Here is a 54,575-nt window from a genome sequence, read left to right as displayed (position 1 = left end):
CTCTCACCCCCCCCCCCCCCCAACCTCTCACCACCCTTTGGCGCCCCGAGGCTCCCTCTCTTGGCTGGCGCACCGTTCGAGGCGAAAAACCGGGTCCACTTTTTCGCACGGTGCGCTAGCGCGTGGGCGTCCCGTAGACGGAGGGCGGCGGGCCGATCTGCACCGGCGGGGTCAGGGGCGGCGCGGAGGGTGGCGCGGAGGTCTGCGACGGCGCCGCCTCCTGCTCCGGCTGGTTCCGCTGCTCCATTTGCAGCCGCTCCGCGTCCCGGCGGGCGCGCTCGGCCTCCGCCCGGGCTCGGGCCTGGCGGAGAGCCTCTTCCTCGGCCGCCTTGGCCCTCTGCCGCTCGGCCTCGCGCTGCGCGTCGATCTGGCGCTGGCGCTCGGCCGCTGCGCGCTCGAACGCCTCGATCTTCTCCAGTTCGCGCTTGAGCACGATGGCGGCCAGCCCATTGCGGAACGGGCCCGCGTCGATCTGACGGACGGGGGCTGCGAGGGAGCCCTGCCAGTTCAGCCCGACCGAGGGCGGCGCGCCGACCCATTCCGGCGGCGATGACTTGGCGGTCAGGGCCCCGCGGGCATCGAGCTGCAGGGTCTTCAGATCGTAGGTGACGGCGCCCTGCCACGTGGCCGACCCGCTCTCGGCCACGAAGGGCGAGAGCCGCAGCAGGCCGCCGACCAGCGCCGCCGAGGTCTTGATCGGCGCCGCATTGAAGGGAGCCCGGCCGAGCTCGATCCCGAGGATCGCTTCCGCCTTGCCCTCGACCAGGGGATCGGTCTCGGCGAGAGCGCGCTTGAGCGCCTTGTCGAACACGGTCGGGTCGGCCGCGGGCAGGCGAAGATTGGTGACCTGCCAGTCGCCGGCGCCGCCGAGATTGGCCACGAGCTCGGACAGGCTCGTGCCCGCGGCGCCGAACCGGAGCGGACCCGACAGGACCGCCTCGAACGGCGAGGCCCCGGTCAGGGCCCACAGGGGGACCTTCTCCAGGCCGCCTTCGCCCACGATGGTGGCCGTGCCCTCCTGCCGCGTGATGGTGGCCGAGCCCGTGATCCGGCCCGACCCGATGGTGGCGTCGAGATTGCGGATGGAGATCCCGTCCGACTGCGCTCCGAGCACGAAGGAGGCGCGGCTCGCCTGGAGGCCGCGGCCCAGTTCGAGGGCCCCGACCCGGATCATCACCTGCCCGCCGGAGACGAGGCGCCCGCTCTGCCCGAAGCGGGCGGTCGACCAGATCGCCGTGGCGCTCTGGTCTCCGGGCACGTTGAGCGACAGGGCGGCCACGAGCCATGGCAGGGACAGCCGGCCGAGCGAGATGTCGCCGCTGATGTCCGACCGGGACGCCGCGACCAGGCGGGCCTGCACGTTATCGTTCGAGACCTTGCCGTTGATGTCGAGCAGGGTCGCGCCCCGCTCCCGGCCCAGGGTGACGCGGCCGGACACGGGCACCGGCGGAGCGACCCCGGCCCCGTCGCCCAGGAGAAGCAGGAAGGGCGTGATGTCGGGCGTCGCGATCTCGACCTCGCCGCTGTCCACCACGTCATCCGCCTCGCTCAGGGCGAAGGGACGCGTTGTCGCGACCTTGGCGCCGGCAATGTCCCCCGCGAGGGTGACGTTGAACAATCCGGACCCGACCCGGGTGCCCCGGAGATCGATCCTGGAGGGCCGGTTCAGCCCGGCCATGGTGGCCCGGTTGACCCAGCGCCCCGTATTGTCGGCGGACAGCGCGATGGTGAGGCTCTCGGTCCGTCCGTCGAGGGAATCGACCTGGCCTTCGAACGGCCCTCCGGCCACCCGCCCCTTTGCGGTCGTGCGCAGGCGCAGCTCCGTCGACCCGGGCGCCGGCGCGACGCGCTCCGACGTGACGTCGAGATCGAGGGCGCCCTCACGCACGAACGTGGGCACGAGCTTCGAGATTCCGCCGATCCACACGCTCCCCAAGAGGTCGACCAGGGGATTGGCGCGCTGCGCCGTGACCTTGCCGGTGATCTGCCCCGAGCCGTCCGGGGCGATGCGCCCCCGCACGCGGGCATTGGCGCCGGCGAGATCGACGATGTCGAGCGTCTCGACCAGGAGCGCCGGCCCGTCCGACAGGATGCGGGCCGAGATCCGGCCCGTGGCGGGGCTCTTGCCCGCGCTGACGCCGCGGGCGTCCAGGATGAAGCCGACATCGAGGTTCTCGGTCGCCTGGAAGACGCTCGACACCTGAGGCAGGTCGTCGAGGTTCAGGCCCTGAATCGCCACCTGGGCCTCCAGCTTGCCGCGCTCGCTGGCTTCCGGCGCCGTGTAGCGGGCGTTCCCGGTCAGGACGGACTCGCCCGTCTTCAGCCGCAGGCGGTTGAAGGACAGGACGGGGTTCGAGAAGGCGATCTCCGAAGAGGCCTCGACGGGGCGTCCGTCGAGCACCCTGAGCAGCGGCGAATTGAGGCCGATGCGGGCCAGATAGCGCGCCAGGCGGTCGGACGCGTTGGAGGCCAGCGCCACCTTGCCGTTGATGCCGCCCCGGGTGGTCAAGCCGAGCTGTCCTTCGATCGCCACCCTGGTCTCGCCGGGCGCATTGAACTCGATTCGGTCGAGGGTCGCCCGGCCCGTGTCGAGCGACAGGCGCAGGACCGCGTTCGAGAGGTCCTCCTGGCCCAGCCCGATGCTGTCGATCTTGAGGTCGAGGTCGATCGGCACCCGGATCAGCGGCAGGGACCATCCCTGCAGCCGGCTTTTGAAATCCTGCCCGTTTCCGGACAGGATGAAGCTGTCCGCGTCGAGCCGGCGGCCTTCGAGCTTCAGGGAGATGCGGGGATCGTTGAGGCCGATCCGGCCCTGCCCGGTCATGCGCAGGCTGGCCCCGCCCTCGCCGGCCTCGAGGCTGGCCGGGTTGAGCTCGACCGCGCCGGGCACCGTCTTGAACTCGGTCTCGACCGCGATCGGGATCGGTATGCCGGCCGCCGCGATCTGCGCCGGAGGGCCGAAGAGGATCTTGGCCTTGCCGGCGACCTGCGGGGTCGCGGCCTCGCCGCTTCCCTCGTTCAGGCCCAGCCGGGCGTCGATATCGAAGCGCGGGTAATTGTCGCCGCCCCCCGAGAGCTTGACCTGGACGGTCTTGTCCTCGGCGAGCTCCCCCGTGACGAGCCGGAACGGCACCCCGGAGGTCGTTCCCTCGATCCGCCAGGGGCCGATCAGCCTCTGGCCTTCGATGGAGACGTTCTCGGCGAAGGCCTGGTTGGTGCGCCCCGTGCTGGCGCTCTGCGTCGTGACGAGCAGCTGGGCCACGGTGAGGTTCTCGATGGCCCATTCGCGGCCGCGGCCGCTGCCCGAGACCAGATCGGGGGGCAGGCGCCAGTCGCCGTCCCCGGAGACCGGGATGCGGATGTCGGCCCGGCCCACCCGCGTTTCGGTGAACCGCACCTCACCTCGGAGCAGCGGGGTCAGGGCCACCTCGGCCCGGACCCCGTCGGCGGTGAGAACCGGCGAATCCGGCGTCTTGCCGCCGAGCCTCAGACGCCCGAGGGTCACGCGGGGCTCGGGCAGGAGCCGGATGCCGATGTCGCCCTCGGTCCGGGCCTCCGTGCCCGACGCGCGCGAGATCATCCGGTCGATCGTGTCGCGGTGGGCCTCCCAGTCGACGAAGGGAGGCGCCGCCACGGCGATCGCCAGGATCAGGATCACGATGGATGCGATGATCGTCAGGATATCGCGCAAGAGGCCGCCTTTTCTCCGTTACCGTGACACGTCCTACCCCATGACGACGAGGACCGGGAGCGCCGTTCCGCGTGTTCCACCGTCAAACCGCGATGATCTTGCCCGGGTTCATGATGTTGTGAGGATCGATCGCCTGTTTCAAGACGCGCATGAGGGCAAGGGCGGCCGGCCCATGCTCCAGCTCCAGGTACTTCATCTTCTTCTGCCCCACGCCGTGCTCGCCCGTGCAGGTTCCCTCCATGGCCACCGCCCGCCGCACGAGCCGGTCCACGAAGGCCTCGCAGGCCTCGATCTCCGCCGGATCATCCGTATTCACCAGCGGCTGGACGTGGAAGTTGCCGTCGCCCACATGGCCCACGATGGGAGCGATCAGGCCGCTGGCCAGGATGTCCTGCTTGGTGGCGTCGACGCATTCGGCGAGGCGCGAGATCGGCACGCAGACATCGGTCGCGACCGACTGGGCCCCGGGCCGCAGGCCCTTGGCGGCCCAGTAGGCGTCGTGCCGGGCCTGCCAGAGCCGGGACCGCTCTTCCGGCTTCGTGGCCCATTCGAACGGGCCGCCGCTGAACTCGGCCGCGATCTCGCCGAAGCGCTCGGCCTGCTCCTGCACCCCGGCCTCGGACCCGTGGAATTCCAGGAGCAGCAGCGGGCTCTCGGGCAGGGAGAGCTTGGCATGGAGGTTGACCGCCCGCACCTGGACCTCGTCGAGCAGCTCGATCCTGGCCACCGGAATGCCGGTCTGAATCGTCATGATGACCGCATCGCAGGCGGCCTTCACGGACGGGAATGGGCAGATGCCGGCGGAAATCGCCTCCGGGATGCCGTGGAGCTTCAGGGTGATCTCGGTGACGATGCCGAGCGTCCCCTCGGACCCGATGAGCAGCCGTGTCAGGTCGTAGCCCGCCGAGCTCTTCTTGGCGCGGCTTCCCGTCTTCACGATCTCCCCGTCGGGGAGCACCGCGGTGAGCGAGAGCACCACGTCCTTCATGGTCCCGTAGCGGACCGCATTCGTGCCGGACGCCCGGGTCGCCACCATGCCGCCGATGGACGCGTCGGCCCCCGGATCGATGGGGAAGAACAGGCCCTTGTCGCGCAGGAACTCGTTCAGCTCCTTGCGGGTCACGCCCGCCTCGACCACGCAGTCCAGATCCTCGTCGTGGACGGCGATGATCCGCTTCATCAGGCTGAGATCGATCGAGACGCCCCCATAGGGCGCGTTGACATGGCCCTCCAGGGACGTGCCGGTCCCGTAGGGGATGATCGGAACCTCGTGCTCGGCGCAGAGTTTGACGATCTCCGAAACCTCATCCGTCGTGCGCGGGTAGACCACGATGTCCGGCGGCTGGTTCTTCACCCAGGTCAGGGTATGTCCGTGCTGCTCGCGCACGGCGGCCGAGGTCGCGACCCTGTCGCCGAAACGCCCGGACAGGGCGGATGACACAGCAGCCACGGAGGCGTCCGTGGCTTTCTGACGGGCGGTCGCTTGGAAGGTGTTCATGAAGGCTTCAGATCCGGTTGTGATGCTCGTTCTTCCCATAGCTATCAGAACCGTTGCGAAGGCAACACTCCGGATGAGAAAGATGCCGCACCCCTGCTGCGCAACCCGTCTGAATGTGCTAACATTCCTGTCTCCTCAGGACAGGATTGCTCGCCTGAGCGGTGTTGAGGGACGGCACTGACCATGGACAAGCGCACCCCGGTATTTTTCTTTGCGCCCTTCGTCTCCTCGACGATGCGGGTCGAACCTGCCTGGATCGATTACAACGGGCACATGAACATGGCCTATTATCATGTGCTCTTCGACCGAGCCGTGGAGGAAGGCTTCAGCCTCGTGGGGCTCGGCCACGATTACCTGGAGAACCGCCGGGCATCGTTCTTCGCCGCCGAGATCCACACGGTCTACAAGCGCGAGCTGAAAATGCACGACCGCGTGCGCGTCACGCTCCAGTTGGTCGATTTCGACGACAAGCGCATCCACTATTATCTGGAGATCCGCCACGCCACCGAGGGCTGGGTGGCCGCGTCGATGGAGGGGCTGTCCCTCCATGTGGACATGGAGACCCGGAAGGTCTGCCCCTTCCCGGACGACATCGCGGCCAACCTCGCCGTGATGAGGGCGACCCATGCCCGGCTGACGAAGCCGCAGGCCCTGGGCCGGGTGATCGGGATCCCGCACAAGGCCGAGATCCGGGACGCCCTGTCGGCGTCAGGCACCCGCCACTAGCGCATCGGACGGAAAAGTGGACCCGGTTTTCGCTTGCGCGGCCCGCTGGGTCCGCCTCATCCGATGCGCCGGTCAAGAGAAGGAGCCTCGGACGGACCCGGAGGGCCGCGTCAGCGACCCGAAGGGCCACGCCAGTGAAAAGTGGATCCGGTTCTCCGTCCTGACCGATGCTCTCATTCGAGAAGAAAGCATCGGATGGATCCCGAAAGTGCAAGTCCACTTTTGGGTCCGATGCTTTAGCAGACCCTTCCCCGCCCGCAGCCGGCCCGCGGCACCGAGGGGAGATAGCGGGGAGCGAAGAGGCGGTCGCGGTCGACATTCTGGCGAATCTGGTTGCTCTTGCTCTGGATGTCCTGCTCGACGCCCAGGATCCGCTGATCCTCCTGGATCCGCCGGTTGATCGCATCCGTGCTCCGTTCCGCCGGGCTCGTGCGCGGCAGGCGCGTCTGAGCTTCGGCCGGCACGGCCAGGACAAGGCTTGACACGATGGCAAGGGCCACCACGATACGCATGGGACATTCCTCTTCGGGCCTGCCATACCCATATGGCGATGAATGCTCTTCCCGACAATGGAATCGAAGCCTGCAAGTTCGAGCCTGCGGCAGGATCGACCGGGAATTCAGGCTCGACGCCGTTCGCCTTTTGATCCATGGTCCCGCCGATGAATCAGTCCGATCCCAGACCCGACCCGCAGGACGGCCTTGCCCATGAGCCGGCGTCCGGTTCCCTGAGCGCCCGCGCCCGCGCGGCGGTGACGCCGCAATCGCCCTATCTGAACGGGCTGAACCCGGAGCAGCGCGCCGCCGTCGAGGCCACGGAAGGCCCGGTTCTCGTTCTGGCCGGCGCCGGCACCGGCAAGACCCGCGTGCTCACCACCCGGATCGCGCATCTGATCGCCACCGGCAAGGCCTACCCGTCCCAGATCCTGGCCGTGACCTTCACCAACAAGGCCGCCCGGGAGATGCGCGAGCGCATCACCTCCGTGATCGGTCCCGTGGCGGAGGGGATGCAGTGGCTCGGCACCTTCCACTCGATCGGCACCAAGATCCTGCGCCGCCACGCGGAGCTGGTGGGACTGCGCTCCGACTTCACCATCCTGGGGACGGACGATCAGCTCCGCCTGATGAAGCAGGTGATCGAGGCGGAAGGCATCGACGAGAAGCGCTGGCCGGCCCGCCAGCTCGCCGGCCATATCGACGGCTGGAAGAACCGGGGTCTCGGGCCCGACCAGGTGCCCGCCGGGGAGGCCGGAGCCTTCGCCAACGGCAAGGGCGGCCGGCTCTACCGGGCGTATCAGGAGCGATTGAAGGTTCTGAACGCCGTGGATTTCGGCGACCTCCTGCTCGAATGCCTGCGCCTGTGGCGCGAGCACCCGGACATCCTGGAGCAGTACCAGGGCCGGTTCCGCTACATGCTGGTGGACGAGTACCAGGACACCAACGTGGCCCAGTACCTCTGGCTCAGGCTGCTGGCCCAGGCGCGCAAGAACCTGTGCTGCGTCGGCGACGACGACCAGTCGATCTACGGTTGGCGCGGCGCCGAGGTCGACAACATCCTGCGCTTCGAGCACGACTTTCCCGGCGCCACCGTGATCCGCCTCGAGCGCAACTACCGCTCCACGGGCCATATCCTCTCCGCGGCCTCCGGGCTGATCGCCAAGAACCAGGGCCGCCTGGGCAAGACCCTGCGCACGGAGGATGAGGCCGGCGAGAAGGTGACAATCACCGGCGCCTGGGATTCCGAGGACGAGGCGCGACTGATCGGCGAGGAGATCGAGGCGCTGCATGCCAAGAAGCACCCGCTCTCCGAGATCGCCATCCTGGTGCGCATCTCCGCCCAGATGCGCGAGATCGAAGACCGGCTCGTGACGCTGGGCGTGCCGTATCGCGTCATCGGCGGCCCGCGCTTCTACGAGCGCGCGGAAATCCGCGACGCGCTGGCCTATCTGCGCGTCGTCAACCAGCCGGCGGACGATCTCGCCTTCGAGCGGATCGTGAACGTGCCCAAGCGCGGCCTGGGCGATGCCACCATCCAGGTGCTGCACAACCATGCCCGCGCGGCGCGCGTGCCGCTGGTGGAAGCCGCGCGCTTCATCGTCGAGACGGACGAGCTGAAGCCCAAGCCGCGCGCCACCCTGCGCGATCTCCTGATCTCCTTCGGCCGCTGGTCGAAGCTGTCCGAGACCCTGACGCAGTCGGAAGTCGCCCAGACGGTGCTGGAGGAATCCGGCTACACCGACATGTGGCAGAAGGACAAATCGGCCGACGCGGCGGGACGCCTGGAAAACCTCAAGGAGCTCGTCCGCTCCATGGAGGAATTCCCCGACCTGCAGAGCTTCCTCGAGCACGTCTCGCTGGTCATGGAGGCCAACGAGAGCGACACCGCCGAGCGCGTGAGCCTGATGACCCTCCACGCGGCCAAGGGCCTGGAGTTCAACACCGTCTTCCTGCCCGGCTGGGAGGAAGGCCTGTTCCCGAACCAACGGGCGCTCGACGAGAGCGGCCGCGCCGGCCTCGAGGAGGAGCGCCGCCTCGCCCATGTGGGCCTGACCCGCGCCCGGCGCAGCGCCAAGATCTACTTCGCGTCCAACAGGCGCATCCACGGCCTGTGGAACTCGACCGTTCCGAGCCGCTTCGTCGACGATCTGCCGGAGGCGAACGTGGAGATCGTCGAGGCCCCGGCGAACTTCTCCTACGGGGGGTATGGCGGCGGCTCGCGCTTCGACCGGATGCAACCCTTCAGCGGCTCCTCCTACCAGACCCCGGGCTGGCAGCGCGCCCAGGCGCATCGCACCACGGCGGATGACGGCGTCTCGTCCGCCCGCCGCTCCGGCGACCGGCGCGGACCGATGCTGATCGAAGGCGAACTGGTGGCCAAGTCCACCGGCGGCTCGGGCTTTGCGGTGGGCGGACGGGTCCTGCACACCAAGTTCGGCCCTGGCACCATCGAAGCGGTGGACGGCAACAAGCTCACCGTCGCGTTCGACAAGGCCGGGCGCAAGATGGTGCTGGACAGCTTCGTCGAGGCCCTGGGCTAGCAAGATCCCGCAGTGCCATCACCGGTCCTGTGCCGGTGATTCCGATCGAAAGCACGAGACGTTTCAGAGACAAGATGGCCGGGACAAGCCCGGCCACGACGTGGCTCGCGTTCGGATCGGCTCTGATCACTCTGCGGCAGCGGGCGGCACCGGGGCCGGCGGCGTGCCGTAGGTGCGCGGATCGACCGGGTTGAGCTGGCCTTCGTCGTCCGTGTAGGCCGGCGGACGGTCCACATAGGTGAAGGTCCCCTTCCCGTCCGGTGCGGGGCCCTGCGCCCAGCGGCCCTCCTGGCTTTCCATGCCTTCCGAGTGGTTGAGGAACTGATAGGCGACTTCGCCCTTCTCCAGGTCCTGCGGGAAATTCGACGGCACCGGCGTCTCCTCGAGCCCGTCTTCTTCCAGTTCGCGGATGGCGGCGAGCCACTGGTTCTGGTGCATGGTGTCGCGGGCGATCAGGAACGAAAGCATGTCCCGCACGCCGGTGTCGTTGGTCATGTTGTAGAGGCGCGCGACCTGGAGACGGCCCTGACTTTCGGCGGTAACGTTGAAGCGGAAGTCCGCGAGCAGATTGCCGCTCGCGATGGTGTAGGCCGACGTCCAGGGATTGCCGACGCTGTCGGAGGGCCGCGCACCGAGACCGGCCACGATGTAGTGCTGCGCGTTCATCCCCGCGACGATCGCGTCCTCCACCCGGGCGCCGCCCATCACGGCGCCGACCACCGAATTCTTGGCCATATCCTCCTGCTGCTCGATCGGGGAGGTCTCGAGCAAGCGCGCGATCATGGTGGCGAGCATCTCCACATGGCCGATCTCCTCGGTGCCGATATCCATGATCATGTCCTTGTACTTCTGCGGACCGCGGCAGTTCCAGCCCTGGAACAGGTAGGTCATCATCACGCTGATCTCGCCCCACTGGCCGCCGAGGGGCTCCTGCAGCATCTTGGCGAAAAGCGGATCGGGTTTCTCGGGCCTGGCGTGATACGCCATCTGCTTCTGGCGGAAGAACATCGGCTGCTCCTGTTCGATGGATCGAGTGGCGACTCGTGCCCCCACGAGGGTTCAGCCTTCCAACAAGAGCGACTCTTGCTTGTTCCCCGAATAGGCTGTCTTTCCTGTACTTTAGATAGGTTCTGATCTGCGGGTTTTTCCTCTAGCCACCCGCCTGCAACTGTGGAACCATCCGGCCCGCTCGACCAACCATCAGAGGTGCCGATGTTCCCGTTGTCCCACATGCTGAAATCCTTCGTACGCGCCGGAACGTTGAAGGTGATCGACGCGGAGGGCGGCGTTCACGTCTTCGGCGGGGACAAGCCGGGACCAAGCGTCACCATGCGGCTGACCGACCGCTCGCTCTATCACAAGCTTTTCCTCAATCCCGAGCTGCACGCGGGCGAAGCCTACATGGACGGGCGCCTGAGCTTCGAGGACGGCTCGAATCTGCGGGATTTCCTCAATCTCTTCTCGATGAACCGCTCGACGCTGGCCAATTACCCGCTGCAGAGCGTGCTCAAGCGCATCTCGCGCACCGTGAAGCGGTTTCAGCAGGCGAACCCCGTGGGCAAGGCGCAGCAGAACGTGGCGCATCACTACGATCTCGGCAACGACTTCTACAAGCTCTTCCTCGACAAGGGCATGCAGTATTCCTGCGCGTATTTCGTCAACGACGACGACACGCTGGAGGAGGCGCAGCAGAACAAGCTGCGTCTCATCGCCTCGAAGCTTCAGCTCAAGCCCGGCTTGAGGATCCTCGACATCGGCAGCGGCTGGGGCGATCTCGCGCTCTATCTCGCCGCCATGGAGAACGTGGACGTCACGGGTGTCACCCTGTCGAAGGAGCAGTACGAACTCTCCAACGAAAAGGCGCGCCGCGCCGGCCTGTCGGATCGCGTGCGCTTCGAGCTGCTCGATTACCGCAAGGTCGACAGGAAGTTCGACCGCATCGTATCCGTGGGCATGTTCGAGCACGTCGGCGTGCACCATTACGGCGAGTTCTTCGCCAAGATCAACGCTCTGCTCGATGATGACGGACTGATGGTGCTGCATTCCATCGGCAAGATGAGCCCTCCCGGCACCGCGAGCCCCTGGCTGCGCAAGTACATCTTCCCGGGCGCCTATTCCCCTGCCCTGTCGGAGGTGTTCCCCGTCGTGGAGCAGAATCAGCTGTGGGTGACGGATCTCGAGTTCCTGCGCCTTCACTACGCGAAGACGCTCAACCATTGGCATCGGCGCTTCGAAGCCAACCGGGAGAAGATCGCCGCCATGTACGACGAGCGCTTCTGCCGGATGTTCGAGTTCTATCTCATCAGCGCCGAGACCATGTTCACGACCGGAAGCCAGCTGGTGTTCCACATGCAGCTGGCCCGCAAGCGCGATGCCGCGCCGATCGTGCGCGACTACATCACCGACACCCAGCGCGCGTACAAGGCCGAGGAGGCCGCGAAACTGCAAGTGCTGCAGCCTGCAGAGAAGGTTTTGCAGGCCGGCTGAGCGTCCGGCCAGACGGCACGATTGCACCTATCGCGCGGTCGAGCCCGTCGTCTCCAGGGACACGGGCCGCCCCTGCTCGGCAGCCTGATAGACGGCCTGCATGATCCGGATGTCGCGCAGGCCCTCCTCGCCAGGCGTCTTGGGCTCCCGGTCTTCCAGCACGGCCTTCGCCATGTGATCCATCTCGGCGGCGAACTGGTTGCCCTCCGGGATCTGCACCCGCCGCTCCTCCTTCTCGGTCTTCACCATCATCTGGTGGCGCTCGTATTCAGTGGCGGGATCGAGCACAAGCGACGCCTTCGAGCCGAAGACCTGGATGCGCTTGACCGGCGCGGTGGAGTAGGACGAGGTCAGGTTCGCCAGCGCTCCCGACGGGAAGCGGAGTTGGAACGCCACGAGTTCCTCGATTTCCCTGAAGCGCGGATCGCTCCTGTCGCTCGAGATATGGGCGGAGACCTCCACCGGCTCCTCGCCCGTGATGGTGCGGGCCGCCTGCAGCGAGTAGATGCCGATGTCGTAGAGCGATCCGCCGCCGGCGAGCGCTTTCACCATGCGCCACTGATCGGCCGGCACCTTGGGATCGAGAATGCGCCCGTGATCGCTGGTGACGAGACGGATCCTGCCCAGCTCGCCTTCCCGCGCCATGCGGATCGCTTCCATGTTGTACGGCTCGTATTGGGCCCGATAGGCGATCATGAGCTTGCGATCGGCCTCGCGGCCGGCGCGGATCATGGTCTCGCATTCATCCGCCGTCACCGCCATGGGCTTCTCGCACAGCACATGCTTGCCCGCCTTGAAGGCCCGCACGGTATATTCGGCGTGCAAGGCGTTCGGCAGGATGATGTAGACGATGTCGATCTCGTCGTTGTCCGCGATGCGGTCGAAGTTCTGATAGTCGTAGATGTTCGCCTGCTCGACCCCGTAGCGGTCGGCCACCTGAAGCGCCTTGTCCCGGTTGCCCGAGACCAAGGCCACGAGCTTCGACGACTTGCTCTCCGCGAAGGAGGGAATGATCTGGTTCAGGGCGAACTGCCCCAGTCCCACGATAGCATAGCCAAGTCGCTTGCCGGGCGCTTCCGGCATAGCCTTCTCCATCTCCGGCATGGGACGCCCCGTCGGCCCATCGGGAGGCAGGGCCGGACCGCCGCCCCCGCTCGCGCCGGTGCTTTGCGCGAAGCTCGGCCCTGCGGCCGCCAACGCGGAGCCTAAGAGAAGTCCTCCGCCCGTGCCGCGCAGGAAGAAGCGCCGGGACAGGCCCGTTTCGAACAGCATGGTCATGATCGGCTCCGGGGGCGAGGGGCTCAGGTCAGGGTCTCGTAGTCCTTGTTCTTCAAGCCGTCATGGGAATGGCGCGTCGGCAGCTTGCCTTTCGGCTGCTTCTTGAAATGCGACGAGGCCTTGGCGCCGACCGGCCCCTTGGAGATCGTGATGCCGCCATCGACCGTGTAGAGCGCACCCGTGACGAAGCTCGCCTCGTCGGAGGCGAGGAAGCAGAACACGTTCGCGACTTCCTCCGGGGTGCCGCGCCGGCCCATGGGGGTGGCCTGCGTGATCATCGTGGCGAGTTCCGCGTCCATCGGGCCCGTGGACTTGTGCGTCCAGGCGGTGTCGATAGGACCGGGGCACACGCAATTGGCGCGCACGCCGTAAGGGACCTGCTCGGCCGCCACGCCGCGGATGAAGGAGTGGATGAAGGCCTTCGTGCCGCCATAGGGGGTGTTCTTGGGATGACCGATCATGCCGGCCTCGGAGCCCGTGGCGATGATGTTGCCGTGGGTTTCCTGCAGATGAGGCAAGGCGAACTTGGTCATGAGGAAAACCGAGCGCACGTTCGAGCGGAAGGTCTCGTCGAACTTGTCGATGGGGTAATCCTGGGTCTCGGCGACCGCCAGGAAAACGCCCGCGTTGTTGACGAGGACGTCGATGCGCCCGTAGGCGCTCACGCAGGTCTCCACGGCCGCTTGCGCGTGACGCTCCTCGGCGATGTCGCCGAGATACACCTCGGCGAATCCGCCCGCTCCGTTGATCGTGCGGGCTACGTCGTCCACCGGATCATCGGGCAGGCCGACGAGGAGAAGGCGCGCGCCTTCCTGGGCGAACTTGAGCGCGATGGCCTCGCCGATGCCGGTGCCGGCACCCGTCACGATGGCAACCTTGTCGAAAAGACGTCCGGGCATGGGGATCTCCTGGGAAGGGAACAAGCGAGGCCGTGAGCCACGAGCCGCAGCCGCCTCAGGTGAGGGCACAACGGAACGCCACTCCGACGGTTCCCGGAAATGCTCGATCTCACGGACAGGTGACCTGCAGGGCAAGGGGTGCTAAGGCGAGGTCATGCTCGAAGGTCTTCATCCCAACCGCCCTACCCACGTCTTCCGCATCACCACGGACGAGCGCTCCGCCCGCGCCATGACCGACATGATCGGGGAGATTTTCGATCCGGCCGAAACAGCCGTCGCATCCTTCGAGACGGAGGATGGCGGACCGTGGATGCTGGAGGCCTATTTCGCCCATCAGCCCGACGAGGCTGCAATCCGGGACCTGCTGCGCCCTCTCGTCGGCCCGGAGGCGGACAAGGGCATCTTTCTTCCGATCGAGCAGAAGGATTGGGTGAAGGCATCGCTGGAGGGGCTCAAGCCTGTCCGTGCGGGCCGCATCTTCGTCCATGGCTCGCACGATCGGCACGAACGGCGACCGAGCGACATCGCGATCGAGATCGAAGCCGGGCTCGCCTTCGGCACGGGTCATCACGGCACCACGAAGGGCTGCCTGCTTGCGTTCGTGGATGAGTTGAAGACGCGTACGCCCCGCCACGTGCTCGATGTCGGAACAGGCACGGGGATCCTGGCCTTTGCGGCGGCCAAGATTCTGAAGCGGCCCGTGGTGGCCGGAGACATCGATCCGGAAGCCGTGCGCGTGGCGCGGGAGAACGCGCGGCTGAACGGGATCGGAGCGTTCATGAAGCTCTATGTCGGCCCCGGCATCCGCCATGCGGAGGCGGACCGCTCAGGCCATTTTGATCTGGTCTTCGCCAACATCCTGGCGAAGCCCCTGCGGATGCTGGCGCCGTCGCTGGCGCGCGTGGCGAGCCCGGACGGAACGATCATCCTGTCGGGCCTGCTCGCCCGGGACGTTGCCGGCGTGCTGTCCACCTATGCCCATCAGGGATGGTATCTGCGGCGCCGCTACGATCTGGAAGGCTGGGCGGCGCTGGTGCTGAAGCGGGGCAACGCTCGTCCGCTGCCCCGCCCCTAAGCGAAAATTACTCGGCCAGGACGCCCGGATAGCGCTTGGCGAGTTCGCGACGGAGCTCGAGGGTCTCGGCCCAGACGTCGCGGATGGCCTTCATGGCGGTGATGATGATCATGGTATCGTCTCGCTCTAGGATGGTTTCGGTCAGATCTTGGCAGGCAGCGGCTCGGCTTGGTCGAGGAACAGGGCTGAATGGTCCTGCCGGCGGCTCAGGTCCTGAATGTACGCCTCGTGGCGGCGCAGCTCCTGCGCGGCGCTTCGGGCGCGGCTTTCGGCGATGCGCGCCGCGACTCGCGAAAGACGGGACGGCTTCTCGGACGTGCCGAAGAGAACGGTGGAAAAGATTGCTGCGATCATGGGCTCATCTCCATCAGAGTGGTGCTGAGACCCTTCAGCGTTCCTCTGTTGTCGTTGTCAGGAAGATAAGCCCGGTCCGACTTTAGTAGAAGTCATAGGATCACATGTTCGTCATGCATCCATTGCAGAGCAAAGGCGAAGTTGCCGCCATTCCAGGCATATGGCGCATATTTCCCAGGCGGAGTGCCGCAGGCCGCGTCACCCTGGTCCGAGGCTCCCTCTCTTGACCGGCGCATCGGACGAGGCGGACCCGGCGGGCCACGCTAGTGACCCGAAGGGCCGCGCCAGCGACCCGAAGGGCCACGCTAGTGAATACCGGGTCCACTTTTCGCTGACGCGGCCCTCTGGGTCCGTCCGATGCGCTAGACGGCCCGGCAGCCGGTTCGCCATCGGTCGGGTGCCGAAAGTGGTTTCCCCGCCGGGTCCGATGCACTAGCGTGTCGCCCTCTTCCTTCCGGACCCTTCGGTGCTGCTTTCCATGGCTCAGTTCCAGTTCTTCGACGACACCACCTCCCCGGCCCAAGGCCCTCAGCACATCGCCAAGCTGCGGGCCGAGCTGGCGCGGCGCGGCTTCGACGGTTTCATCGTTCCGCGCGCCGACGAGCATCAGAGCGAGTACGTGCCGAAGAGCGCGGAGCGCCTGGCGTGGCTGACCGGCTTCACGGGCTCCGCCGGCACGGCCGTGATCCTTCGGGACGAAGCCGCCCTCGTGGTGGACGGGCGCTATACCGTGCAGGCCGCCGAGCAGGTCGACACCTCCGTCATCACGCCCGTCCAGCTCGCCGATGCCACGCCTGAGGACTGGATCGCCGCCCACCTGCCGCAGGGCGGCACCCTGGCCTACGATCCCTGGCTTCACACGAGCGACGGTCTGAAGAAGCTCGAGCAGGCGGTGAGCCGCGCCGGCGGCAAGCTCTGCCCGGTCGACTTCAACCTGGTCGACGTGATCTGGATCGACCGCCCGGCCCCGCCGCAGGCTCCCGTCCGGCCGCACCCCCTCGACTACGCGGGCGAGGCTGCGCCCGCCAAGCTGGAGCGGATCCGCAGGAAGATGGCCGAGGCGAAGATCGATGCGCTCGTCATCTCGGATCCGCACAACCTTGCCTGGGCGTTCAACCTGCGCGGCGGCGACGTCGGTCACACGCCCCTGCCCCTCGGTTATGCCGTCCTGCCCAAGGAGGGACGCGCGAGCCTCTTCTTCGACCCGGCCAAGGTGACGAACGAGGCCGGCGCCGCCGTGGGCGACCTGGCCGAGTTCGTCCCCATCGCGTCATTCCAGACTGCCCTCGATGCCCTGGGCCGCACGGGCGGCAAGGTCCGCGTCGATTCCGCCACCGGTGCCGTCGCGCTGATCCGGCGCATCGAGGCGGCCGGCGGAACGGTCGATGTCGGGGCCGATCCGATCGCTCTCATGAAAGCGGTCAAGAACGCGGCCGAGATCGCAGGCTCCCATGCGGCGCATCTGCGCGACGGCGTGGCGATGGCGCGCTTCCTGGCCTGGCTCGACCGCGAGGCGCCGTCGGGCAAGCTCACGGAGATCGACGCGGTCGAGGCGCTGGAGGCCTTCCGCATCGAGACGGGCGCCTTGCAGAACGTCTCGTTCCCGAGCATCTCGGGCGCGGGCCCCAACGCCGCCCTGCCCCATTACCGCGTTACCCGTTCGAGCAACCGCCCCCTCGAGACGAACCAGATCTTCCTGATCGATTCCGGCGCGCAGTACGAGGACGGCACCACGGACATCACCCGCACGGTCATCGTGGGCGAGCCGACCGCCGAGATGAAGGACCACTTCACCCGGGTGCTGAAAGGGCATATTGCCATCGCGCAGGCCGTGTTCCCGAGGGGAACGACGGGCGCCCAGATCGATGCCTTCGCCCGCAAGCCCCTGTGGGAGGCGGGCCTCGACTTCGACCACGGCACCGGGCACGGCATCGGCAGCTATCTCTCGGTGCACGAGGGCCCGCAGCGCATCGCCAAGACCGGGCATACGCCGCTGGAAGTCGGCATGATGCTGTCCAACGAGCCGGGCTTTTACAAGCCGGGCGCCTACGGCATCCGCATCGAGAACCTGATCCTCGTGGAGCCGCGCATGATTCCCGGCGGCGACCGCGAGATGATGGGTTTCGAGACGCTCACCTTCACCCCCATCGACCTTCGCCTCGTCGAGCCGGCCATCATGACGGCCGACGAGATCGCCTGGCTCGACGCCTATCATGCCGCGGTACGCGAGAAGATCGGGCCCCGGCTCGATGCCGAGACGCGGACCTGGTTGGAGAACGCGACGCGGCCGGTCGGCTAGAGCATCGGACGGAAAAGTGGATCCGGTTTTCGCTGGCGCGGCCCGCTGGGTCCGTTCTGACCGATGCTCTCATTCAAGAAGAAAGCATCGGATGGATCCCAAAAGTGCAAGTCCACTTTTGGGTCCGATGCTTTAGAGCCTCGGCAGAGGCGGACCCGAACGGCCACGGCAGTGAAAACCGGGGCCACTTTTCACGAGCGCGGCCTGCTGGATCCGCACAATGGGCTAGAGCAGGCTCCGCAGCACCACGACGGACACCACGCCGACCGCCACCGTGCCGAGGAGCGGGAGCCGGAACGCCGCCAAGGCCGTGACGGCGGCCGCGATGGCCTCCGCCCATCCGGTGGTGAGAGCGGTCGGCGCGATGACCGCGACCAGGACGGCCGGCGGGATGGCGTCGAACGCCGCCTTGGCGCGGCCGGTGAGCACGAGGCGGTCGGCCACGAACAGGCCCGCGATGCGGGTGACATAGGTCACGACCGCCATGGCCAGGATGGCGAGCAGGGTCGTCGTGTCGAGGCTCATGAGCGCGCCTCCCGGGGAGCGTCCTGGGGAGCGGCCAAATAGGCGGCCGCGATGCCGGCCAGCGCCCCCGAGGCCACGTGCCATGGGGCACCGATGAAGTGATGGACGAGGGCCGCGACGCCGGCGCTGACCGCCACCGTGATCAGGGTCACGCGGCTTCGTCCGAAACCGGCCACGAGACCGATGAACAGAGCCGTGAAGGCGAAATCCGCCCCGATCCGCTCCGGGTCGCCGAGGAACGAGCCGAGCACCGCGCCGAGGGCGGAGAAGAAGGTCCAGTTCGCCCAGAGCACGCCCCCCATGGCGACCCAGTAGGCTGTCGTGACCGGACGCTCCAGGGCGCGGCGTTCCGACAGGGCCCAGGCCTCGTCGGTGAGGAAGAAGAACGAGAGGAATCGCTGGACCTGCGACATCTGCACCTTGGGCGACAGCGACGCGCCCATCAGCACGTGGCGGGCATTGATCAGCAGCGTCGCGAACGCGAGCGTCAGGATGGGCGCGGGATGGATCCACGTCTCGATGGCGGCGAACTGCGCTCCGCCGGCGAAGACGAGGGCCGACATCACGGTCACTTCCAGGGGCGACAGCCCTTTGGCGGCCGCGACCGCTCCGAACAGCAGGCTGATGGGAATGGCCGCCACGACGACGGGTGCGATGTCGCGCAGACCTGCTCGGATCTCGCGGCGATAGCTGATGGCGAAGGGGCTTGCTTGATCCATGACCATGCTCGTTTTCCCTCCTTATGCAGGACGGACGGCCTGCCGTCTTGGATGAAAGTGCTGTGTCAGGCGGCCCGGTAGGCGCCCGGCGTCACGCCCATGCGGGCCTTGAAGACGCGGTTGAGATGGCTCTGGTCGAAGAACCCGCAGGCGGCCGCCACGTCGCCAGGAGCCTGGCCCTGGCTCAGCAGCTTCGTGGCCGCGCGGAAGCGCCGGTCGAGCAGATAGGCGTGCGGCGTGAGGCCGGTCTCCTTGGCGAAGGCGCGGATGAAATGGCTGCGCGAGAGGCCGGCCAGCCTGGCGAGATCGGCGAGGTCCGCCTCCTCGCCCATATGGGCGTCGAGATAGTCCCGCGCCCGCAGGATGCCCTTGGAGCCGTAGCGCAGGGCCGGCAGGGCGTCGAGATCGGCCCAGCGGGCGATCAGGCGGCTCAGGAAACCGACGAGCCGGGTATCCTGCTCCATCTCGGACGACCAGCCCTCGTCCCGGCACAGGCAGGCATGGAGCCGGACCTGAGCCTGGAACAGCTCTGGATCCGCGATCACGGAACGCGGGAACCAGGGCGCGCGGGGGAGCGGCCGCCCGGCCACGTCCTCGGCGATCTCCTGCATCAGCTCGGCCGACGGGTAGAAGGTGCGATACTCGAATCCGCCGCCATAGGGCTCCCCGTCATGGATCTCGTCCGGGCACACGACCGCGACGGAACCGGCCGGGGTATAGTGCTGCTCGCCGCGGTGGAAGAAGGTCTCGCACCCGGCCAAGACGGCCGCGATGGCATAGGTATCGTGGCTGTGGCGGGCATAGGCGTGACGGCGGAAGGTCGCGCGCAGGCAGTCGAGGTCGCGGTAGCGCGGCACTCGCCAGAAATGCGTCACGTCCCCCGCTCCGACCAGTTCCGGATCGAGCGAGACCTCGGGGGTGATCACCGTCATGGGGCCACCATGCCACATTGTGGCGCCCAAGTCTTGGACAGAAGTCTCACCCGCGCCCGACCAGGGCGAACCAGCCGTCCTCGTCCATGACCTGGAGCCCGAGTTCGGCCGCCTTGGCGAGCTTCGAGCCAGCACCTGGGCCTGCCACCACGATGTCGGTCTTCTTGGACACGGAGCCGGCCACCTTGGCGCCGAGGCGCTCGGCCATGGCCTTGGCCTCCTCGCGGGTCATCTGCTCGAGGGAGCCGGTGAACACCACGGTCTTGCCCGCCACGGGGGAGTTCTCCGTGGCCGGAGCCTCCATGGCCTCGACGGTCACCTGAGCGAGCAGCGCATCGAGCATCTCCTCGTTGTGCCGCTCCTTGAAGAACTCGACGACCGCCTCCGCCACCACGGGCCCGATGCCCCCGATGGCGGTCAGCTCCGCATGGGCGTCGGATGCCTGATCGGCGGCGGCCTTCGCGGTTTCGCGCAGATGCTCGAAGGTGCCGAAATGACGCGCGAGCAACCGCGCCGAGGTTTCGCCGATATGCGGGATGCCGAGCGCGAAGATGAAGCGGTTCAACGCGATCGCGCGGCGCGCCTCGATGGCCGCGAAGAGGTTCCGCGCGCTCGTCTCGCCCCAACCCTCCCGGTTCTCCAGCCGCTTGAGGCTGCGGGCATTGCGGGCCTGCAGGGTGAAGATGTCCTGCGGGCGCTGGACGAGGCCTTCCTCGTAGAACTCGTCGATGCGCTGCTCGCCCATGCCCTCGATGTCGAAGGCGTTGCGCGAGACGAAATGCTTCAGGCGCTCGCGGGCCTGCGCCGGGCAGATGAGGCCGCCGGTGCAGCGGCGCACCGCATCCTCCTTGCCGGTGCGCGGATTGACCTCGCGCACCGCATGGCTCCCGCAGGCCGGGCATGTGGTCGGGAAGGCATAGGGCTTCGCGTCGGCGGGGCGCTTCTCCAACACCACGTCGAGCACCTTTGGGATCACGTCGCCGGCACGGTTGATCACCACCGTGTCGCCGATGCGGATGTCGATCCCGTTGCGGATTCTCTCGCCGTTGCCGCCGATGCCCTTGATGTAATCCTCGTTGTGCAGGGTCGCGTTCGACACCACGACGCCGCCGACCGTGACCGGCTTCAAGCGCGCGATGGGATTGAGCGAGCCCGTGCGGCCCACGTTGATCTCGATGTCTTCGAGCACCGTCACGGCCTTCTGGGCCGGGAACTTGTGCGCGAGCGCCCAGCGCGGCGAACGCGACACGAAGCCGAGGCGCTGCTGCAGGCTCAGCTCGTCGACCTTGTAGACGACGCCGTCGATGTCGTAGCCGAGATTGGCGCGGTCCGTCTCGATGGCGTGGTAGTGCTCGAGCATCTCGGCGACGCTCGCGCAGAGGCGGGTGAGCGGATTGACCGGGAGGCCGAAGCTGCGGAAGCACTCCATCATGTCGTGCTGCGTCGTCGCCGGCATGGCGCTCACCTCGCCCCAGGCATAGGCGAAGAAGCGCAGGGGGCGCGAGGCGGTGATCGACGCGTCGAGCTGGCGCAGGCTGCCCGCCGCCGCGTTGCGCGGGTTGGCGAAGAGCGCCTTGCCGGCCGCTTCCTGCCTGGCGTTGATGGCGGCGAAATCCTCGTGCGAGAGATAGACCTCGCCGCGCACCTCGAGGATGTCGGGAACCTGCGAGCCCTTGAGCCGATGCGGGATGTCGCCCACCGTGCGGGCGTTGTTCGTCACGTCCTCACCCACCTGGCCGTCCCCCCGGGTGGCGGCGGACACGAGCCTGCCGTTCTCGTAGCGAAGGCTCAGGGACAGACCGTCGATCTTCGGCTCCGCGGTGAAGGCGAGCGGCGCGTCGGGCTTCCATTGCAGGAAGCGACGGATGCGCTCGACGAATTCCTCCACCTCCTCGTCGGCGAACCCGTTGGCGAGCGACAGCATCGGCACCCGGTGACGGATCTTGCCGAATTTCTCCGACACCTTGGAGCCGACCTTCTGGGTCAGGCTCTCGGGGGTCTTCAGCTCGGGGAACTGATCCTCCAGAGCCTCGTAGCGCTTGCGCAGGGCGTCGTATTCGGCGTCCGAGACGGTCGGGGCGTCCTCCTCGTAATAGCGCCGGTCGTGCTCCCTGATCTCGGCGCCGAGCGCCTCGTGCTCGGTCCGCGCCTGATCGGGCGTCAGGTGATCGACAGGTGTCTCGGAGGCAGTGCTGCGTGGGGGCATGATCGAATCGTGTGTGAGGGTGCTTGAACCATAGCGCTCCGGAGCGGAGTCTCCAGAGGGTGGAGGCCAACGGTGCACCGGATTCGGACCTTCCCCGCCTTGACACTCCTTGATTTCCGCCGGGCTTGTCCCGGTGATGACGATGTTGCGCGGGCATGGCGCTGGTCCGGATCGGCGGCGGGCCTTTCGATCTCCCGTCCCCGTCATCACAGGCCTTGTGCCGGTGATCTCGACGGCTTGAGGCGCGTCGCTCTTCCGATCGGGATGGCCGGGACAGGCCCGGCCATGACACGGGAGGGTGTCCATACGAGAGCGTGGCCGAACGAGCGGCGTCAGCCTCGAACCGTCCCGGTCGGCGTCGGGCGTGACAGGCCCTTTAGCGCCCCTCGTAGGGCATCAGGCGCGATCTCCACCATCCCATTCTCGATGGCCCCGTGAACGTCGCGCCAGATCGGGACGGCCGAGGCCAGGACCTCCCTGCCCTTGTCGGTGAGGCGCAGGAGGCGATTGCGGCGGTCCTCGGGATCCCGGGCGATAGCCACCAGGCCGTCCCGCTCCAGGGGCTTTAGGGCGGCCGTCAGCGTCGTCCGGTCCATGGCGAGCAGTTGCGCCACCGGGGCGATGGAAGGGGGCGCGGGGCGGTTGAGCGCGTTCAGCAGGGAGAACTGCCCGGAGGTGAGCCCGACAGGGCGCAGCGCCTCGTCGAACAGGCGCGACAGGGCGCGGGCGGCGCGCTGGACGTGCAGGCACAAGCAGGCGTCGCGGATCAGATGCGTGGTCTCGTAGGGCACGTCACGGGGGTTTGACATGACCGAATTATGTTGATATCAACTTATTTGTCAAGAAGAACAGGCGCGGGAAGCGCCGCGGCATCCGGCTCCGATTCCAGGAGTCTCAAGGGAGATACGCAATGACATATGTCGATGGCTTCGTGCTCGCCGTGCCGGCGGACAAGAAGGACGAATACCGCCGCCACGCCGCCGAGGCCGCGCCCCTGTTCAAGGAGTTCGGTGCCACCCGGATGGTGGAATGCTGGGGCGACGACGTGCCGGACGGCAAGCTCACGGATTTCCGTCGTTCGGTGCAGGCCAAGGACGACGAGATCGTGGTGTTCAGCTGGATCGAGTATCCGTCGAAAGAGATCCGGGACGCCGCCAACCACAAGATCATGACCGATCCGCGCATGGAGGCCATGGGCAAGCAGATGCCGTTCGACGGCAAGCGCATGATCTTCGGCGGCTTCATGCCGATCCTCGACGTGTAGCATCGGGCCCAGAAGTGGACACCACTTCTGGGGTCGATCCGATGCTCCTTTTCCCGATGAGCGCATCGGTGATGCGCATGGAGGTGCGACATGGCCAATCAGCACGGCGACTTCATCTGGTATGAACTGATCACCCGAGAGGCCGACGCGGCCGCGCGCTTCTATGGCGCGGTGGTCGGGTGGCAGGAGCGGCCCGCGGAGGGCTCCGACCGCGGCTACCGGGTTTTCGGGATCCGGGGCACGGATGTGGGCGGATTGATGCCCTTCCCGGCCGGGGCCGAAGGCGCGGGGATGCGCCCCACCTGGCTCGGCTACGTGGCTGTCGACGACGTCGATGCGACGGCGGCCGAGATCGTCCGGGCGGGCGGTACCCAGCACATGCCGCCGACCGACATTCCGGGCGTCGGCCGCTTCGCCATGCTGTCCGACCCGCAGGGCGTGATGATATACGTGATGCGCGGCGCCGTGGACGGGACGAGCACGGCCTTCGACCAGAGCCGGTCCGGCCATTGCCACTGGAACGAGCTCGCCACGAGCGATCCCGCGGCGGCGCTCGCCTTCTACACGGCCCGCTTCGGCTGGACGAAGGGCGGCGCCATGCCGATGGGCGAGATGGGCGACTACCAGTTCATCGACCATGGCGGCCGCACCATCGGGGCCGTGATGAGGCGCACGCCCGACGGGCCGCCGCCGGCCTGGACCTTCTATTTCGGCGTCGAGGACATCGACGTCGCGGCACAGGCCGTCTCGGACAACGGCGGCGCGATCCATTACGGCCCCGCCGAGGTGCCGGGCGGCATGTTCATCATCGTGGCCAGCGACCCGCAGGGAGCCCTGTTCGGCCTCGTCGGCCCGCGCAAGGCATGAACCCAGGAGGCAATGCCATGACCATCCATGTATCGGCCTTCAAGTGGGTGCCGCCCTTCGCGCAAGGCTATGTGCGCGATCTTCGCGTGCGCTGGGCCCTCGAGGAGGCCGGCCTCCCCTACGAGGCGACCCTGATCGACCCCGCCATCCAGGCCACCACGGCCTATCGGGAATGGCAGCCCTTCGGGCAGGTTCCGGCCTACCGGGACGAGGCGGTGGAGATCTTCGAATCCGGCGCCATCGTGCTGCATCTCGCGATGCGGTCCGAGGCCCTCGCGCCGGCAGACGAAGCGGGCCGGGCCCGGGTCATGACCTGGGTGATCGCCGCCCTGAACTCGGTCGAGCCCTTCGTGCAGAACCTGGTTCAGCTCGACGTCTTCCACGCCGGCGAGGCCTGGGCGAGGGAACGCCGGCCGCAGGCCGAGGCCATGCTCTGCAAGCGCTTGGCCTCTCTCGGCGCCTGGCTGGGCGACCGGGACTTCCTCGAGGACCGCTTCACGGCGGGCGACCTGATGATGGCCATGGTCCTGCGCGAGCTGGTCGAGACCGGGCTCTTGGAGCGCTACGCCAGTCTCGGCGCCTATGTCGGCCGCTGCACCGGGCGGCCGGCCTTCAAGAACGCGCTGGAGGCGCAGTTGCAGCCGTTTCGCGAGAACGCGCCCGCGACCGCCTGACCAGGACATCCCGACAAGCCTGAATGGACCTCACGACGGAGCCCTCCATGTCCCAGACGCTCGTTCCCGCGGCAGACCTCGCGCGCCGCTCGCCGGTCCGCTTTCCGAATGAAAGCCCCGAGTACCGCGCCGCGCGCACGGCCCTGCTGGCGGAGGAGATCGAGCTGTGCCGCCACCTGGAGCGCGTCGCCGCCCAGCGCCGCGCCCTGCCGCCCGGCGGCGAGGTGACCGGCGATTACCGCTTCGAGGGGGAGGACGGGCCGGCGGGCTTCGCCGACATCTTCGGCGACAAGCCGACGCTCGCCGTCTACAGCTACATGTTCGGGCCGGAACGAGAGCGCCCCTGCCCCATGTGCACCAACCTGCTCGGCGGCCTCGAAGGCAACGGCGCCGACATCCAGCAGCGCATGGCGCTCGCGGTCGTCGCGCGCTCGCCGATCGAGCGGCTCGTCGCCTGGAAGAGAGAGCGCGGCTGGTCGAACCTGAAGCTCTACTCGGACCTCGACGGCCATTATTCCCGCGACTATCACGGGGTGCTGCCGGACGGCACGGAAATCCCCGGCCTCAACGTCTTCACCCGCCGGGACGGGACGATCCGGCATTTCTGGAGCGGCGAGATGACCGGCGATTCCGCCGATCCCGGCCAGGACCCTCGCGGCGCTCCCGATCTCGCGCCCCTGTGGACCATGCTCGACATGACCCCCGAGGGGCGCGGCGCGGACTGGTACCCGAAGCTGAACTACGGGGTGTGACAAGGGACGATCATCGATAGCGCACGGTTGAGCAGGGGATCCCTTCCCGCACGCCGTGCGCCGGGGACCATCTGCCACGTCATGGCCGGGCTCGTCCCGGCCATCTCGACTGCGTGAAACGCCGCGCTTGTCCGATCGGGGTCGCCGGCACAGGGCCGATGACGACGTTCCGGTGGATCGATCAGCCCACCATGGCGGTCCCTCAGTGGGCGGCCGCCTCGAGCAGCCGGGCCGCGGCCGCGCGGGCCTCCTCGGTAATCGTCGCGCCGGCGAGCATCCGGGCGATCTCCTCGCGGCGCGGCGTCGCTTCGAGCGGGATCACCCGGGTGGCGACCCGGTCCTCGGCTCCGCGCACCCCCTCCTTGGCGATGAGGAAGTGGCTGCCGGCCTTGGCGGCGACCTGGGGCGCATGGGTGACGGCCATGACCTGGACCTTGCGCGCGAGCCGCGCGAGCCGCTGGCCGATGGCGTCCGCCACCGCGCCGCCGACGCCGGTGTCGATCTCGTCGAAGACCAGGGTCGGAGCCGAGCCCTTGTCCGCCAGCACCACCTTCAGAGCCAGCATGAAACGGGACAATTCGCCGCCCGACGCCACCTTCATCAGAGGGCCGGGGCGGGTGCCGGGATTGGTCTGGGCCCAGAACTCGATGCGCTCGAAACCGGAGGGATCCCGGCTGGTCTCGTCGATCTGGATGTCGGTGATGAACCGGGCCCGCTCCAGCTTGAGGGGCGGCAGCTCGGCCTGGACGGCGGCGTCGAGCGCCTGGGCTGCCTTCTTCCGGCCGGCGGAGAGCGCCTTGGCGCTCTTCACATAGGCGTCGTCGGCCTCCTTGAGGGCCTTTTCCAGGCCGGCCAGCTGCTCCTCGCCCGCGTCGATGGCAGCCACGTCCTCCTCGAAGCGCGTGCGCAGAGCGGCGAGCTCATCGGCCGGAACATCGTATTTGCGCGCGGCGGCCCGCAGGGCGAAGAGACGCTCCTCCGCCTGCTCCAGCTCGCGCGGGTCGAATTCGGTGGCGCGGATCGCCTCCTCGAGGGCCGCCCTCGCCTCGTCGATGGCGACGAGCGCGGCGTCGAGCGCCTTGACGCTGGGCTCCACCAGCGCCGGCGCCTGGGTGCCCCGGCGCTCGAGCTTGCGGACGGCGGCCGAGAGCTCGTTGACCGGCGACGTGTTGCCGGCGACCACCTCGTAGGCCTCGTTGAGATCCTGGGCGACCTTTTCAGATTGCATCATGACGACCCGCCGCTCGGCCAGAGCTTCCTCCTCCCCGGCCCGCGGATTGAGGGTGGTCAGCTCCTCGACCGCGTGGCGCAGGAAATCCGCCTCCTTGCGGGCCTTCTCGATGCGGCCGCGGTGCTCGTGGAGGGCATGGCGCGCCTCGCGGGCGCGGCGCGAGGCCTCGGCCACCGCCTGGACGTCGCCCGCAAGGCCGCCGAAGGCATCGAGGATGGCCCGGTGCGTGGCGGGATCGACGAGGGCGCGGTCGTCGTGCTGGCCGTGGATCTCGACCAGGGTCGCCCCGATGGCCTTGAGCACCTGCACGCTCACGGGCTGGTCGTTGACGAAGGCGCGGGTGCGCCCGTCGGCCACCTGCACGCGGCGCAGGATGAGATCGCCGTCGACATCGATGTCGGCATCGGCCGCGATGCGGCGGGCCGGGTGGTCGAGCGGGCAGTCGAACACGGCCGTGACCTGCCCCTGGTTCTCGCCATGACGCACGAGGCTGCCGTCGCCGCGGCCGCCGAGGGCCAGGGCGAAGGCATCGAGCAGGATCGACTTGCCCGCGCCGGTCTCACCCGTGAGGACGCTCAGGCCCTCATGGAAGTGAAGCTCAAGCCTGTCGATGAGGACGATATCGCGAATCGCCAGCTGGATGAGCATGGAGGGTGAGGCTTAGCCCGTGCGCTGACTGACCTGGGGAACGCCGCGGAAGGCTTTGCTGATCCAGGACTGGGAATCCTCGCGCGGCTCGACGCCGCCCTTGGTCAGCAGAGCGTGGGCGTCCTTGTACCAGGGACTGTCAGGGAAGTTGTGGCCGAGAACGGCGGCTGCGGTCTGCGCCTCGTTGACGATGCCCATGGCCATGTAGGCCTCGGTGAGGCGCTCGAGGGCCTCTTCCACGTGGCGGGTCGTCTGGTAGCGCGCAACCACCGTGCGGAAGCGGTTGATGGCGCCGGCATAGTTGCGCTTCTGCAGGTAGAAGCGCCCGACCTCCAGCTCCTTGCCGGCGAGCTGGTCGCTGGCCACCTGGAGCTTCTTGCGGGCGTCGGCCGTGTATTCGGACGTCGGATAGCGCTGGATCAGCTCTTGCAGGGCCAGAATGGCGCGCTCGGACTTCTCCTGGTCGCGGGTGATGTCCGGGATCTGATCGTAATAGGACGACGCCATCAGGTACTGGGCGTAGGCCGCATCCGACGTGTTGGGATAGCTCTGGAGGTAGCGCTTGGACGCCGTGATGGATTCCTCATAGAAGCCGCCCTCGTAGTTGGCGTAGGCCTCCATGATCAGGCCCTTGCGGGACCATTCGGAATACGGGAACTGCTTGTCGAGGCTGCTGAACTTCTTCACCGCGCCGTTGAAATCGCCCTTCTGCACCCGGGCCAGACCGTCGTTGTAGATCTCTTCCGCCGGGGCCCCCGTGACGATCTCGGGCTTGTAGGTCTCGCTCTTGTCGAACGGATTGAGCGACGAAAGGGATTCGCAGCCCGCGAGCCCCAAGGCGCAGACGCCAAGGATCAGAGCGCGGGCGGACGCGCCTTTCATACCTGCATAAGCCTTCGCGAACGACATGCCTCGCGGTCCTCCAAAAACCGTGCCCGATGTTTTAACGATGCACCGAGCGTTCTTTAGCCCAAGCATGGGGCCAGAGCCAAGCCCATACGTGATGGTTTACCCAACAGGAATTAAGAAAGCCTGCACGAAATCATGCGGCCAATGGGCGCTTGCCTCCTGGAGCGGAAGGACAGGGCCGCCGGAGGTCGCCTCAGTGCATCTCGGGAGCGAGAACCGAGGCGGCCATGCTGCCGATCTCGGCATAGCCCGTCTCGCGCCGCGGAATGGCGTCCACGATGGCATAGTTGGAGCGGCTCGAGAACAGGGCCTCGAGCACCGAGAAGTTCATGCGGTGACCGCCGCAATAGGACCGGTAGGTGCCGAGCAGGGGCAGTCCGGCCAGGGACAGGTCGCCGACCGCGTCGAGCAGCTTATGACGGACGAACTCGTCCGCGTAGCGCAGGCCCTCGGGGTTCATGATGCCGTCGTCCCCGATGGCGACCGTGTTCTCGAGGGAGGCGCCGAGCGCGAAGCCGGCGCTCCAGAGCTTCTCCACGTCCCGCATGAAGCCGAAGGTGCGGGCGCGGGAGATCTCGCGGCGGAAGACCGAGGGTGACAGGTCGATGGCCTTGCGCTGGCGGCCGATCACCGGGGTGGGGAAATCGATCTCCACGTCCAGGCGGAAGGCGCGGTCGTTGGGAAGAAGCTCGGCAAAGGCCTTGCCCTGCGTCACGCGTACGGGCTTGAGCACCTTGAGGTAGCGACGCGTCGCGCCCTGAACCGCGATGCCCACCTGGTCGATCGCATCGATGAACGGGGCCGAGCTGCCGTCCAGGATCGGAACCTCCGGCCCGTCGATCTCGACGAGCACATTGTCGATGCCGAGGCCGGACAGAGCCGCCATGAGGTGCTCGATGGTGGCGACCGCGCCCGTGTCGCGGTCGCCGATCACCGTGCAGAGCTCGGTGGCGGTCACCGCCAGATGCCGAGCGTCGATCAGTCGGTCCAGGCCACCGGACAGGCCGGTGCGCAGGAAAGCAATGCCATGGTTCGCTTCGGCCGGATGAAGGATCATCTTCACTTCATCCCCGGAATGGACTCCGGTCCCAACGAGGGTCACGGCGGCGCGAAGCGTGGTTTGCTGGCTTTGCTTCATTAGTCCTGAACCTCAACTACCCTTGTCGCCAAACTGAGCCTGTTTCGCCGGGGAAGCTGCATTTGCTGCTTTGTGACTTCCGACCGGCAGGCTTCTCATTAGCGCTGCCCCTTTGATGTGTGGGCACCTTAGTCCCCCTGCCAGGCTAGGCCAAATCACGCTTTCTTACTTTGTGTTACAATTGGGATAACTCGCAAGTCCTTGATGTTAATGGTTTTTTAACAAAGAAGACCCCCAGCCGCATCCGACCGGGGGCCTTCTGTAACAATTCCTAATGTTACGTTAGGTCAAGTTAGTTGGCCTGACGGCGCAGGAAGGCGGGAATCTCCAGTTGGTCGTCCTCCGAGTGAGCCCGGGGAGCTTGGGCCATCGGGGCCTGCGCGGGACGCTGGGCCTGGGACGGAACCGGCCGGCGGGCATACTCCGCATGGACCGAGGACATCGGCTGGCGCGGCGCTTCCTGGCGTGCCTCGACAGGTGCGTGCTGGGGCTCCTCGCGGCGGCCGAAGCCGATGGTGGCGAGGCGCTGGATCAGGGACGGCTTGTGCTCGTGGGCCGCCTCCTCGCCGCGGCTGGCCCGGATCTGGTTCTGGGCCGGCATCGGGAGTTCGTCGATCCTCGGCATCCGGGCCGGCCGCATGGCGCGCTCCGCCTGCGGCGGGATGAAGGCCCCCTGCTCCACCGGTTCCTCGTAGATCGGCTGCTGCGGAGCCGGAGCCTCGTAGGCCAGGGCCTGGCGGGGCTGAGCCGGCGTGAGGACCACGTCGTCGCGAATCACGGGCTGCGGAGCCGGTTCGACCGGCTGGGCGACCGCCATGGGAGCAACCGCGGCGACCGGGGCCGGAGCCAGGGCGGCCGCGCTCTGGGACAGGGTCGGAGCCGCCTTCACCGGTTCGGCTTGGGCGGCGGAGCGAAAGGTCGGCGTGACTTGGGTCGAGGTTGCACGGGCCCGGGCCTCGGCGCGCAGGCGCTCGGCCACTTCGGAGATCCGCTGCTCGGTGGCCGTCAGATCGCCGCCGTTCTCCAGCATGGCGTGGTCGATGCCGGTCGCCACGACGGACACGCGGATGATGCCTTCCAGGCTCTCGTCGAAGGTCGCGCCGAGGATGATGTTGGCATCCTGGTCCACCTCCTCGCGGATGCGGGTCGCGGCCTCGTCCAGTTCGTAGAGGGTGAGATCGTTGCCGCCCGTGATCGAGATGAGCAGGCCCCGCGCGCCCTTCATCGACACGTCGTCGAGGAGCGGGTTCGCGATGGCCGCCTCAGCCGCCCGGATGGCGCGCTTCTCGCCGGAAGCCTCGCCGGTGCCCATCATGGCCTTGCCCATGCCGCGCATGACGGAGCGCACGTCGGCGAAGTCGAGGTTGATGAGGCCTTCCTTCACCATCAGGTCGGTGATGCAGGCGACGCCGGAATAGAGCACCTGGTCGGCCATGGCGAAGGCGTCCGCGAAGGTCGTCTTCTCCGTGGCGACGCGGAACAGGTTCTGGTTCGGGATCACGATGAGCGTGTCCACCGCCTGCTGCAGCTCGTTGATGCCGGCTTCCGCCAGACGCATGCGGCGCACGCCTTCGAACTGGAACGGCTTCGTGACGACGCCGACCGTCAGTATACCGAGTTCGCGGGCCGCCCGGGCTACGACCGGAGCCGCGCCCGTGCCGGTGCCGCCGCCCATGCCGGCGGTGATGAACACCATGTGCGAGCCGGCGAGCTGATCGCGGATCTCGTCGATCACCTCTTCGGCCGCCGCGCGGCCGACTTCCGGCTGCGACCCGGCGCCGAGGCCCTCGGTGACCTGGACGCCCATCTGAATCACGCGCTGCGCCTTGGAGGAGGCCAGAGCCTGGGCGTCGGTGTTCGACACCACGAACTCGACGCCCTCGAGACCCGATTCAATCATGTTGTTCACGGCATTCCCGCCGGCACCGCCGACGCCGAAAACCGTGATGTGCGGCCTGAGTTCCCGGATGTCCGGAGCTTGCTGATTGATAGCCATGACCTGTGCCTCTTCTGGCCTTATACTGATGAGCGTTTGGCGGACGCTGACCCTTGTTGACTTGAACTCATCACGATGGCCCGCCGCGCCAACGCGTTACTCGACTTAAAAACTCTCGCGAATCCACCGGCCCACTCGCGAGAAGTAGCCGTCGGTTCCCGTACTCTGAAACAAGCCGCTGGACCGCGGCTCGAAATACTCGATATGCGCCACCTGGGGATAAACCAGGAGGCCGACCACCGCCGAAAAGGCGGGGCCCTTTGCCGCTTCGGGCAGGCCCTTGATGCCGAGCGGACGCCCGACACGAACTTGGCCCTGCAAGATGCGACGCGCCGTTTCCGGCAGCCCGACGAGCTGGCTTGCGCCGCCCGTCAGCACGACCCGCCGTCCGGCCTGGGCCGCAAAGCCCGCGCCTTTCAACCGGTCGCGCACGAGTTCGAGAACTTCCTCGACCCGCGGCTTGATGATGCGAACGAGGTGCGACTTCGGCAGATGGTTCGGAACGTCGCGTTCGTCCTCATCGACCTGCGGCACCGCGATCATGTCCCGGTCATCCGCGCTCGACGTGATGGCGGAGCCGTAGAGAGTCTTGAGCCGTTCGGCGGCGGACACGCGGGTCGTGAGACCGCGCGCGATGTCCATGGTCACGTGATGGCCGCCGACCGCGATGGCATCGGTGTGGACCAGATGCCCGTTGGAGAAGATGCCGACGCTCGTGGTGCCGCCGCCCATGTCGACCACGGCGCAGCCCATGTCGGCTTCGTCGTCGACGAGCGCCGAGAGACCGGCCGCGTAGGGCGTCGCGATCACGGCTTCGACGCCGAGATGGCAGCGCTCGACGGCGAGCATCAGGTTGCGCGCCGCCGCGGCCTCCGACGTGACCACGTGCAGGTCCGCGCCGAGCCGCTCGCCGATCATGCCGGCGGGATCGACGATGTGGTGCTGCTGGTCGAGCGAGAAGCCCGTGGGCAGAGCGTGAAGAACGGTCCGGCCGCGGCGCAGATCGTAGCTCGACGCCGCATCGAGAACGCGGTGGACGTCCCCGGGGCCGACGGCCCCGCGCACCGGAATGTGCGCCTCGAAATGCTCCGACGCGAGGCGCCCGCCGGTGAGGTTGACGATCACCGACTGGATTTCGACCTTCGCCATCCGCTCGGCGGCATGGACCGCCTGACGGATCGCCGATTCGGCCGCTTCGAGATCGACGACCACGCCGCCCTTGAGGCCCATGGAACGCTGGTGGCCGATGCCGAGGATGCGCGCCACATGGGTGCGGCTGCGCAGGGATTCGACCTCGTCGGCCGGCTTCAGTTCCGCCACGACGCAGACGACTTTGCTCGTGCCGATATCCAGGACCGACAGGATGGCACTCTTGCGCGCCGACAGCGGCTTCAAGCGTGGCGTCAAACCGTGACCCGAGAGACTCATGTGTCGACCCCCTTGCCGCGCATTGGTTTTTTCTTGAGCGCCTCGGCGCGGGCCAGGGCTGCCTCTTCCGTCAACCGGACGACGACGCGATCCGCCATGCGCAGATCGATCGCCAGAACGTCCTTCTCCAGAATCTTCTGCTCGTTCTCGAGCTTCACGAGCCGGGCCAGCGCGTCGGCGGCCTTCAGCTCCGGCAGGCGCACGTCCATGCCGTTGTCCATCTTGAGCGTCCAGCGGCGCCCGGCCACGAGGGTGCCGGCGCGGATGCGGCCCTTGAGCGGACCCGCGGCGTCGAGCAGCGCGAGATATTCCTTGCTGCGGGTGTTGGCGCCCTCCCCCACCACGAAGGGAAGATCGACATAGCGCTCGTCCTGCATCAGGTCGATCACGGTGCCGTCGGCCGCGATGACGAACAGCTCGCCGTTGTTCTGCCAGATCCCGTGCGCCTCTCGCTCGGTGAGCGTGATGACGAGCTCGTTCGGATAAAGCTTGCGCACCGTGGCCGACTTGATCATCGGAACGCGCTCCAGGCGCTCGCGTAGATCGTTCACGTCGAGGAAGGCCAGCGACTGCTTGGAATTGATGCCCGCCGCGGCCAGGACCTCGCCCTCGCTCATCTGCGAGATGCCGGAGATCGTCACCTGGTCGAGGCCCAGGCCCACGGCGCGCGCGAGGGCATGATGCGGCTCGCCGTAGTCACGGATGAAACCATCGATATGACCGCCCTGCCAGAGGCCGAAGCCCACCACGGTGGCGAAGAACCCGAGCGCCAAGCCGCTTCCGAGGAAACGCGGAAGGCGCTGCTCGATGGGCATGCCGGCCGAGCGACGGCGACGGCGGACGCCGCGCGAAGAACCGAAGAGCTTCGTGATTCGCGAGGGCTTCCTGACGGGAGCGCCCCCGCTCCCCCACCCCGCGGAGGCAGGGCGCGCAACGTCGAATCCGGCCGGGTAGGCCGTCATCGGTTGCAGGTAGCGTCCTCCACCATCCATTGCACAAGCTCGCCAAACGAATAGCCCGCGTGGGCTGCCAGTTCTGGCACCAAGCTCGTCTCGGTCATGCCGGGTTGCGTGTTGACTTCAAGAACGACGAGTTCCCCGGTTCCCCCAGGAGTGTCGTCGTACCGCAAGTCGGCGCGGCTGATTCCCCGACAGCCGAGCGCTTGATGCGCCGTTAACGCCAACTCTTGGACCTTTTGGTAAATATTCGGTTTAATTTCTGCCGGGAGGACGTGAATGGAGCCCCCCTTCACATATTTCGCATCGTAATCGTAGAAGACCCCGGTGGCGGGCTGGATGTCGATGACCCCGAGCGCCCGGTCGCCCATGACCGCGCAGGTGAGTTCCCGGCCCGCAACGTATGATTCCACAAGGACTTGCTCGCCGAAGGCCCAATCCTCCCGGGTCAGCTCCTGGGGCGGATGGGAGCGGTCCTCGCGGACGATGATGACGCCCACCGACGAGCCCTCGCTGATCGGTTTGACCACGTAGGGCGCCGGCAGGACGTGGCTTTTCGCCGCCTCCAAACGGTTAACGACTTTCCCCTGCGGCACCGACACGCCGGCGGCCGCCATGACCATTTTGGCCTTGTCCTTCTGCATGGCGAGCGCCGAGGCGAGGACACCGGAATGGGTATAGGGAATCCTTAAGATTTCGAGCAGACCCTGGATGGTCCCATCCTCGCCCACGCGCCCGTGGAGGGCGTTGAACACCACGTCGGGCGCGACCGCCTGGAGAACGGTGGCGATGTCGGGCTGCACGTCGATGGGGGTGACCTTGTAGCCCTGCTCCTCGAGGGCCCTGCAGCAGGCCCGGCCGGAATTGAGGCTCACCTCGCGCTCGGCCGACCAGCCGCCATAGAGAACGGCAACGTGCTTCGCCATGGATCTTCCCCTGTCATGCGCCCCGGCGACACCGGGAATTGAACGTGATTCGAATCAGGCCTTCGCAATGCCGACCCGCTTGATTTCCCATTCGAGCTCGACGCCCGACGTCTCGCGGACCCGGCGGCGCACCTCCTCGCCCAGCCCCTCGATCTCGGCCGCCGTGGCGGAGCCGTGATTGATCAGGAAGTTGCAGTGCATTTCCGAGACCTGCGCATCGCCGATGCGAAGCCCGCGGCAGCCCGCCGCGTCCACCAGCTCCCATGCCTTGCGGCCCGGGGGATTCTTGAAGGTCGATCCGCCCGTCCGGGTGTTCACCGGCTGGGTCGAGGAGCGCGCCTCCGTGATGGCGTTCATCTCGGCCAGGATCTCGTCCGGGTCGCCCGGGCGGCCCTCGAACAGGGCCTCGGTGAAGATCACGTCGTCCGGCACGCTCGAATGACGATAGGTGAAGCCCATCTGCGCGTTGGTGAAGCTCACCGCCTCGCCGGTGTGCGTGACGCCCTTCGCCTCGACGAGCACGTCCTTTGTCTCGCCCCCGTAGGCGCCGCCGTTCATGCGCAGCGCTCCCCCGACCGCACCGGGAATGCCGCGCAGGAACGACAGACCGGCGATGCCGGCCTCCGCCGCCGCGCGCGCCACCTTCACGTCGGGGGCGCCGGCGCCGGCGCGCACGCGATGTCCGGGCTCCACCGACACCTCGGCGAAGCCCTTGCCCAGGCGGATCATGACGCCTTCCCATCCGCCGTCGCGGACGAGAAGGTTCGATCCGAGGCCCACCACGAGGACCGGCACGGTGCGGTCGAGCCCCCGCAGGAAAGAGGCGAGATCGTCCTGGTCGGCCGGGGTGAACAGCACCTGGGCCGGCCCTCCCGTGCGGAACCAGGACAGCGGCGCGGTCGGGGCGTTCGCCTCTAGCTTGCCGCGCAGGTCCGGCATGCGGGCTTTCAGGTCGGGAACGATGTCGGCGAACATCACGCGGCTTTCTCGCCCAGCGCGTCGAGTTCGCCCGGCAGGGCATAGGCCCATTGGGTGATGTTGCCGGCGCCGAGGCAGATCACGTAGTCGCCCGGCCTCGCGATGCCCTTCACGAGGCCTGCGAGGTCTTCCGACCGCTCGAGCGCCATCACGTTGCGGTGGCCGCGGGCCTTGAGGCCCGATACGAGGCTGTCGCGGTCCGCTCCCGGGATCGGCTGCTCGCCCGCCGCATAGACCGGCGCCACGATGACCGCGTCGGCGTCATTGAAGCAGGTGCAGAACTGATCGAACAGGGACGACAGGCGCGAGTAGCGGTGCGGCTGCACCACGGCGATCACCTGGCCGTCCGTGGAGGCGCGCGCGGCCTTGAGCACCGCGGCGATCTCGATGGGATGGTGGCCGTAATCGTCGAACACCGTGACGCCGTTCCAGTCACCCGTGCGGGTGAAGCGGCGCTTCACGCCGCCGAACCCGCCGAGCGCCTTGCGGATCGCATCCGGCGTGACGCCGAGCTCGTGGGCGACGGCGATGGCCGCCGTGGCGTTGAGGGCGTTGTGCGCGCCGGGCATGGGCAGGACGAGATCCTCAAGCTCGAGACGGAAGCCGGGGCGTCTGTCACGGATCATCACGCGGAAGCGGTTCTGGCCGCCGCGGGAATCCACGTCCATCAGGCGCACGTCGGCCTGCGGGTTCTCGCCATAGGTGATGATGCGGCGATCCTCGATGCGCCCCACCAGGTCCTGCACGGTCGGATGATCGATGCACATCACGGCGAAGCCGTAGAACGGAATCGAGTTGATGAAGGAGTGAAAGGAATCCTTGATGGCGTCGAAGGTGCCGAAATGGTCGAGATGCTCGGCGTCGATGTTGGTCACGATGGCCACGTCGGCCGGCAGCTTCAGGAAGGTGCCGTCGGATTCGTCCGCCTCCACCACCATCCACTGGCCGTCGCCCATGCGGGCATTGGTCCCGTAGGCGTTGATGATGCCGCCGTTGATCACCGTCGGATCGAGCCCGCCCGCATCGAGGAGGGTGGCGACCAGGGACGTGGTGGTGGTCTTGCCGTGGGTGCCGGCCACCGCCACGCAGGATTTGAACCGCATGAGCTCGGCGAGCATTTCCGCCCGGCGCACGACCGGCAGGCGCTTCTCGCGGGCAACGCTCAGCTCCGGATTGTCGCGCTTGATCGCGGTCGACACCACGACGATCTCCGCATCCTCCACGTTCTCGGCCCTGTGGCCGATGAAGGTCTTGATGCCCTTGTCGCTCAGGCGCTTCACGTTGTAGTTGTCGGCGGCGTCCGAGCCCTGCACCGTGTAGCCCAGATTGTGCATGACCTCGGCGATGCCCGACATGCCGATGCCGCCGATACCGATGAAATGAATGGGACCCAGCTTCGGCGGCAGTTTCATGAGGCTTTTCCGTTATTGTTCGATGCAATGAGGGTGAGAACGGCCTGAGCGAGACGCTCCGCCGCATCCGTGATTCTGGCGCTATGTGCAGCGGCGGCGGCTTTGGTCAAGCGGTCAGGCTCTTGAAAAAAGAGCTGAATTTCATTTGCCAGCCGCTCAGGGGTGAAGTCCGATTGCGGACAAACGATGGCAGCGCCCAGATCTCCGAGCGTTTTGGCGTTGGCCGCCTGGTCCTGATCGAGGGAGCCCGGCAGGGGCACGAGGATCGAGGGCCGGCCGATCACGGCCAGTTCCGCGACCGTCGAGGCGCCCGAGCGCGAAACCACCAGACCGGCCTGCGCCAGACGATGCGGCAGGTCCTTGAAGAAGGGCTCTGCTTCGAATTCCACACCCAGATTCCGGTAATGCGCCCGGACCCGCTCCAGGTCTTCGCCCCGCGCCTGCTGGGTGACGGAAAGGCGCGCACGCAGATCCGGCGAGAGGCGCTCGACGGCCGGAGGCACCACGTCGCTCATCACCCGGGCGCCCTGGCTGCCGCCCACCACGAGGAGACGGAGCTTTCCATCGGGCTGCAGGCCCGCATAGGGCAGCTTCGCCGCCTCCAGCACCGCGGGCCGGATCGGGTTGCCCGTATGGATGACCCGGCCCGGCACGTTCGCCGGTACGCCCTTGGTGACAGAAAAACCCGTGGCGATCACGCTGGCGCGGCGGGCGAGCAGCCGGTTCGCGCGGCCCATGACGCCATTCGCCTCGTGGATCACCGTCGGGACCTTGAGGAACGACGCGGCGAGAACGGGCGGGACCGTGGGATAGCCGCCGAAGCCGACCACGGCGGCCGGCTTCATGTGCCGGATGAGGGAGGCGGCTTTGATCGTTCCTCGCCCGAGGAGCAGCGCCGCCTTGGCCATCTGCGGCACCGAGCGGCCCGAGGGCGTGGCGGACGGGATCTCGACGATCTCGTCGGCCGGGAATGAGCCCGCATACGCGTTGGCGCGCTTGTCGGTGGCGAGCGCCACTGAAGCGCCGGAGGCCTTCAGAGCATTGGCCAGCGCTTCGGCCGGAAAAAGATGACCGCCGGTTCCGCCGGCGGTCAGGAGGATGAGGGGAGCGGTCATCCGCGCGGCCAGTCCTGATTGAGGTTGTCCAGCATCTCGGCCCGGGGCCGGCGGCGCGTGAGCGCGATGAGGAAGCCCATGCCGAGCGCGAGCGACAGAAGCGAGGAGCCGCCGTAGGAGATGAAGGGCAGCGTCATGCCCTTGGCCGGCATGAGGTGGACGTTCACCATCATGTTGATGCAGGCCTGCAGGCCGAACATGAAGATGAGTCCGGTGGCCGCCAGGCGGCAGAACGTGTCCTCGTTGCGGCGAGCGAGCGATAGGCCGCGCAGCACGATGAAGGCGAAGACCACCAGCAGGGCGATGCACACGATGATTCCGAACTCCTCGGCCGTGACGGCGAAGATGAAGTCCGTATGGGCATCGGGCAGGATGCGCTTGACCGTGCCCTCGCCCGGGCCGCGACCGAGCCAGCCGCCGCGGGAGAAGGATTCCATCGCGGTGTCGACCTGGAAGGTGTCTCCGGAATCCTTGTCGAGGAAGCGCTCGATTCGGGCGCGTACGTGCGGCAGGAACTCATAGGCCGCCACGATGCCCACGAGACCGGCGCCGCCGAGACCCATGACCCAGAACCAGTGCAGGCCGGCGATGAAGAACAGGCCGCACCACACGATGGTGACCAGCATGGTCTGGCCGAAATCCGGCTGGAGGATCAGCGGCACGATGGTGGCGGGCAGGAGGAGAAAGGCGAGCAGCGTGCCGGGCACGTCCTTGCGGCGCGCGCCTTCCGAGAACGCCCAGGCGGACAGCACCACGAAGGCGGGCTTCACGAATTCCGACGGCTGGAGGCCGAGGGGGCCGATCATGATCCAGCGATGGGCGCCCTTGATCTCCGGCCCATACTGGAAGGCCAGCAGGATCAGCCCCATGCCGATCGCATAGACCAGCAGGGCCAGGCGCCGGATGTGGCGCAGGGACAGGAACGACACGGGAATCATGATGAATAGCGCCGGGATGAGGAACATCACCTGCCGGTTCACGAAATGGAACGTGGAGAGCCCGAGGCGCTCCGCCACGGGCGGGCCTCCCGCCATGAGGAAGACGAGGCCCGCCAGCATGAGGATGGCGAGACCGGCGAGGAGCAGGCGGTCGACAGTCCACCACCAATCGCCGAAGGCCGAGCGTTCCGCGCGTGACACCATCTTCAAGCCCCCCTGGCTTCAAGGCCGGGCAAGGCCCGGACCAGATCGCGGAAATGGTTTCCGCGCACTTCATAATTCGCAAACTGATCGTAGGACGCGCAGGCCGGGGACAGCAGCACCACGGCGTGTCCGCTCCGCGCCTCGGCATCGGCGGCCGCCTGCGCCACGGCCGTGTCGAGCGTGCCGCTGTGGACATGCGGCACGTCGGATCCGAGCGTCCTGGCAAATTCATCCGCCGCGGCCCCGATGAGATAGGCCTTGCGGATCTTCGGGAAATAGGACGTGAGCGGCTCGATGCCGCCTTCCTTCGCCTTGCCGCCGAGGATCCAGAAAATGTCCGTGAAAGACTTCAGGGCCTTTTCTGTGGAATCCGCGTTGGTGGCCTTCGAATCATTGATGAACAGCACCTCGCCGATCCGGCCGACCTCTTCCATGCGGTGCGGCAGACCCGGGAAGGTCCGGAGGCCGGAGCGGATCGTCTCCGGCGACACGTTCAGCGCCAGGGCCACCGCGACGGCCGCAGCGGCGTTCTGCGCGTTGTGCGCGCCGCGCAGGGCGCCGATCCCGGCCAGGCTCGCGATGGGCGCGGCATCGGATGCCATTACGCCGACGAGCGTCTCGCCGTCCGCGAAGACGCCCTTGCCGTCCAGCGGCTCCACCGAGACGCGGGCGACGTTGATGCCCTTCGCCTCGCAGGCCGCGGCGATCGCCCGGCTCATCGGATCGTCGATGCCCACGACGGCGAGCCCCGCCTTCGCCACCAGCCGCTCCTTGATCGCCGCATAGAGCTCCATCGTCCCGTGCCGGTCGATGTGATCGGGCGAGAGGTTGAGATGAACCCCGATGGTGGGGGCGAGCGAGGGCGCGAGATCGATCTGGAACGACGAGCACTCGATCACATGGATCCGCTCGTCGGACGGCGGGTCGAGGGAGAGGATCGCCGTGCCGATATTGCCGCCCATCTGCACGTCGCGGCCCGCCTCGCGCAGGATGTGGGCGATCAGCGCCGTCGTGGTCGACTTGCCGTTGGTGCCCGTAATGGCGACGAACGGCGCGTCCGGCGCGAGCTTCGCCCGCTCGCGGCAGAACAGCTCGATGTCGCCGATGATCTCGACGCCCGCGTCGCGCGCGAGCTTTGCCGACCAGTGCGGCTCGGGATGCGTCAGCGGCACGCCCGGCGAGAGGATGAAGGATGTAAAGCGCGACCAATCGGCCTTGCGCAGATCAGCGGTCTCGATGCCCTTCGCGCCGGCTTCCGCCATCTTGGCCGGATTGTCGTCGCAGGCGATCACGTGCGCGCCGCCCTCCTTCAGGGCCAGCGCCGTCGCCAGCCCCGAGCCTCCGAGGCCGAAGAGCGCGACGGTTTTTCCTGCGAAGATGGAGACGGGGATCATGCGCCTTACCGCAGCTTGAGGGTGGCGAGGCCGGTGAGCGCCAGCACGACCGCGATGATCCAGAAGCGGATCACCACCTGCGGCTCGGTCCAGCCCAGCTGCTCGAAATGGTGGTGGATCGGCGCCATCTTGAACACGCGCTTGCCGGTGAGCTTGAAGGAGCTCACCTGGATGATCACGGACATGATCTCCAGCACGAAAAGGCCGCCCACGATGGCGAGGACGAATTCGTGCTTGGCTGCCACCGCGATGGTTCCGAGCAGGCCGCCGAGGGCGAGCGAGCCCGTGTCGCCCATGAAGATCTGGGCGGGCGGCGCGTTGAACCAGAGGAACCCGAGGCCCGCGCCGATGAGCGCCCCGCAGATCACGGCGAGCTCGCCTGTGCCGGGCACGAAATGGATCTGCAGGTAGTTGGAGAACACCGCGTTGCCGGTGAGATAGGCGATGAACCCGAAGGTGCCGGCCGCGATCATCACCGGCACGATGGCGAGACCGTCGAGGCCGTCCGTGATGTTGACCGCATTGCCGGCGCCCACGATCACGAAGCCGGCGAAGACGATGTAGAACCAGCCGAGATTGAAGATCAGGTCCTTCGAGAACGGCAGCGCCAGCTTGTTGGCGAGGCCGGGCGTCGCCATGTAGGAGATCGCGATGCACGCGACGGCCGCAATCAGCGCCTCGATGGCGAGGCGCGAGCGTCCGGAGAAGCCCTTGTGCGACTGCTTCGTGACCTTCAGGTAGTCGTCGTAGAACCCGATGGCGCCGAAGCCCACCGTGACGAACAGCACGACCCACACATAGTGGTTCTCGAGGTTGGCCCAGAGCAGGGTCGAGATCAGCACGCCGGCCAGGATCATCAGGCCGCCCATGGTGGGCGTGCCGCGCTTGGTCAGAAGATGCGATTGCGGCCCGTCCTCGCGGATCGGCTGTCCCTTGCCCTGGCGCAGGCGGAGCAGCGAGATCATCCAGGGTCCGAACAGGAACACGATCAGCAAGGCGGTCGCGGTCGCGCCGCCGGTGCGGAACGTGATGTAGCGGAAGATATTGAAGGGGCTGAAATAGGGGCTGAGCTCAGCCAACCAGGTTAACATCGGTCATCCTTTCAGCGCGTGGCCGGTGGGGCTCGCGCCGTAACGTTCTTTCAAGGCCTTGACGACGAGGGCCATCTTCATGCTGAGCGAGCCCTTGACCGTCACGGCGTCGCCGGGGCGCACCGCCGACACGACCCCGTCGACCAGCTCGGCGGAGGTCTGGACGTGAGCCGCGACCCTGGCCTTCGGCAGGGCGTCCACGAGATTTCGCATCAGCGGGCCGGCGGCGAACAGCACGTCGATCCTGTTCGCCTCGACGGCCTCCGCCAGCTCGGCGTGCAGGCGCGGGCCCGTCTCGCCGAGCTCCTTCATGTCGCCCAGAACGGCGATGCGCCGTGCCCCGCGTCCGAGCTCGACCGCGCCGAGATTGGCCAGCGCCGCCCGCATGGAGGCCGGGTTGGCGTTGTAGCTCTCGTCGATCAGCAGGGCCTCGCTGTCGCCGATGGCGAGCATCGTCCGCTCGCCGCGGCCCACGGGCGGCTTCATCTCGGCGAAGGACAGGGCCGTCAGGGCGAGATCCGCGCCGAGCGCGTGAGAGGCCGCGAGCACGCTCAGGGAATTGAGCGCGATGTGCCGGCCCGCCGTGCCGATCCGGTAGGTCAGGGGCTGGCCGAACACCGTAGCGTCCACGACCGAGTGATCGGGCTTGACGATGATCCGGTGGGCCCGGATGTCGGCAGCCTCGTGCTCGCCGAAGGTGACGACGCGGCCCGCCGCGGATGCGGAGGCATGGGCGCGCATGCGCTCGAAATACGCGTTGTCACGGTTGATCACCGCGGTTCCGCCGGGCTCGAGCCCTGAGAAGATCTCGCCCTTCGCGTCCGCGATGCCCCAGAGCGACGGAAAGAACTCGATATGCACGGGTTCGACCGTGGTGATCACCGCCACGTGCGGACGGACCATGCCGGTGAGCGGCAGGATCTCGTGGGCGTGGTTCATGCCGATCTCGAACACGCCGAAATCGGTCTCTCGCGGCATGCGCGCGAGGGTCAGCGGCACGCCCCAATGGTTGTTGTAGGAGGCGACCGACGCATGGGTCGCGCCCTGGCGGGAGAGCGCGAGGCGCATCGCCTCCTTGGTGCCGGTCTTGCCGACCGACCCGGTGATGGCGACGATCTTCGCATCCGTGCGGGCCCGGGCCGCGCGGCCCAACCGGCGCATGGCCTCGAGCACGTCCGGCACGACGACGAGCCTGTCGGAATCCGCGAAGGCGCTGGCCTTCTCCTCGGACACGACGGCGGCCGACGCGCCCTTCTCGAGCGCCGCCGGAACGAAATCGTGGCCGTCATGCACATCGCCCCTGATGGCGAAGTAGAGATCGCCCGGTTCGAGCGTGCGCGTATCGATGGACGCGCCCGTGCCCCGCGCGAAGCCCGCGCCGATGCGGGCCCCGGTGGCGGCCGCGATCTCGTCCGATGTCCAAAGGGGCGAATTCATCCCTGCCTCTCCGCAATGGCCGCCCGGACCTCGTCGTGGTCCGAGAACGGCAGGGTCCGGTCGCCGATGATTTGGCCCGTTTCATGACCTTTGCCGGCCACGACCAGAATATCGCCCGCTCGAAGCTCGCTCACGGCCGTGCGGATCGCCACGGCGCGGTCGCCGATCTCGCGGGCACCGGGCGCGCCCTGCAGCACCTCGGCGCGGATCGCCGCCGGATCCTCGGAGCGAGGATTATCGTCCGTCACGATGACCACATCCGCCTTGTCGGAGGCGATGCGTCCCATGAGCGGACGTTTTCCCTTGTCCCTGTCGCCGCCGCAGCCGACGATGCACACGAGGCGCCCCTTCACGAAGGGGCGCAGGGCGTCGAGCACATGGGCGAGCGCATCGGGCTTGTGCGCGTAGTCGACGATGCAGATGGCGCCGTCGACCTCCCCCACCTGCTCGAGGCGCCCGGACACGCCCCTGAGGGTCCGGAAGCCCTCGAACACGTCCTCGACCCTGCCCTCGCCTTCGACGGCGAGCACGAGGCCCGCGGCCACGAGGGCGTTCTCGACCTGGAAGGCGCCGAGGAGCGGCAGCACCGTCCGGAGCGTCTTCCCGAAGGCCTCGACGGTCAGGGCCTGCGTGAAGCCGTCCGCGCGCGCCTCGACGAGACGAAGGGTCTCGCCCGCGCGGCCCGTGGTGAGGACCTCGAGGCCGCGCTCGCGGATCCCGTTCAGGAACACGTCCGCATAGGGACCGTCCGCATTGACGATCGCCGGCGCATCGGCGGGCAGAAGCGTGTCGAACAGGCGCATCTTCGCCTTGGCATAGGCTTCGGTGGTGGCGTGATAGTCGAGGTGATCGCGGCCGAGATTGGTGAAGCCTGCCGCGTGCAGCCGCACCCCGTCGAGGCGACGCTGGTCGATGCCGTGCGAGGAGGCTTCCATGGCAAGCCGCGTGACGCCGTCCTTCGCCAGGCGGTCGAAGCCCTCGTGCAGGGAGATCGGATCCGGCGTCGTGAGCGACCCGTAAGCCGCGCCGTCGGACGTGATGATGCCGAGCGTGCCCACGCTCGCCGACCTGAAACCCAGATGCGCGAAGAGCTGGCGCGTGAAGTCGGCCACCGAGCTCTTGCCGCTCGTGCCCGTGACGGCCACGACCTTCTCGGGCTGGTTCGGATGGAAGCGCGCCGCCGCGAGCGCCAGGGCGCGGCGCACGTCGCCGACCTGGACATAAGCCACGGAGGCCGGCAGATCGGATGGGCGCGCGGCCTCGCCCACCACGGCGACGGCGCCAGCCGCCACGGCCTGCAGCACGAAGCTCATGCCGTCCACCTTCGTGCCGGGCACGGCGAAGAACAGGGTGCCGGGCTCGACCTTGCGGCTGTCCGAGGCGATCCTTGAGACGGCGAGAGGGGCATGGTCATGCCCCTGCGCCAGATCGAGAAGGTCGCCGAGATGCATGGTGCGTGCGCTCATCGGTTGCTGCCCCAGGCGCCGAGGCGCGACATGAGCGGGAACGGCTGCTGCGGCGGCTCGAAGCGCGGCGGCACGCCGAGCAGCGGCGCCACGCGCTCGACCACGTTTCCGGTCACCGGACCGGCGTTCCAGCCGGCGGTCGAGAACCCGTAGGTGCCTTCCACGGCCTGCGGCTCGTCCATGATGGTGAGGAACACGTATTTCGGCTTGTCGGCCGGCACCACCGCCGTGAAGGTGGTGAAGTTCTTGTTCTTGGAATAGCGGCCGTTGATCACCTTCTCGGCCGTACCGGTCTTGCCGCCCACGAAGAACCCCGCGATGGCGGCGGCGCTCGCCGAGCCTTCCGGCACCGAGGCGTTGAGGCGCATCACATAGCGCATGGCCTCGCTGGTCTCGGGCTTGAGCACCTGAAGGGCGGTCTTGCGCGCCTCCTCCTGATCGCGCTTCAGGAAGGTGGGCTTGATCATCACGCCGCCGTTGACCAGCGCGCCCACCGCCGCGAGCGCCTGGAGCGGCGCGACCGCGAGGCCGTGGCCGAACGCGATGGTCATGGTGTTGAGCTCGCCCCAGCGGGGCGGAACGATCGGCAGGGCGCTTTCCGGCAGCTCCGTCTCGAGGCGGGTGAGCTGGCCCATCTTGCGCAGGAAGGCCTTGTGCCCCTCCACGCCGATGCCGAGCGCCATGCGGGCGGTGCCGATGTTGGACGAGTGGACGAACACCTCCGGCGTGCTCAGCACCCGGTGCGTCGCGTGGTAGTCGCCGATGGTGAACTTGCCGTAGCGCAGGCCCGAGCGCGCATCGAAAGTCGAGTTGATGTTGTACTTGCCGGAATCGAGCGCCATCGCGACGGTCAGCGCCTTGAAGGTCGAGCCCATCTCGAACACGCCGACATTGATGCGGTTGATCCGGTCCTTGTCGAGCGCATCGACGGGATTGTTCGGATCATAGTCCGGCAGGGACACGAGGGCGATGATCTCGCCCGTATTCACGTCCAGGATCGCGCCCGCGGTCGCCTTGGCCTTGTACTTGGCCATGCCCTTGACGAGCTCGTCGCGCAGCGCATGCTGCACGCGCAGGTCCAGGGACAGCTGGATGGGCTTGAGGTCGGCCGCCGAGATGTTGAACCCCGCGCCGTTGAGATCCTGCAGGCCCATGCTGTCGATGTATTTCTCCATCCCGGCGATGCCCACGTTGTCCACGTTGGCGAAGCCGAGCACGTGGGCGGCGGCCTCCGCGTTGGGATAGACGCGCTTGTTCTCCGGCAGGAAGCCGATGCCCGGGATGCCGAGGCGATGCACCTCCGCCTGCTGGCGCGGCGTGATCTCGCGCTTGACCCAGACGAAGCCCTTCTTGGTGCTGAGCTTGTTGCGCAGGTCCGTGGCGTCGAGGTCTGGCAAGACGGCGGTGAGCAGCTCGACCGCCTCGTCCTTGTCGACGATGTTGCGCGGCTCGGCGAAGACAGACACCATCTTCACGTCGGTGGCGAGGATCTCGCCGTTGCGATCGATGATGTCAGGACGGGCTGCGGAAATTTCGGACGACGCGGCGCGGCGCACCTCGCTCGTGTTCTCGCTCGTCACCGCAAGAAAAATCAGGCGGCCTCCGATGAGGCTGAACAGGCCGACGAAGCAGGCGGCTGCGAGACCCACCCGTGACGTGCTCTTGTCATGGCGCAGGCGAAACAGCTCGCGGGCATGGCCGAGCACGCCGCGTCCGACGCGTCGCGCGGACAAGGGAGCGCGTCCCGGATGCCGCGCAGGTGCGCCATCGGGATGGACGGACTGGCCGATCCCAAGGGCGGAATCCGCCGCCGGGTCCGCCGCGGGATCACGAAGGCTCGTACCCTGCCATTCGGTTTGGGGCTCTTGCAACACGAGGCTCACCGTTTCGGAGTTTGGGTCGTCGGGGTGCGGGCGTCCGAATTCTTGTCCTTCGGAGTCGACGTCGGCTCGAGAAGACCGAGCGCTTCGAGCTTGCGGCCGATCTCGTCCTCGCGCGAAGGCCGGTTCGGCAGGTCGGACAGACGCGCGAGCTGCTGGATCTTCAGAGGCTGAAGATCGAGATGCTTGTCGACCGCCTCCTGAAGTCGGTCGGGGCGATCGAGATACTGCCATTCGGCCTGCAGAACCGCGATGGCCTCGCGTTCGCGCTGCGCCTTGGATTTCAGCTTCGCCACCTGCTCGGCATAGTACAGCGTGTCGTACTTGATCGAATAGGCATAGCCTGCCGATGCGATGAGAGCAGAGATCGCGATGATGTGGAGCAGCCGGATCATCGGCGCCCTCCCCGTTTTTCAGCCGTCTGCGGCAACTCGGCCAACATGGTGATGGCGCTCAATGGCTCCTGCGGCGGCGTGTCCGTGCGCGCGCCGGCCCGCAGCTTGGCCGACCGAGCCCGCGGATTGCGCGCCAGCTCGTCGTCACCCGGTCCGACGGGACCTCTGGTGATCGCCTCGAAGGTTGGTTCGGGCGCGGCCGCCGTCGGCAGATGGCGCGAGCCCGTGGCCGCGCGCCCGGTGCGGACCGCAAAGAACTGCTTCACGATGCGGTCTTCGAGCGAGTGGAACGTGACGACGACGAGGCGGCCCCCGGGCTTGAGAATGCGCTCGGCCGCGTGCAGGGCGCGCACCAGCTCGCCGAGCTCGTCGTTGACCGCGATGCGCAGGCCCTGGAACACGCGCGTGGCCGGATGGATGCCGCCGGGCTCCTGCCGGATCAGCGAGGCGACGAGATCCGCCAGCTGGCGCGTGGTCTCGAAAGGCTGGCGGCGGCGCATCTCGATGACCGCGCGCGCCACGGCGCGCGCGCGCCGCTCCTCGCCGTAATGATAGAAGATGTCCGCGAGTTCCGCCTCGCTGGATTCGTTGACGAGATCGGCCGCGCTCGGACCGTTGCGCTCCATGCGCATGTCGAGCGGACCGTCGTTGCGGAACGAGAAGCCGCGCTCGGCCTGATCGAGCTGCATGGACGACACGCCGATGTCGAGCACGACGCCGTCGACGCTCTCGAAACCTTGCGCGTGCGCGATCTCGTCGAGGTCGCCGAACCGTCCTGGGACGAGGATCAGGCGCTTCTTGAACTTCGCCGTGAGAGACGCCCCGCCCGCGATGGCATCCGGATCGCGATCGATGGCGATGACCTTGTTCTGGGGATGGGCATCGAGAATGGCCCGGGTGTAGCCGCCGGCACCGAACGTTCCGTCGATGAAAGCACCGCCGCGCTTCGCGTCGAGCGCTGCGCCAACCTCCTCCAGGAGCACAGGAACGTGACGGGACGGTCCGCCAGCGGCTCCGGCTCCTGGGCCGTCGCCGCGTCCCATCATCGATCCCGTACTCCTGGTGAGGTATTCTGCACTAGCCTTGGCTCCGCAATCCGGCTTCCCAATGCCTTCTTCAGGTCTCGGACCTTCGTGCGCGCCTCCTCCAAGTGCGCACGGAAGCGCTCGGGCTCCCAAATCTGGAACTTGTGACCGAGTCCGACGAACGTCACCGTATCGCCAATCCCGGCATGAACTTTTACCGTATCCGTCAGGATGACACGCCCCTCCGGATCGACCTTCAGAATCTCGCTGGTCCCGAACAACGCCGTCGACAGCTGATCCCGCTCGTCCGAATAGGGCGACAGCGTCGACAAGAACGCATCGATCTCGTTCAGAAGCACGTTGCCGCCTGCGTCCAGGGCCTGCGCGTCCAGCGCCGGATGAACGTAGAGCCCCTCGAATCCATCCTTGGCCAATACGGCCCGGAAGGATGCCGGGATCGAGACGCGACCCTTCGAATCCAACTTGTTGGTGAAATTGGACACGAAGCGGTTCATTGGCCGCAGCTCGCACGCTCCTGATTGTCAGCCCCCCGGCGGACCTTGAGGATCCGCCTCCCGCAGCCGGTGGTGACGCTACTTCCCGAAGCTGAACGCCAGCATTTCTTGAGTGCTTGACGCTCCCTTCGGAAGACACCGTCGACGGGATGGTTTGGGATAACATGGGATAATATGGGCGTCAACGGAACGGAGGTGGGGGGCATGCGTCGCGGCATGCATCCCCCATGAGACGCATTTACGGTTAATGAATCGTAAGCGGAGCAAAGGTTTGCTCCGCTTTCCTGCAAAATTCCGCCTGTGGAAAGATGGGGTCAGCCGGCCTGTAAGCCGGGTTCTGTAGGGCCCAAAGTCTAAGACCTTGGACGTGGCGGCCATTCCTCTGGGACGGTCATTGCTGACCGCCTCAAGCAACCAACCCGGACGACGGGCCTGGAAGCGGGCCTGGCGCGAACGCCTGTCGTCCCTATTCGGTTTTGCTCCTGGTGGGGTTTACCCTGCCGTGCGCATTGCTGCGTCCGCGGTGCGCTCTTACCGCACCCTTTCACCCTTACCCCGAGGTCCGAGAACCTTCGCGGGGCGGTCTGCTCTCTGTGGCACTTTCCCTGAGGTTACCCTCGCCGGACGTTATCCGGCACCTTGCTTTCCATGGAGCCCGGACTTTCCTCCCCGAGCGAACTCGAAGCGGCCGCCCGGCCAGCTGACGGTGAGGATGTGGTGCCAAATGCCCCTGCCCGTCAAGGGCATTGCGCATGATGCCGAGCGGCAACGAGCGTTCATCGGTCGACGAATCCCCACCGGCGGAACCGGCCGGTGCGCTAGTCGGCCGCGGCAGTGATCACCTTCACCTTGGCGCAATAGGCGCGCGACGCGCCGGTCATGGTCTGCGCGCGATGTCCGAACTGATAGCGCAGGATGGTGCCGCAGGTATCGCCACCGGCAAGCTTGTAGGCTCGGGCGAGATATTTCAAACCATACCGGAGATTGGTTTCCGCATCGAGCAGGCCGGCAGCCGGCCCCTGATAGCCGAGCGACTGCGCCGTGCGGACGTTGATCTGGGTGAGGCCTAAATTGGGGCCGTTGCGCGCGCCGGCATTGTAGCGGCTCTCGAGCCGGACGACGGCATCCGCGAGTTCGTAGGGAAGGCCGTTCTCGGACGCATAGCGGACGATCATCGGCCGGAGAGCGGTGCCGCGGGCGGAGTCCGATGACCGCAGCTTCAGCGCGGCGTCCACGGGCGTCGCGGGAACGGATGCGGTCTCGTCCTCCGACAGTGCGGCCGCCTCCACGGCCATCCGGGACAGCGGCTTGGCGTCCGGAACCTTGCCGTCCTGAGCCTTGGCGGCAGCGGCGGCTTCCTTCGCCTTCCTCCGGTCCGCTCCCTTGACGGCCTTCGAACCTTTCTGCGCCTCGGCCGCCTCGACGGCCTCCTCCGCGGCGGCTGTCGCCTCGGCGGCGGCCGCGCTCAGGAACTCAGCGGCCTTGTCGGGAGAAATGACCGCACCATCATGACCTCCTTCGGCCCGAGCTTCGGCGGCCAGAAGCAGGGCCGCAGCTCCAGCAGAGGCAATTGCAAGGGTTCTGAGCAGATGTTGCCAAGTCAAACTGAAACTCCAGCCGGCACAAATCGGAAGGTGCGGTCGGTGGAGGCCAATTAGGGCGAAGATGTGGCACATCAAGCCGCATATTTGTTCAGAATACGTTCAAGCTTGGCTGTGTAACCTTGAGGACTCCTGGCTTTGCGGGCCGTTTCTAGCCTCAGGCGAACGGCAAGAATTTTCCTCCGCTTATGCGGAACGGGGAGGAACTCTTTCTCCGCCCAGGAGTTGGCGACAGCGTAAGGTCAAGCTAAACAGGACCGGGCAGCCTACCGCCCGCTCAACAACAGGGAAGCCTCCATGAAGAAGATCATGACAGCCATTGCCGCCGGTGCCCTCACCCTCTCGATGGCAGCCTGCAACACCCCGGGCGAGCGCGCAGTGGGCGGCGCTGCGATCGGCGGCCTTGCTGGCGCGGCCATTGGCGGTGCAGCCACGGGTCGTGGCAGCGGCGCCCTGGCGGGCGCGGCCATCGGTGCCGCCGGTGGCGCGATCGTCGGCGCATCGACCGCCCCGGCCCGCCCGGCCTGCCCCTACGGTACTTATCAGGACGTCTACGGCAACGTTTACTGCCGCTGATCGCGCGTCCACGGTTGGATTTCAGGGGTCGGGACATTCCCGGCCCCTTTCCTTTTGCCCGCACTTGAGCGTACGACTAGTCGCACGATGATTCAGTCGATTTGGGGTAAGCTGGGTGGCGCCGGTATCGGGCTCGCGTTGGGCGGGCCGATCGGAGCCCTCCTGGGTGGTGTGGCCGGCCACGTTCTCATTGACCGCGAGGGCGCTCCTTTCGGGAAGCCGCCGCGCGACGTGCTCTTCACCATGGGTCTCGTGGCGCTCGCGGCCAAGATGGCGAAGGCGGACGGAGTCGTGGTCGATGTCGAGGTCAGGGCCTTCGAGCAGATCGTGGACGTGCCGGACAGCGAACACGGCAAGGTGGAGCGCCTGTTCAACCTCGCCATGCAGACCTCGGACGGCTTCGAGTCCTACGCCCGTCAGATCGGCGACGCGTTCAAGGACGAGCCCGCCCTGCTCGAGGATGTGCTCGACGGCCTGTTCCACATCGCCAAGGCCGACGAGGCGATCCATGAGGCGGAATACGCCTATCTGAGGGACGTGGCGACGATCTTCGCCTTCTCCGACAAGGATTTCGAGCGCGTCGCGGCCCGGCACGTCAGGCGCCCGGACGATCCCTACCTCATCCTCAAGGCCGACCGGAGCATGAGCGACGAGGAGCTCAAGCGCCACTACCGCCGGCTCGTGGCCGAGAACCATCCCGACCGGGAGATCGCCCGCGGCCTGCCGCCGGAAGCCGTCAAGATCGCGACCGAACGCGTGGCCGCCATCAACGCAGCCTGGGAACGCATCGCGGCCGAGCGGAACCTCCGGTGACGGCATGAGCGCTCTCGCCCCGGAAAGCCCGGTCGCCGGCAAGGTGTTCCCGTCGCCCAATCACGGGGAGCGCAAGGACGGCCAGCGCCCCAGCATGCTGATCCTCCACTACACGGGCATGCCGGACGAGGGCGAGGCCCTGCAATGGCTGTGCAATCCGGTCTCGCAGGTCTCCGCCCATTACTTCGTGTTCGGCGACGGGCGCGTGCTGCAGCTCGTTCCCGAGATGCGCCGGGCCTGGCACGCCGGGCTCTCCTCCTGGGACGGGGACAACGACATCAATTCCTGCTCCATCGGCATCGAGATCGCCAATCCGGGCCATCCGGGCGGCCTGCCGCCCTACCCGGACGCGCAGATCGAAAGCGTCGCGGCCCTGGCCCGGGACATCGTCGCCCGCTGGCGCATTCCGGCCACGCGGGTGCTCGGCCATTCCGACGTCGCTCCGGGCCGCAAGGTCGACCCGGGCGAGCTCTTTCCCTGGCAGCGCCTCCACGAGGCTGGCGTCGGCCACTGGGTCGCGCCCTCGGCCACGAGCGACGGCCGCTTCTTTTCCCGGGGAGACCAGGGCATGCCCATCGAGGCCCTGCAGGCGATGCTCGCCATGTACGGCTACGGGGTGAGGATCAACGGGGTGTTCGACGAGGACACCGAAAAGGTGGTCGCGGCCTTCCAGCGTCACTTCCGGCCCGAGCGCGTCGACGGGGTGGCGGATGCCTCGACGATCATGACCCTGCGCAACCTGATCGCCGCGCGGCCGCAGGGCGCCGCATGACAAAGAGTTAACTCGTAACGTCCCGGAAAATCGGCCACAATCGCCCTTCATGACAGTCCATGTGGTGGAGAGGGCTTTTCGGTGCGTCGCGTCTGGTTGTGGTTGATCGGCATCGTCCTGGTGGCGGGCACCGCCGGCTTCGTGCTGTGGACGCCCACGGGCGGCAACGCGTCCGATCAGGCTTACCGCCTCGGCGCGGTGGATCGCGGCCCGATCACGGCGAGCGTGCGCGCGACCGGCACGCTCAACCCGGTCACGACGGTGCTGGTCGGCTCGCAGCTCTCCGGCCAGGTGGTCGAGATCCTGGCCGACTACAACACTCCGGTGAAGGAAGGCCAGGTGGTGGCCCGCCTCTATGCCGAGCAGATCAAGTCGCGACGCGACGCGGCGCTCGCCGACCTCGCCCAGGCGAAGGCCGATCTCGACACCAAGCGCGCGCAGATCGACAAGGCCCGATCGGCGCTGCAGCGCTCGCAGGCGCAGGCGAACGATCTCGCGGCCCAGCGCGACCGCACGCAGGCGCAGCTCGCGGACGCGCAGCGCACCCTCGACCGGCAGAAGGAGCTGACCACCCGGGCGGTGGGAACCCAGACAGCCCTGGAGCAGGCCGGAACGCAGGTCGACATCCAGAAGGCGAACCTCGTCTCGGCCGACGCGCAGATCGCGTCGAACAGGGCCGAGACGGACGGGCTCAGGGCTGACCTCGCCCTGGCCGAGGCGGGGGTGAAATCCGCCGAGGCGATCATCCTGCAGCGGCAGGCGAAGCTCAAGGACATCGAGATCGACCTCGCCCGCACGGAGATCAAGTCGCCCGTCGACGGCGTCGTGGTGAAGCGGGACATTGAGCTCGGCCAAACCGTCGCCGCCTCCCTGTCGGCCCCGACGCTCTTCACCATCGCGCAGGACCTGCGCGAGATCGACATCTACGCCAATATCGACGAGGCCGACGTGGGCCGCATCAAGGACGGCCAAAAGGTGACCTTCACGGTGAACGCCTATCCGAACCGCGTCTTCGAGGGCAGCGTCAGGATGGTGCGCCTGTCCGCCCAGACGGTGCAGAACGTGGTCACCTACACGGCCGTCATCGGCGTGCGCAACCTCGATCAGGCGCTCCTGCCCGGCATGACGGCAAACCTCCAGATCGTCACCGACGAGCGGGAAGACGTGCTGCGCATTCCCAACGCTGCCCTGCGTTTCCGCCCGCCGATCGCCGTCGCGTCGAGCGAGCCGAACGGCCAGTCGCCGCGGCGGCGCGCGCGCGACCGCGATGCGCCGGCGCAGCCGGAGGACGGCGCGGACGGGCGCATCTACCGGGTCGCCCAGGACGGCCGGCCCGAGGCCGTGCATGTGCGGCTCGGCGCGACGGACGGAACCTATACCGAGATCCTGCGCGGCGACGTGCAGGAGGGCGCGGCCATCATCGTCGGGGCCCAGCGCCAGGATGCCGGGGAGGATGCGAACGGCCCGGCCTCGAACCGCCGCCCGCGCCCCCCGCGCATGTTCTAGTGGAGTGCCCCGTGGCTCTCATCGAAACACGCGACCTGAGACGGGTCTACGATCTCGACGCCGGCCGGGTCGTGGCTCTGGATTCCGTGTCGCTCGACATCGACAAGGGTGATTTCGTGGCCGTGATGGGCCCATCCGGTTCGGGCAAGTCCACGTTCATGAATCTCGTCGGCTGCCTCGACAAGCCGACCACCGGCCATTACCGCTTGGCCGATACGGCGGTCGAGCGCCTCGACGCGGACGGCTTGGCGCGCCTGCGCAACCGCGAGATCGGCTTCGTCTTCCAGCAGTTCAACCTCCTGCCCCGCGTCGACGCGCTCGGCAACGTGGAGCTGCCGATGGTCTATGCGGGGTTCGACCGCAGGACCCGACGCGAGCGCGCCCTGCATGCGCTCGGCCGCGTCGGCCTCGCGGAGCGGGCGCATCACCGCCCCATGCAGCTCTCCGGCGGACAGCAGCAGCGCGTCGCTATCGCACGCGCGCTCGTCAACGGCCCGAGCCTGCTCCTTGCCGACGAGCCGACCGGCGCCCTCGACAGCCGCACGGCCAACGAGATCATGGCCCTGTTCCAGGAGCTCAACCGCGAGGGCGTCACCATCGTGCTCGTGACGCACGATGCCGAGGTCGGACGCCACGCGCACCGGCTGATCCGCTTCCGGGACGGCCGCGTGACCGAGGATCACCGCCAAGTCCCGGTCGATGCGCGCGCCCTCGCCCGGGAGGCCGCCGAATGAGGTTGATCGAGGCCATCCGGTCCGCATTCTCGGCCATCGCGGCCAATGCCCTGCGCAGTCTTCTGACCATGCTCGGCATCGTCATCGGGGTCGCGGCCGTCATCGCCATGGTGGCGATCGGCTCCGGGGCGCGCAATCTCGTCGACCAACAGATCCGTTCGCTCGGCGCGAACCTCGCCATCGTGACGCCCGGAAATGTCACCCAGGG

General features: G+C 67.4%; 47 protein-coding genes and 1 other RNA gene (1 of these 48 only partly in view). 15 read left to right on the top strand and 33 right to left on the bottom strand.

Translation table 11 applies throughout. The annotated features are described in order from the left end of the window. Nucleotides 1–115: 115 nt before the first annotated feature. A complete protein-coding gene (locus NF876_RS07620; protein ID WP_262268199.1) occupies nucleotides 116–3,691 on the bottom strand; it encodes an AsmA family protein in 3,576 nt (1,191 codons plus the stop codon). 82 nt (nucleotides 3,692–3,773) lie between these two features. Next, nucleotides 3,774–5,189, bottom strand: a complete 1,416-nt coding sequence (locus NF876_RS07615) for an FAD-binding oxidoreductase (RefSeq protein WP_262268198.1) — start codon at nucleotides 5,187–5,189, stop codon at nucleotides 3,774–3,776. 183 nt (nucleotides 5,190–5,372) lie between these two features. Between NF876_RS07615 and NF876_RS07610 the strand changes: the two genes are divergently transcribed. Then, the gene (locus NF876_RS07610; RefSeq protein ID WP_262268197.1) at nucleotides 5,373–5,915 is read left to right on the top strand and encodes a thioesterase family protein; all 543 of its coding nucleotides are present in this window, start codon (nucleotides 5,373–5,375) and stop codon (nucleotides 5,913–5,915) included. 236 nt (nucleotides 5,916–6,151) lie between these two features. Here the strand turns inward: NF876_RS07610 and NF876_RS07605 are convergent, their stop codons facing one another. Continuing rightward, entirely contained in the window at nucleotides 6,152–6,427 is a 276-nt protein-coding gene (locus NF876_RS07605; RefSeq protein WP_262268196.1) for a hypothetical protein, read from the bottom strand. Nucleotides 6,428–6,576: 149 nt separating this feature from the next. Here NF876_RS07605 and NF876_RS07600 point away from each other — a divergent pair, with 149 nt between their 5' ends. Next, nucleotides 6,577–8,952, top strand: coding sequence for an ATP-dependent helicase (locus tag NF876_RS07600; protein WP_262268195.1), 2,376 nt, complete (start codon nucleotides 6,577–6,579; stop codon nucleotides 8,950–8,952). Between the two features lie 126 nt (nucleotides 8,953–9,078). On the opposite strand, the gene NF876_RS07595 is transcribed toward NF876_RS07600, so the two are convergent. After that, complete coding sequence (locus NF876_RS07595) at nucleotides 9,079–9,960, bottom strand: manganese catalase (RefSeq protein WP_262268194.1); 882 nt, start codon at nucleotides 9,958–9,960, stop codon at nucleotides 9,079–9,081. A gap of 204 nt (nucleotides 9,961–10,164) precedes the next feature. On the opposite strand from NF876_RS07595, the gene NF876_RS07590 reads away from it, so the two are divergent. Further along, nucleotides 10,165–11,439, top strand: coding sequence for an SAM-dependent methyltransferase (locus tag NF876_RS07590; RefSeq protein WP_262268193.1), 1,275 nt, complete (start codon nucleotides 10,165–10,167; stop codon nucleotides 11,437–11,439). A 27-nt stretch (nucleotides 11,440–11,466) separates the two neighbouring features. Here NF876_RS07590 and NF876_RS07585 read toward each other — a convergent pair whose 3' ends face one another. Next, a complete protein-coding gene (locus NF876_RS07585) occupies nucleotides 11,467–12,717 on the bottom strand; it encodes a Gfo/Idh/MocA family protein (protein ID WP_262268192.1) in 1,251 nt (416 codons plus the stop codon). A gap of 23 nt (nucleotides 12,718–12,740) precedes the next feature. Next, entirely contained in the window at nucleotides 12,741–13,616 is an 876-nt protein-coding gene (locus NF876_RS07580) for an SDR family NAD(P)-dependent oxidoreductase (protein WP_262268191.1), read from the bottom strand. Nucleotides 13,617–13,770: 154 nt separating this feature from the next. On the opposite strand from NF876_RS07580, the gene NF876_RS07575 reads away from it, so the two are divergent. Beyond that, nucleotides 13,771–14,691, top strand: a complete 921-nt coding sequence (locus NF876_RS07575; protein ID WP_262268190.1) for a 50S ribosomal protein L11 methyltransferase — start codon at nucleotides 13,771–13,773, stop codon at nucleotides 14,689–14,691. 141 nt (nucleotides 14,692–14,832) lie between these two features. On the opposite strand, the gene NF876_RS07570 is transcribed toward NF876_RS07575, so the two are convergent. After that, nucleotides 14,833–15,045, bottom strand: a complete 213-nt coding sequence (locus tag NF876_RS07570) for a hypothetical protein (RefSeq protein WP_262268189.1) — start codon at nucleotides 15,043–15,045, stop codon at nucleotides 14,833–14,835. 478 nt (nucleotides 15,046–15,523) lie between these two features. Here NF876_RS07570 and NF876_RS07565 point away from each other — a divergent pair, with 478 nt between their 5' ends. Continuing rightward, nucleotides 15,524–17,344, top strand: a complete 1,821-nt coding sequence (locus tag NF876_RS07565) for an aminopeptidase P family protein (protein WP_262268188.1) — start codon at nucleotides 15,524–15,526, stop codon at nucleotides 17,342–17,344. Nucleotides 17,345–17,569: 225 nt separating this feature from the next. On the opposite strand, the gene NF876_RS07560 is transcribed toward NF876_RS07565, so the two are convergent. The 5 genes from NF876_RS07560 to NF876_RS07540 all read right to left on the bottom strand — a co-directional run bounded on the left by NF876_RS07560 (nucleotide 17,570) and on the right by NF876_RS07540 (nucleotide 22,535). Further along, nucleotides 17,570–17,869: an AzlD family protein gene (locus NF876_RS07560; protein ID WP_262268187.1), complete on the bottom strand. Its 300-nt coding sequence runs from the start codon at nucleotides 17,867–17,869 to the stop codon at nucleotides 17,570–17,572. Further along, nucleotides 17,866–18,588, bottom strand: coding sequence for an AzlC family ABC transporter permease (locus NF876_RS07555; RefSeq protein WP_262268186.1), 723 nt, complete (start codon nucleotides 18,586–18,588; stop codon nucleotides 17,866–17,868). The genes NF876_RS07560 and NF876_RS07555 overlap by 4 nt, the downstream gene beginning before the upstream one ends. Nucleotides 18,589–18,653: 65 nt before the next feature. Beyond that, a complete protein-coding gene (locus tag NF876_RS07550; protein ID WP_262268185.1) occupies nucleotides 18,654–19,520 on the bottom strand; it encodes a helix-turn-helix transcriptional regulator in 867 nt (288 codons plus the stop codon). Between the two features lie 46 nt (nucleotides 19,521–19,566). Further along, nucleotides 19,567–21,726 (bottom strand): NAD-dependent DNA ligase LigA, encoded by a 2,160-nt coding sequence (gene ligA, locus NF876_RS07545; RefSeq protein ID WP_262268184.1) that lies wholly within the window; start codon nucleotides 21,724–21,726, stop codon nucleotides 19,567–19,569. 332 nt (nucleotides 21,727–22,058) lie between these two features. After that, entirely contained in the window at nucleotides 22,059–22,535 is a 477-nt protein-coding gene (locus NF876_RS07540) for a MarR family winged helix-turn-helix transcriptional regulator (RefSeq protein WP_262268183.1), read from the bottom strand. A 101-nt stretch (nucleotides 22,536–22,636) separates the two neighbouring features. Between NF876_RS07540 and NF876_RS07535 the strand changes: the two genes are divergently transcribed. From NF876_RS07535 to NF876_RS07520, 4 genes are all read left to right on the top strand, one after another. Further along, nucleotides 22,637–22,990: a DUF1428 domain-containing protein gene (locus tag NF876_RS07535; RefSeq protein WP_262268182.1), complete on the top strand. Its 354-nt coding sequence runs from the start codon at nucleotides 22,637–22,639 to the stop codon at nucleotides 22,988–22,990. Between the two features lie 90 nt (nucleotides 22,991–23,080). Beyond that, nucleotides 23,081–23,857, top strand: a complete 777-nt coding sequence (locus NF876_RS07530; protein WP_262268181.1) for a VOC family protein — start codon at nucleotides 23,081–23,083, stop codon at nucleotides 23,855–23,857. A gap of 17 nt (nucleotides 23,858–23,874) precedes the next feature. Continuing rightward, nucleotides 23,875–24,531, top strand: a complete 657-nt coding sequence (locus tag NF876_RS07525) for a glutathione S-transferase family protein (protein ID WP_262268180.1) — start codon at nucleotides 23,875–23,877, stop codon at nucleotides 24,529–24,531. A gap of 47 nt (nucleotides 24,532–24,578) precedes the next feature. After that, on the top strand, nucleotides 24,579–25,283 hold the full coding sequence (locus NF876_RS07520) for a DUF899 family protein (protein WP_262268179.1): 705 nt from the start codon (nucleotides 24,579–24,581) through the stop codon (nucleotides 25,281–25,283). Nucleotides 25,284–25,485: 202 nt separating this feature from the next. Here the strand turns inward: NF876_RS07520 and recN are convergent, their stop codons facing one another. The 21 genes from recN to NF876_RS07415 all read right to left on the bottom strand — a co-directional run bounded on the left by recN (nucleotide 25,486) and on the right by NF876_RS07415 (nucleotide 49,969). Continuing rightward, on the bottom strand, nucleotides 25,486–27,162 hold the full coding sequence (gene recN / locus NF876_RS07515; protein ID WP_262268178.1) for a DNA repair protein RecN: 1,677 nt from the start codon (nucleotides 27,160–27,162) through the stop codon (nucleotides 25,486–25,488). Between the two features lie 12 nt (nucleotides 27,163–27,174). Next, entirely contained in the window at nucleotides 27,175–28,071 is an 897-nt protein-coding gene (locus tag NF876_RS07510; RefSeq protein WP_262268177.1) for an outer membrane protein assembly factor BamD, read from the bottom strand. A gap of 193 nt (nucleotides 28,072–28,264) precedes the next feature. After that, complete coding sequence (gene lpxC, locus NF876_RS07505) at nucleotides 28,265–29,209, bottom strand: UDP-3-O-acyl-N-acetylglucosamine deacetylase (RefSeq protein WP_262268176.1); 945 nt, start codon at nucleotides 29,207–29,209, stop codon at nucleotides 28,265–28,267. Between the two features lie 292 nt (nucleotides 29,210–29,501). Continuing rightward, the gene (ftsZ, locus tag NF876_RS07500; protein WP_262268175.1) at nucleotides 29,502–31,205 is read right to left on the bottom strand and encodes a cell division protein FtsZ; all 1,704 of its coding nucleotides are present in this window, start codon (nucleotides 31,203–31,205) and stop codon (nucleotides 29,502–29,504) included. A gap of 105 nt (nucleotides 31,206–31,310) precedes the next feature. Further along, nucleotides 31,311–32,633: a cell division protein FtsA gene (gene ftsA, locus NF876_RS07495; protein WP_262268174.1), complete on the bottom strand. Its 1,323-nt coding sequence runs from the start codon at nucleotides 32,631–32,633 to the stop codon at nucleotides 31,311–31,313. Then, nucleotides 32,630–33,625: a cell division protein FtsQ/DivIB gene (locus tag NF876_RS07490; RefSeq protein WP_262268173.1), complete on the bottom strand. Its 996-nt coding sequence runs from the start codon at nucleotides 33,623–33,625 to the stop codon at nucleotides 32,630–32,632. The genes ftsA and NF876_RS07490 overlap by 4 nt, the downstream gene beginning before the upstream one ends. After that, nucleotides 33,592–34,515: a D-alanine--D-alanine ligase gene (locus NF876_RS07485; protein WP_262268172.1), complete on the bottom strand. Its 924-nt coding sequence runs from the start codon at nucleotides 34,513–34,515 to the stop codon at nucleotides 33,592–33,594. Before NF876_RS07485 ends, NF876_RS07490 begins: the two co-directional genes overlap by 34 nt. A gap of 54 nt (nucleotides 34,516–34,569) precedes the next feature. Further along, entirely contained in the window at nucleotides 34,570–35,490 is a 921-nt protein-coding gene (gene murB, locus NF876_RS07480; protein WP_373696626.1) for a UDP-N-acetylmuramate dehydrogenase, read from the bottom strand. Further along, entirely contained in the window at nucleotides 35,490–36,905 is a 1,416-nt protein-coding gene (gene murC, locus NF876_RS07475; RefSeq protein WP_262268170.1) for a UDP-N-acetylmuramate--L-alanine ligase, read from the bottom strand. The genes murB and murC overlap by 1 nt, the downstream gene beginning before the upstream one ends. Next, nucleotides 36,902–38,020: an undecaprenyldiphospho-muramoylpentapeptide beta-N-acetylglucosaminyltransferase gene (murG, locus tag NF876_RS07470; protein WP_262268169.1), complete on the bottom strand. Its 1,119-nt coding sequence runs from the start codon at nucleotides 38,018–38,020 to the stop codon at nucleotides 36,902–36,904. The genes murC and murG overlap by 4 nt, the downstream gene beginning before the upstream one ends. Then, entirely contained in the window at nucleotides 38,017–39,162 is a 1,146-nt protein-coding gene (locus tag NF876_RS07465; RefSeq protein WP_262268168.1) for an FtsW/RodA/SpoVE family cell cycle protein, read from the bottom strand. The genes murG and NF876_RS07465 overlap by 4 nt, the downstream gene beginning before the upstream one ends. Nucleotides 39,163–39,164: 2 nt before the next feature. After that, nucleotides 39,165–40,556, bottom strand: a complete 1,392-nt coding sequence (gene murD, locus NF876_RS07460) for a UDP-N-acetylmuramoyl-L-alanine--D-glutamate ligase (RefSeq protein ID WP_262268167.1) — start codon at nucleotides 40,554–40,556, stop codon at nucleotides 39,165–39,167. Between the two features lie 5 nt (nucleotides 40,557–40,561). Then, complete coding sequence (gene mraY, locus NF876_RS07455) at nucleotides 40,562–41,647, bottom strand: phospho-N-acetylmuramoyl-pentapeptide-transferase (RefSeq protein WP_262268166.1); 1,086 nt, start codon at nucleotides 41,645–41,647, stop codon at nucleotides 40,562–40,564. 3 nt (nucleotides 41,648–41,650) lie between these two features. Then, complete coding sequence (locus NF876_RS07450; protein ID WP_262268165.1) at nucleotides 41,651–43,084, bottom strand: UDP-N-acetylmuramoylalanyl-D-glutamyl-2,6-diaminopimelate--D-alanyl-D-alanine ligase; 1,434 nt, start codon at nucleotides 43,082–43,084, stop codon at nucleotides 41,651–41,653. Then, nucleotides 43,081–44,550, bottom strand: coding sequence for a UDP-N-acetylmuramoyl-L-alanyl-D-glutamate--2,6-diaminopimelate ligase (locus NF876_RS07445; protein WP_262268164.1), 1,470 nt, complete (start codon nucleotides 44,548–44,550; stop codon nucleotides 43,081–43,083). The genes NF876_RS07450 and NF876_RS07445 overlap by 4 nt, the downstream gene beginning before the upstream one ends. Then, a complete protein-coding gene (locus NF876_RS07440) occupies nucleotides 44,547–46,424 on the bottom strand; it encodes a peptidoglycan D,D-transpeptidase FtsI family protein (protein WP_373696625.1) in 1,878 nt (625 codons plus the stop codon). The genes NF876_RS07445 and NF876_RS07440 overlap by 4 nt, the downstream gene beginning before the upstream one ends. Nucleotides 46,425–46,429: 5 nt before the next feature. After that, nucleotides 46,430–46,825 (bottom strand): cell division protein FtsL, encoded by a 396-nt coding sequence (gene ftsL / locus NF876_RS07435; RefSeq protein ID WP_262268163.1) that lies wholly within the window; start codon nucleotides 46,823–46,825, stop codon nucleotides 46,430–46,432. Then, nucleotides 46,822–47,871: a 16S rRNA (cytosine(1402)-N(4))-methyltransferase RsmH gene (rsmH, locus tag NF876_RS07430; protein WP_262268162.1), complete on the bottom strand. Its 1,050-nt coding sequence runs from the start codon at nucleotides 47,869–47,871 to the stop codon at nucleotides 46,822–46,824. The genes ftsL and rsmH overlap by 4 nt, the downstream gene beginning before the upstream one ends. Beyond that, nucleotides 47,868–48,365, bottom strand: a complete 498-nt coding sequence (gene mraZ / locus NF876_RS07425; RefSeq protein WP_262268161.1) for a division/cell wall cluster transcriptional repressor MraZ — start codon at nucleotides 48,363–48,365, stop codon at nucleotides 47,868–47,870. The genes rsmH and mraZ overlap by 4 nt, the downstream gene beginning before the upstream one ends. A gap of 310 nt (nucleotides 48,366–48,675) precedes the next feature. After that, nucleotides 48,676–49,069, bottom strand: an RNA gene (gene rnpB, locus NF876_RS07420) — RNase P RNA component class A. Nucleotides 49,070–49,183: 114 nt separating this feature from the next. Then, complete coding sequence (locus tag NF876_RS07415) at nucleotides 49,184–49,969, bottom strand: lytic transglycosylase domain-containing protein (RefSeq protein WP_262268160.1); 786 nt, start codon at nucleotides 49,967–49,969, stop codon at nucleotides 49,184–49,186. A gap of 294 nt (nucleotides 49,970–50,263) precedes the next feature. Here NF876_RS07415 and NF876_RS07410 point away from each other — a divergent pair, with 294 nt between their 5' ends. The 6 genes from NF876_RS07410 to NF876_RS07385 form a co-directional block, all read left to right on the top strand. Then, a complete protein-coding gene (locus NF876_RS07410) occupies nucleotides 50,264–50,542 on the top strand; it encodes a YMGG-like glycine zipper-containing protein (RefSeq protein ID WP_213561655.1) in 279 nt (92 codons plus the stop codon). An 87-nt stretch (nucleotides 50,543–50,629) separates the two neighbouring features. Next, the gene (locus NF876_RS07405; RefSeq protein WP_262268159.1) at nucleotides 50,630–51,355 is read left to right on the top strand and encodes a TerB family tellurite resistance protein; all 726 of its coding nucleotides are present in this window, start codon (nucleotides 50,630–50,632) and stop codon (nucleotides 51,353–51,355) included. A 4-nt stretch (nucleotides 51,356–51,359) separates the two neighbouring features. Continuing rightward, complete coding sequence (locus NF876_RS07400; RefSeq protein ID WP_262268158.1) at nucleotides 51,360–52,127, top strand: N-acetylmuramoyl-L-alanine amidase; 768 nt, start codon at nucleotides 51,360–51,362, stop codon at nucleotides 52,125–52,127. An 81-nt stretch (nucleotides 52,128–52,208) separates the two neighbouring features. Beyond that, nucleotides 52,209–53,633: an efflux RND transporter periplasmic adaptor subunit gene (locus tag NF876_RS07395; protein WP_262268157.1), complete on the top strand. Its 1,425-nt coding sequence runs from the start codon at nucleotides 52,209–52,211 to the stop codon at nucleotides 53,631–53,633. An 11-nt stretch (nucleotides 53,634–53,644) separates the two neighbouring features. After that, on the top strand, nucleotides 53,645–54,367 hold the full coding sequence (locus NF876_RS07390; protein WP_315974395.1) for an ABC transporter ATP-binding protein: 723 nt from the start codon (nucleotides 53,645–53,647) through the stop codon (nucleotides 54,365–54,367). Further along, on the top strand, nucleotides 54,364–54,575 hold the beginning of the coding sequence (locus NF876_RS07385; RefSeq protein ID WP_262268156.1) for an ABC transporter permease. It continues 1,021 nt past the right edge of the window; 212 of the gene's 1,233 nt are visible here — the first part of the coding sequence; it begins with the start codon at nucleotides 54,364–54,366; its stop codon lies off the right edge, out of view. The genes NF876_RS07390 and NF876_RS07385 overlap by 4 nt, the downstream gene beginning before the upstream one ends.

It is taken from the genome of Microvirga yunnanensis, from assembly GCF_025460875.1.
Note: the sequence above shows the minus strand (reverse complement) of the source record. Positions and strands in the feature narration are given on the sequence as shown.

Coding starts and splice junctions, on each gene's coding strand:
- NF876_RS07615 (WP_262268198.1), bottom strand. CDS start 5,189: ATGAACACCTTCCAAGCGACCGCCCGTCAGAAAGCCACGGACGCCTCC.
- NF876_RS07610 (WP_262268197.1), top strand. CDS start 5,373: ATGGACAAGCGCACCCCGGTATTTTTCTTTGCGCCCTTCGTCTCCTCG.
- NF876_RS07605 (WP_262268196.1), bottom strand. CDS start 6,427: ATGCGTATCGTGGTGGCCCTTGCCATCGTGTCAAGCCTTGTCCTGGCC.
- NF876_RS07600 (WP_262268195.1), top strand. CDS start 6,577: ATGAATCAGTCCGATCCCAGACCCGACCCGCAGGACGGCCTTGCCCAT.
- NF876_RS07595 (WP_262268194.1), bottom strand. CDS start 9,960: ATGTTCTTCCGCCAGAAGCAGATGGCGTATCACGCCAGGCCCGAGAAA.
- NF876_RS07590 (WP_262268193.1), top strand. CDS start 10,165: ATGTTCCCGTTGTCCCACATGCTGAAATCCTTCGTACGCGCCGGAACG.
- NF876_RS07585 (WP_262268192.1), bottom strand. CDS start 12,717: ATGACCATGCTGTTCGAAACGGGCCTGTCCCGGCGCTTCTTCCTGCGC.
- NF876_RS07580 (WP_262268191.1), bottom strand. CDS start 13,616: ATGCCCGGACGTCTTTTCGACAAGGTTGCCATCGTGACGGGTGCCGGC.
- NF876_RS07575 (WP_262268190.1), top strand. CDS start 13,771: ATGCTCGAAGGTCTTCATCCCAACCGCCCTACCCACGTCTTCCGCATC.
- NF876_RS07570 (WP_262268189.1), bottom strand. CDS start 15,045: ATGATCGCAGCAATCTTTTCCACCGTTCTCTTCGGCACGTCCGAGAAG.
- NF876_RS07565 (WP_262268188.1), top strand. CDS start 15,524: ATGGCTCAGTTCCAGTTCTTCGACGACACCACCTCCCCGGCCCAAGGC.
- NF876_RS07560 (WP_262268187.1), bottom strand. CDS start 17,869: ATGAGCCTCGACACGACGACCCTGCTCGCCATCCTGGCCATGGCGGTC.
- NF876_RS07555 (WP_262268186.1), bottom strand. CDS start 18,588: ATGGATCAAGCAAGCCCCTTCGCCATCAGCTATCGCCGCGAGATCCGA.
- NF876_RS07550 (WP_262268185.1), bottom strand. CDS start 19,520: ATGACGGTGATCACCCCCGAGGTCTCGCTCGATCCGGAACTGGTCGGA.
- ligA (WP_262268184.1), bottom strand. CDS start 21,726: ATGCCCCCACGCAGCACTGCCTCCGAGACACCTGTCGATCACCTGACG.
- NF876_RS07540 (WP_262268183.1), bottom strand. CDS start 22,535: ATGTCAAACCCCCGTGACGTGCCCTACGAGACCACGCATCTGATCCGC.
- NF876_RS07535 (WP_262268182.1), top strand. CDS start 22,637: ATGACATATGTCGATGGCTTCGTGCTCGCCGTGCCGGCGGACAAGAAG.
- NF876_RS07530 (WP_262268181.1), top strand. CDS start 23,081: ATGGCCAATCAGCACGGCGACTTCATCTGGTATGAACTGATCACCCGA.
- NF876_RS07525 (WP_262268180.1), top strand. CDS start 23,875: ATGACCATCCATGTATCGGCCTTCAAGTGGGTGCCGCCCTTCGCGCAA.
- NF876_RS07520 (WP_262268179.1), top strand. CDS start 24,579: ATGTCCCAGACGCTCGTTCCCGCGGCAGACCTCGCGCGCCGCTCGCCG.
- recN (WP_262268178.1), bottom strand. CDS start 27,162: ATGCTCATCCAGCTGGCGATTCGCGATATCGTCCTCATCGACAGGCTT.
- NF876_RS07510 (WP_262268177.1), bottom strand. CDS start 28,071: ATGTCGTTCGCGAAGGCTTATGCAGGTATGAAAGGCGCGTCCGCCCGC.
- lpxC (WP_262268176.1), bottom strand. CDS start 29,209: ATGAAGCAAAGCCAGCAAACCACGCTTCGCGCCGCCGTGACCCTCGTT.
- ftsZ (WP_262268175.1), bottom strand. CDS start 31,205: ATGGCTATCAATCAGCAAGCTCCGGACATCCGGGAACTCAGGCCGCAC.
- ftsA (WP_262268174.1), bottom strand. CDS start 32,633: ATGAGTCTCTCGGGTCACGGTTTGACGCCACGCTTGAAGCCGCTGTCG.
- NF876_RS07490 (WP_262268173.1), bottom strand. CDS start 33,625: ATGGATGGTGGAGGACGCTACCTGCAACCGATGACGGCCTACCCGGCC.
- NF876_RS07485 (WP_262268172.1), bottom strand. CDS start 34,515: ATGGCGAAGCACGTTGCCGTTCTCTATGGCGGCTGGTCGGCCGAGCGC.
- murB (WP_373696626.1), bottom strand. CDS start 35,490: ATGTTCGCCGACATCGTTCCCGACCTGAAAGCCCGCATGCCGGACCTG.
- murC (WP_262268170.1), bottom strand. CDS start 36,905: ATGAAACTGCCGCCGAAGCTGGGTCCCATTCATTTCATCGGTATCGGC.
- murG (WP_262268169.1), bottom strand. CDS start 38,020: ATGACCGCTCCCCTCATCCTCCTGACCGCCGGCGGAACCGGCGGTCAT.
- NF876_RS07465 (WP_262268168.1), bottom strand. CDS start 39,162: ATGGTGTCACGCGCGGAACGCTCGGCCTTCGGCGATTGGTGGTGGACT.
- murD (WP_262268167.1), bottom strand. CDS start 40,556: ATGATCCCCGTCTCCATCTTCGCAGGAAAAACCGTCGCGCTCTTCGGC.
- mraY (WP_262268166.1), bottom strand. CDS start 41,647: ATGTTAACCTGGTTGGCTGAGCTCAGCCCCTATTTCAGCCCCTTCAAT.
- NF876_RS07450 (WP_262268165.1), bottom strand. CDS start 43,084: ATGAATTCGCCCCTTTGGACATCGGACGAGATCGCGGCCGCCACCGGG.
- NF876_RS07445 (WP_262268164.1), bottom strand. CDS start 44,550: ATGAGCGCACGCACCATGCATCTCGGCGACCTTCTCGATCTGGCGCAG.
- ftsL (WP_262268163.1), bottom strand. CDS start 46,825: ATGATCCGGCTGCTCCACATCATCGCGATCTCTGCTCTCATCGCATCG.
- rsmH (WP_262268162.1), bottom strand. CDS start 47,871: ATGATGGGACGCGGCGACGGCCCAGGAGCCGGAGCCGCTGGCGGACCG.
- mraZ (WP_262268161.1), bottom strand. CDS start 48,365: ATGAACCGCTTCGTGTCCAATTTCACCAACAAGTTGGATTCGAAGGGT.
- NF876_RS07410 (WP_213561655.1), top strand. CDS start 50,264: ATGAAGAAGATCATGACAGCCATTGCCGCCGGTGCCCTCACCCTCTCG.
- NF876_RS07405 (WP_262268159.1), top strand. CDS start 50,630: ATGATTCAGTCGATTTGGGGTAAGCTGGGTGGCGCCGGTATCGGGCTC.
- NF876_RS07400 (WP_262268158.1), top strand. CDS start 51,360: ATGAGCGCTCTCGCCCCGGAAAGCCCGGTCGCCGGCAAGGTGTTCCCG.